The sequence below is a fragment of the Burkholderia sp. SCN-KJ genome (assembly GCF_024656005.1).
Lineage (GTDB): Bacteria > Pseudomonadota > Gammaproteobacteria > Burkholderiales > Burkholderiaceae > Burkholderia.
Genome location: NZ_JANKOG010000025.1, coordinates 1 through 57,671 on the forward strand (window position 1 = coordinate 1; position 57,671 = coordinate 57,671).

General features: G+C 68.4%; 45 protein-coding genes, 2 tRNA genes and 4 pseudogenes (1 of these 51 running past the window's edge). 15 read left to right on the forward strand and 36 right to left on the reverse strand.

Translation table 11 applies throughout. The annotated features are described in order from the left end of the window. The 5 genes and pseudogenes from NQV17_RS30570 to NQV17_RS30590 all read left to right on the forward strand — a co-directional run. Positions 1-192: pseudogene (locus tag NQV17_RS30570) on the forward strand (hypothetical protein); the annotation flags it as partial. Positions 193-657: 465 nt separating this feature from the next. Continuing rightward, positions 658-1,620, forward strand: a complete 963-nt coding sequence (locus NQV17_RS30575; RefSeq protein ID WP_257775132.1) for a LysR family transcriptional regulator — start codon at positions 658-660, stop codon at positions 1,618-1,620. A 278-nt stretch (positions 1,621-1,898) separates the two neighbouring features. Beyond that, positions 1,899-2,186 (forward strand): annotated as a pseudogene (locus tag NQV17_RS30580) (efflux transporter periplasmic adaptor subunit); the annotation flags it as partial. A gap of 350 nt (positions 2,187-2,536) precedes the next feature. Next, positions 2,537-2,839 (forward strand): DUF3331 domain-containing protein, encoded by a 303-nt coding sequence (locus NQV17_RS30585; protein ID WP_257775133.1) that lies wholly within the window; start codon positions 2,537-2,539, stop codon positions 2,837-2,839. Between the two features lie 391 nt (positions 2,840-3,230). Further along, positions 3,231-3,431 (forward strand): hypothetical protein, encoded by a 201-nt coding sequence (locus NQV17_RS30590; RefSeq protein WP_257775134.1) that lies wholly within the window; start codon positions 3,231-3,233, stop codon positions 3,429-3,431. A gap of 83 nt (positions 3,432-3,514) precedes the next feature. Here the strand turns inward: NQV17_RS30590 and NQV17_RS30595 are convergent, their stop codons facing one another. The 22 genes and pseudogenes from NQV17_RS30595 to NQV17_RS30700 form a co-directional block, all read right to left on the reverse strand. Next, on the reverse strand, positions 3,515-3,952 hold the full coding sequence (locus NQV17_RS30595) for a nuclear transport factor 2 family protein (RefSeq protein WP_374692778.1): 438 nt from the start codon (positions 3,950-3,952) through the stop codon (positions 3,515-3,517). A gap of 91 nt (positions 3,953-4,043) precedes the next feature. Further along, positions 4,044-5,024, reverse strand: coding sequence for an NADPH:quinone oxidoreductase family protein (locus tag NQV17_RS30600; RefSeq protein ID WP_257775136.1), 981 nt, complete (start codon positions 5,022-5,024; stop codon positions 4,044-4,046). Positions 5,025-5,164: 140 nt separating this feature from the next. Then, positions 5,165-5,362, reverse strand: a pseudogene (locus NQV17_RS30605) (acyl-CoA dehydrogenase C-terminal domain-containing protein); the annotation flags it as partial. Between the two features lie 187 nt (positions 5,363-5,549). Beyond that, positions 5,550-6,296, reverse strand: coding sequence for a winged helix-turn-helix domain-containing protein (locus tag NQV17_RS30610; RefSeq protein WP_257775137.1), 747 nt, complete (start codon positions 6,294-6,296; stop codon positions 5,550-5,552). Positions 6,297-6,413: 117 nt separating this feature from the next. Next, positions 6,414-7,151, reverse strand: coding sequence for a TenA family transcriptional regulator (locus NQV17_RS30615; protein WP_257775138.1), 738 nt, complete (start codon positions 7,149-7,151; stop codon positions 6,414-6,416). A 20-nt stretch (positions 7,152-7,171) separates the two neighbouring features. Next, on the reverse strand, positions 7,172-9,571 hold the full coding sequence (locus NQV17_RS30620) for a bifunctional diguanylate cyclase/phosphodiesterase (protein WP_257775139.1): 2,400 nt from the start codon (positions 9,569-9,571) through the stop codon (positions 7,172-7,174). A gap of 140 nt (positions 9,572-9,711) precedes the next feature. Beyond that, positions 9,712-10,488, reverse strand: a complete 777-nt coding sequence (locus NQV17_RS30625; RefSeq protein WP_257775140.1) for a Crp/Fnr family transcriptional regulator — start codon at positions 10,486-10,488, stop codon at positions 9,712-9,714. Between the two features lie 422 nt (positions 10,489-10,910). Continuing rightward, entirely contained in the window at positions 10,911-11,921 is a 1,011-nt protein-coding gene (locus NQV17_RS30630; RefSeq protein ID WP_257775141.1) for a lipase secretion chaperone, read from the reverse strand. 18 nt (positions 11,922-11,939) lie between these two features. Further along, positions 11,940-13,103, reverse strand: a complete 1,164-nt coding sequence (locus NQV17_RS30635) for a triacylglycerol lipase (protein WP_257775142.1) — start codon at positions 13,101-13,103, stop codon at positions 11,940-11,942. After that, positions 13,096-13,512, reverse strand: coding sequence for a DUF4345 domain-containing protein (locus NQV17_RS30640; RefSeq protein ID WP_257775143.1), 417 nt, complete (start codon positions 13,510-13,512; stop codon positions 13,096-13,098). The genes NQV17_RS30635 and NQV17_RS30640 overlap by 8 nt, the downstream gene beginning before the upstream one ends. 16 nt (positions 13,513-13,528) lie before the next feature. Further along, a complete protein-coding gene (locus NQV17_RS30645; RefSeq protein ID WP_374692779.1) occupies positions 13,529-14,833 on the reverse strand; it encodes a hypothetical protein in 1,305 nt (434 codons plus the stop codon). A gap of 20 nt (positions 14,834-14,853) precedes the next feature. Then, positions 14,854-15,633, reverse strand: coding sequence for an outer membrane lipoprotein-sorting protein (locus tag NQV17_RS30650; protein WP_257775145.1), 780 nt, complete (start codon positions 15,631-15,633; stop codon positions 14,854-14,856). A gap of 50 nt (positions 15,634-15,683) precedes the next feature. Beyond that, positions 15,684-17,093, reverse strand: coding sequence for an ABC transporter permease (locus NQV17_RS30655; RefSeq protein ID WP_257775146.1), 1,410 nt, complete (start codon positions 17,091-17,093; stop codon positions 15,684-15,686). Continuing rightward, a complete protein-coding gene (locus NQV17_RS30660) occupies positions 17,090-17,806 on the reverse strand; it encodes an ABC transporter ATP-binding protein (protein WP_257775147.1) in 717 nt (238 codons plus the stop codon). The genes NQV17_RS30655 and NQV17_RS30660 overlap by 4 nt, the downstream gene beginning before the upstream one ends. Further along, positions 17,803-19,188 (reverse strand): NAD(P)/FAD-dependent oxidoreductase, encoded by a 1,386-nt coding sequence (locus NQV17_RS30665; protein ID WP_257775148.1) that lies wholly within the window; start codon positions 19,186-19,188, stop codon positions 17,803-17,805. Before NQV17_RS30665 ends, NQV17_RS30660 begins: the two co-directional genes overlap by 4 nt. 20 nt (positions 19,189-19,208) lie before the next feature. Next, positions 19,209-23,270, reverse strand: coding sequence for a cytochrome P450 (locus tag NQV17_RS30670; RefSeq protein ID WP_257775149.1), 4,062 nt, complete (start codon positions 23,268-23,270; stop codon positions 19,209-19,211). After that, positions 23,267-29,311 (reverse strand): SDR family oxidoreductase, encoded by a 6,045-nt coding sequence (locus NQV17_RS30675; protein ID WP_257775150.1) that lies wholly within the window; start codon positions 29,309-29,311, stop codon positions 23,267-23,269. Before NQV17_RS30675 ends, NQV17_RS30670 begins: the two co-directional genes overlap by 4 nt. Positions 29,312-29,385: 74 nt before the next feature. After that, a complete protein-coding gene (locus NQV17_RS30680) occupies positions 29,386-30,990 on the reverse strand; it encodes an acyltransferase domain-containing protein (protein ID WP_257775151.1) in 1,605 nt (534 codons plus the stop codon). Then, positions 30,972-32,399, reverse strand: a complete 1,428-nt coding sequence (locus NQV17_RS30685) for a TolC family protein (RefSeq protein ID WP_257775152.1) — start codon at positions 32,397-32,399, stop codon at positions 30,972-30,974. The genes NQV17_RS30680 and NQV17_RS30685 overlap by 19 nt, the downstream gene beginning before the upstream one ends. A 3-nt stretch (positions 32,400-32,402) precedes the next feature. Then, positions 32,403-34,625: a peptidase domain-containing ABC transporter gene (locus NQV17_RS30690; protein WP_257775153.1), complete on the reverse strand. Its 2,223-nt coding sequence runs from the start codon at positions 34,623-34,625 to the stop codon at positions 32,403-32,405. A gap of 11 nt (positions 34,626-34,636) precedes the next feature. Next, positions 34,637-35,914, reverse strand: a complete 1,278-nt coding sequence (locus tag NQV17_RS30695) for an HlyD family secretion protein (RefSeq protein ID WP_257775154.1) — start codon at positions 35,912-35,914, stop codon at positions 34,637-34,639. A gap of 153 nt (positions 35,915-36,067) precedes the next feature. Then, the gene (locus NQV17_RS30700) at positions 36,068-36,262 is read right to left on the reverse strand and encodes a hypothetical protein (protein ID WP_257775155.1); all 195 of its coding nucleotides are present in this window, start codon (positions 36,260-36,262) and stop codon (positions 36,068-36,070) included. A gap of 100 nt (positions 36,263-36,362) precedes the next feature. Between NQV17_RS30700 and NQV17_RS30705 the strand changes: the two genes are divergently transcribed. Next, positions 36,363-36,776: a hypothetical protein gene (locus NQV17_RS30705; RefSeq protein ID WP_257775156.1), complete on the forward strand. Its 414-nt coding sequence runs from the start codon at positions 36,363-36,365 to the stop codon at positions 36,774-36,776. A 283-nt stretch (positions 36,777-37,059) separates the two neighbouring features. On the opposite strand, the gene NQV17_RS30710 is transcribed toward NQV17_RS30705, so the two are convergent. From NQV17_RS30710 to NQV17_RS30755, 10 genes and pseudogenes are all read right to left on the reverse strand, one after another. Continuing rightward, positions 37,060-39,384: a xanthine dehydrogenase family protein molybdopterin-binding subunit gene (locus tag NQV17_RS30710; RefSeq protein WP_257775157.1), complete on the reverse strand. Its 2,325-nt coding sequence runs from the start codon at positions 39,382-39,384 to the stop codon at positions 37,060-37,062. Next, positions 39,381-39,842 (reverse strand): (2Fe-2S)-binding protein, encoded by a 462-nt coding sequence (locus tag NQV17_RS30715; RefSeq protein WP_257775158.1) that lies wholly within the window; start codon positions 39,840-39,842, stop codon positions 39,381-39,383. Before NQV17_RS30715 ends, NQV17_RS30710 begins: the two co-directional genes overlap by 4 nt. A 369-nt stretch (positions 39,843-40,211) precedes the next feature. Beyond that, positions 40,212-41,222 (reverse strand): zinc-binding dehydrogenase, encoded by a 1,011-nt coding sequence (locus NQV17_RS30720; RefSeq protein WP_257775159.1) that lies wholly within the window; start codon positions 41,220-41,222, stop codon positions 40,212-40,214. Between the two features lie 299 nt (positions 41,223-41,521). Continuing rightward, positions 41,522-41,707, reverse strand: a pseudogene (locus NQV17_RS30725) (hypothetical protein); the annotation flags it as partial. A 15-nt stretch (positions 41,708-41,722) separates the two neighbouring features. Further along, positions 41,723-42,388: an ABC transporter ATP-binding protein gene (locus NQV17_RS30730; RefSeq protein WP_257775160.1), complete on the reverse strand. Its 666-nt coding sequence runs from the start codon at positions 42,386-42,388 to the stop codon at positions 41,723-41,725. Positions 42,389-42,400: 12 nt separating this feature from the next. Next, positions 42,401-43,630, reverse strand: a complete 1,230-nt coding sequence (locus NQV17_RS30735) for a hypothetical protein (RefSeq protein WP_257775161.1) — start codon at positions 43,628-43,630, stop codon at positions 42,401-42,403. After that, positions 43,627-43,839 carry an MbtH family NRPS accessory protein gene (locus NQV17_RS30740; RefSeq protein WP_257775162.1) on the reverse strand — a complete coding sequence of 71 codons (213 nt, stop codon included), beginning with the start codon at positions 43,837-43,839 and terminating at the stop codon, positions 43,627-43,629. Before NQV17_RS30740 ends, NQV17_RS30735 begins: the two co-directional genes overlap by 4 nt. Before the next feature lie 116 nt (positions 43,840-43,955). Next, positions 43,956-44,747, reverse strand: a complete 792-nt coding sequence (locus tag NQV17_RS30745) for a serine protease (RefSeq protein WP_257775163.1) — start codon at positions 44,745-44,747, stop codon at positions 43,956-43,958. Positions 44,748-45,011: 264 nt separating this feature from the next. Next, positions 45,012-45,088 (reverse strand) — tRNA-Arg (locus NQV17_RS30750). A gap of 190 nt (positions 45,089-45,278) precedes the next feature. Continuing rightward, complete coding sequence (locus NQV17_RS30755) at positions 45,279-46,109, reverse strand: undecaprenyl-diphosphate phosphatase (RefSeq protein WP_257775164.1); 831 nt, start codon at positions 46,107-46,109, stop codon at positions 45,279-45,281. A gap of 486 nt (positions 46,110-46,595) precedes the next feature. On the opposite strand from NQV17_RS30755, the gene NQV17_RS30760 reads away from it, so the two are divergent. The 5 genes from NQV17_RS30760 (at position 46,596) to NQV17_RS30780 (ending at position 52,130) form a co-directional block, all read left to right on the forward strand. After that, positions 46,596-47,507, forward strand: a complete 912-nt coding sequence (locus NQV17_RS30760) for an aldose epimerase (protein ID WP_257775165.1) — start codon at positions 46,596-46,598, stop codon at positions 47,505-47,507. Between the two features lie 135 nt (positions 47,508-47,642). After that, a complete protein-coding gene (locus tag NQV17_RS30765; protein WP_257775166.1) occupies positions 47,643-48,335 on the forward strand; it encodes a peptidoglycan DD-metalloendopeptidase family protein in 693 nt (230 codons plus the stop codon). A gap of 384 nt (positions 48,336-48,719) precedes the next feature. Then, positions 48,720-50,339 (forward strand): acyl-CoA synthetase, encoded by a 1,620-nt coding sequence (locus tag NQV17_RS30770; protein ID WP_257775167.1) that lies wholly within the window; start codon positions 48,720-48,722, stop codon positions 50,337-50,339. An 83-nt stretch (positions 50,340-50,422) separates the two neighbouring features. Beyond that, the gene (locus NQV17_RS30775) at positions 50,423-50,749 is read left to right on the forward strand and encodes a DUF2288 domain-containing protein (protein ID WP_012363583.1); all 327 of its coding nucleotides are present in this window, start codon (positions 50,423-50,425) and stop codon (positions 50,747-50,749) included. Between the two features lie 10 nt (positions 50,750-50,759). Next, positions 50,760-52,130, forward strand: a complete 1,371-nt coding sequence (locus tag NQV17_RS30780) for an MATE family efflux transporter (protein ID WP_257775168.1) — start codon at positions 50,760-50,762, stop codon at positions 52,128-52,130. A gap of 25 nt (positions 52,131-52,155) precedes the next feature. Here the strand turns inward: NQV17_RS30780 and NQV17_RS30785 are convergent, their stop codons facing one another. Further along, a complete protein-coding gene (locus tag NQV17_RS30785) occupies positions 52,156-52,341 on the reverse strand; it encodes a hypothetical protein (RefSeq protein ID WP_124487592.1) in 186 nt (61 codons plus the stop codon). Between the two features lie 135 nt (positions 52,342-52,476). On the opposite strand from NQV17_RS30785, the gene NQV17_RS30790 reads away from it, so the two are divergent. Next, positions 52,477-52,647, forward strand: a complete 171-nt coding sequence (locus tag NQV17_RS30790; RefSeq protein WP_014897413.1) for a hypothetical protein — start codon at positions 52,477-52,479, stop codon at positions 52,645-52,647. Between the two features lie 208 nt (positions 52,648-52,855). Here the strand turns inward: NQV17_RS30790 and NQV17_RS30795 are convergent, their stop codons facing one another. Continuing rightward, on the reverse strand, positions 52,856-53,662 hold the full coding sequence (locus NQV17_RS30795; protein ID WP_257775169.1) for a GNAT family N-acetyltransferase: 807 nt from the start codon (positions 53,660-53,662) through the stop codon (positions 52,856-52,858). Between the two features lie 160 nt (positions 53,663-53,822). Continuing rightward, entirely contained in the window at positions 53,823-54,284 is a 462-nt protein-coding gene (gene sixA / locus NQV17_RS30800; protein WP_257775170.1) for a phosphohistidine phosphatase SixA, read from the reverse strand. A 163-nt stretch (positions 54,285-54,447) separates the two neighbouring features. On the opposite strand from sixA, the gene NQV17_RS30805 reads away from it, so the two are divergent. Together NQV17_RS30805 and NQV17_RS30810 are read left to right on the forward strand one after the other, a co-directional pair. After that, a tRNA-Pro gene (locus NQV17_RS30805) sits at positions 54,448-54,524 on the forward strand. A 154-nt stretch (positions 54,525-54,678) separates the two neighbouring features. Further along, complete coding sequence (locus NQV17_RS30810) at positions 54,679-55,128, forward strand: hypothetical protein (RefSeq protein WP_257775171.1); 450 nt, start codon at positions 54,679-54,681, stop codon at positions 55,126-55,128. A 52-nt stretch (positions 55,129-55,180) separates the two neighbouring features. On the opposite strand, the gene ppx is transcribed toward NQV17_RS30810, so the two are convergent. After that, on the reverse strand, positions 55,181-56,698 hold the full coding sequence (gene ppx, locus NQV17_RS30815) for an exopolyphosphatase (protein WP_044844885.1): 1,518 nt from the start codon (positions 56,696-56,698) through the stop codon (positions 55,181-55,183). A gap of 279 nt (positions 56,699-56,977) precedes the next feature. Here ppx and ppk1 point away from each other — a divergent pair, with 279 nt between their 5' ends. Further along, on the forward strand, positions 56,978-57,671 hold the start of the coding sequence (gene ppk1, locus NQV17_RS30820) for a polyphosphate kinase 1 (RefSeq protein ID WP_124892416.1). Its footprint extends 1,370 nt past the window's final position; the window shows 694 of its 2,064 coding nt (coding positions 1-694); the start codon lies at positions 56,978-56,980; the stop codon falls past the right edge of the window.

The following is a 57,671-nucleotide window of genomic DNA, read 5'->3' on the forward strand; positions in this document are numbered from 1 at the left end:
GCCGCGACGGCGCATGCCGTTTCGCGCGGTTGCGACCGGCCGGATACCGGCGGTCGCAACCGCGACACCACCCTGCGTCGACACATTCCCTCCGATCCGTTACGAATACGCGCGCACATCGCGGCGTTCCAGGCCCGCGACCGGGATGCCGTCGACACGGTGGAGGTCTATCGCCTCGATCAGATCGCCTGACGCCCGCCGCCGCGCCGGCAAGCACCGGCAGCGATTCGCAGATCGCGCCGCCCCTGGCGGCGGCGCGATCGATCGTTCCATGCACGGAACACTGAGGACCATCCGGCCCGGCTATCGACACGCGACACGTTCCACTACGCTTGGACTCATACGGATTGCCAACGGCATCGGACTCGCATCAAGCTCGCGTAACCCGCCGCGCCCCCGAACTGCCCGTTCGCGCCGCGTTGCAGCGCAGCCGCGCGAAGTCGTTCGCGCGGCCGCGACATGCCGGCGGCGCGTCGCGTTTCCCACGCGTCGCAGCCGCTTCGGCGAATGCCGCCGCGCGCCGCGCTTTCGTCACACGATTCGCGCCGCCGGCCGCCGGCCGCCGGCCGTCGCGTCGCCCGTCGATCGCCTCGGCATGCGTGGCAGCGCAGCAAACGGCCGCCCTTTACTCATGCCCGACGCCCCTCGGACAGCATCATGAAATCCCTGAACATAGACGATATCCAGGCCTTCCTGTTCGCCGTCGAGCGGCAAAGCATCACCGAATCCGCACGCCGGCTCGGCCTGTCGAAGTCCGTCGTCAGCAAGCGCATCAGCGACCTCGAGCGCACGCTCGGCGTGCAGCTGCTGATGCGCTCGACCCGCAACGTAACGCCGACCGAAGACGGCATGATCTTCTATCGTGCCGCGTCGGAATCGATGCGCCGGCTCGTCGACGTCGCCGAGGAAATCGCGGAACGCTCGCACGGACTGTGCGGCGAGCTGCGCATCACGTCGCCGGTGAGTCTCACTCGCCTCCTGCTCGGGCCGGCGGTCGCGGCCTTCGCCGCCGCGCATCCGCAGCTGCGCGTCACGCTCGACACCGACGATCGCACGATGAACCTCGAAGTCGAGCGCTTCGACGTCGCGATCCGCTCCGCGCGACTGCCCGACAGCGCGCTGATCGCACGCCGCGTTGCCGCATGCGAGCGCGTCGTCGTCTGCAGTCCCGACTACCTTGCCGCTCACGGCGAACCGGACTCGATCGACGCGCTGCTCGAGCACCGCTGCCTGAACTACAGCCATACGGCGCCGTCGGCCACCTGGACGTTCACGACGCCCGGCAGCCTCGGCAAGCCGCGCGCGATCAGCCCGGGCAGCGTGTTCCTGTCCAACAACGGCGAAACGCTGTGCGACGCCGCGGTGCAAGGCATCGGCATCGCGATGCTGCCGCGCTACATCGCGGACGACTGCCTGCGCGACGGCCGGCTGGTGCGCGTGCTCGCCGATGAAGCACCGCAGGACGAAGTGATCTACGCGGTCTATCCGCGCAATCCGTACGCGAGCAACAAGCTGAAGCTGTTCATCGAACACGTGCGGATCGCGCTGCTCGATCCGCCGTCGTCCGCCGGCACGGACAAGGAGCTGCATGCCGAAATGCTGTCGACGGATTCCGTCTGACGCGATGCGCGCCACCGTGTCGCCGCCGTCCCGCCGGATCCGTCCTGCCGTCACGCCATGCCGCGGACCAAGCCCGCGCTAGCCAGGCCTGTCAACGCAGCGGCGTTCGCTCGCATGCTGCTCGGCATGAGCCGCGAATACGGCCGAACCGACGGCGCGCGCCTGATCCATGTCGCGAAGACCGTGATCGCCGTCTTGCTGGCAATGGGCGTGTCGATGCGGCTGGAGCTGGCAGCGCCGCGCACGGCGGTGGTGACGGTCGTGATCCTGATGATGCCGGCGATCAGGCCGAGATCCGGCTGCTGTCCGGCGGGCCGTCGACCGGACACGTCGAAGGCGTCGCGCGCGGCATCAGCGATCGCGACAATCCGGCCGGCGCGACGCTGCTCGCCGACGTCAACCCAATCTTCACGTGGGTGCGGCTCGCGCAGCGCGTGCCGGTCCGGATCCGGCTGGACAGTATGCCGCGCGACGGCTTCCTCGCGGCGGGCACGACCTGCACGGTCACGCTTCGCCCGATGCCGCAGGCGACGGCGCGCGGCGCGGCGCCGGATACGCGCCCTTGATGCCGTGGTGCGACCGTAGGCACACACGCCCGTGTTCGATATCGGGCAACACCGTGTTCTTGTTCGCGCGCCTTCCGGTGGCCCGGCATGCGCTTTTACACTGGGCGTTCGTCGGCGATGCGAGCGGTATGTCACCTGCGCACCCGCTGCGTCGACGCATCCCGAACCGGCCGCGTCGAGCGCGCGGCCTCGATCGACCCCGCGCCGGCCTCGCCGGCCGGCAGGAGACTGGCAATGGCATTCAGCATGACTCACGAACTCCGGCGCCGCACCGGGCGGCCGATGCAGTGCCGTTCGTTGCCGCGCGATGCGGATCGGCGCCGCGGCGGTCGCGCCGAAAGCAATCGATCATGCTGACCGTCTCTTCCGTCGGCATCGCGCCGCGCGCATCGTCACCCGGTCGCAACCAGGTTCACGTCACGCTGCTGGAGTGGTCGCACGAATCGCTGCTGGTCCGCTGGGTCGAAAGCGGCCGCCTGCACTACGGCGAACAGAAATGGCGCCGCGCGGTCGCCCGGCGCGACGGACGGTGCGCGTATTCGGGCCGCGCCATCGTGCAGGGCGAGGCCGTGTTTCGTCCGACCGGCCGGCCGCGGCCCGCGAACCACCTCGCGATGATCGCGGCCGATGCGGTAGCGTTGCTCGATGCGTGATACGCGTTGCGCGTTGCGCGTTGCGCGTTTGCGTGGTGCGTGGTGCGTGGTGCGTGGTGTGATGCGGTGCCGTGTCGTGCAACATCGATCGCGCGGAACGGTACTTGCTTCATCGGGAATTCGCTGGCGCAAGGCGAGCCGCGCATCGCCGTGACAAAGTCGATCTTGGCTGCAACGCATCTTTCGCACTCGGGAAGCCCGTTCGCACGCGCTTGACCGGATTCGTTGATCAACGGGCGACAGTGCGTCACGCGCATGCCGGCTTATCGTTCGACGCGATCGCGCGTATCGTCGACCCATGTTGTCCGATCCCGTCGACGTCATCGGCTTCGTTCGCCAACCGCGCCGTTCTCGCTCATATGAATGCGGCCGTCAAAACAGGAAATTGATCATGGAATTCGTACTGGACCACTCGCTCGACGACGATACCGCCCGCGCGGTCGAACATGAAATCTGGCGCGTCGATCCCGACGCCAAGGTCGAGATCGATTGCGCGACCTCGCACGTGAAGGTCGAGTCGTGGCTGTTCCCCGAGGAATTCGTCGTCGCGTTCGAGGATGCGGGCTACAGCGTCAGGATCAAGACTCATTGACGCGCGCCCGGCCGGCGCCGCACGCGAGCGCGACCGTCGCGTTGCGCCGGCGACATTTTCCGCACCGGCCGGCGGCCCCCCGCTCACTCGCCCGTCTTGAACGCCGGAAGCTGCTGCCCGAGCCGCGCGCCCATTGCCGCGCCGAGCGCCTGCAGCGCATTGAACGGCCGGATCATCACCTCGAATTCGACGATCCGCCCGTCGACGTCGAAGCGGATCATGTCGATCCCCTTCAGCCGCTTGTCGCCGAGCATCGCACTGAATTCCAGCACGACGCTCGTGCCGTCGTCGTCGGCGAACGCGCGGTGGTATTCGAAGTTCTCGAGGATCGTGAGCACCGTGCGCAGCGCCAGCAGCAGCGCGGGCGCCGGTCCGTACGGCTTGAACGCCATCGGCGAGCGGAACACGGCGTCCGGATGGACGATCGTGTCGAGTTCGCTGAAATCCTTGCGCGCGAGCATCGCGTGCCACGTCGCGAGCGATGCCGCGACGGCGGGTTGCAGATTCGACAGGGGTTGCATGCTCAACGACTCCGGTAACGTCACACGAAAGAAATCCGCTCGAAAGCGGCGCCCGCTCGGGCCGCCGCCGCATGATGCCGCGCCGGCGTTGTCACGCGTCCGGCAGGATCACGACCTTGCCCTTCACCTGCCGGCTCGCCATGCGCGCGATCGCGTCGGCCGCGCCCGAGAGCGGCACGCGCTCGGTGATCGCGGGCCGCACCTTGCCGGCCGCGAACCATTGCGCGAGCTGGCGCATGTTCGCCGCATGCTGCGCGGGGTCGCGCCGCACCGCGTCGCCCCAGAACACGCCCAGGATGTCGCGCTCCTTGAGCAGCGCGAGGTTCAGCGCGATCTTCGGAATCTCGCCGGCCGCGAAGCCGACCACGAGAAACCGGCCGCGCCACGCGGTCGCGCGCAGCGCCGCCTCGCTGTACGCGCCGCCGACCGGATCGTAGACGACGTCCGCGCCGCGTCCGCCGGTCAGTTCGTCGACACGGCGCCGCAGGTCCTCGGTCGCATAGTCGAGCGTGTCGTCGGCACCGGCTGCGCGGCACAGCGCGAGCTTGTCCGCGCTCGACGCGGCCGCGATCACGCGTGCGCCCAGCGCCTTCGCGATCTCGATCGCGGCCAGCCCCACGCCGCCGGCCGCGCCCAGCACCAGCAGCGTCTCGCCCTGCTGCAGGCGCGCGCGCTGCTGCAACGCATGCAGCGACGTGCCGTAGGCCAGCACAAGCGCCGCGCCCTGCTCGAACGTCATTCCCGGCGGCAGCGCCGCGATCTGGTGCACGTCAGCCACGCAATGCTCCGCGAAACCGCCATGACCGGTAAACGCGACCACCTCGTCGCCGGGCCGCCAGGCGCTCACGCCGTCGCCGACCGCGTCGATCACGCCGGCGAATTCCGCGCCGGGCGAAAACGGCAGCGCCGGCTTCACCTGATAGAGCCCCTGGACGATCAGCGCATCGGGGAAGTTGAGCGACGCCGCCTTCACGCGAATCCGCACCTGGCCGGCGGCCGGTTCGGGAATCGCGACGTCCTCGATGCGCAGGCGGTCGATCGGGCCGAATGCGGTACACAACAAGGCTTTCATGCTCTCCTCTCTCCTTGCGCGACGTCGTCGCGCATCGATACGGCAGCGATACGGCAGCGGGACGCGCCCGCGCGATCGGCGCGCAGCGCACGCGCATCGGCCCGCACCGCGTCACCATCATTCGTGCTGCGCGGCGCTCTGAACCACGCGTCGCGCATCTCGAGCGTCGTCGTATCGGCGCTCGCCAGCAGGTCGAGCTGCGCACCCACCTTCGGCAGCTCCCGGCGAAAGAAGTAACGCGCGGCGGCACGCTTGCCGGCGTGGAAATCGCCATCGCGCCCGTGCGCGGCGAGCGTCACGTCGAGCCACGGCCACACGACCACCCGACGGCCGAACGCCCCGCAGCCGGATGATCGGGTCGGTGACTGCCAAATGCTGGCGGGAAATTTAGCACGGTCGTTCTAAACCGACAATGGCGGGTCGCCCCGATGGCGAACCGGGGCGATGGCGGCATGCGCAGGTGAAGGTTGGTCGATGCCGGCGCGCGACACGCCGGCCGCGATGCCCGACGTGCCCGCGCCCCGCTCACGCGTGCGGCAGCGGGTCCGCGTCGTCCGCCAGCGTGCCGAGCGGCACGAAGATATAGCCCTTGCCGCGCACGGTGCGGATGTAGCGATAGTCGCCGACCGCCTGCTCGATCAGGTTGCGCAGCCGGAAGATCAGCACGTCGAGCCCGCGCTCGGAGCGCCCGGCCACGGTCAGCCCCAGCAGCGCGAGGATTTCCGCGCGCGACAGCACGCGCAGCGGCTGCGAGATGAACAGTTCGAGCAGCGCAAATTCGCTCGCGCGCAGCCCGAGGTCGTCTCCCGCGCGGGTCGCGCGTCGCGTGACGAAATTCACCTCGATGTCGCCGAACGCATAGGTTTCGGCATTCCCCGGCCCGCGCGGCAACTCCGGCCGGTTCGGCGCGTAGCGGCGCATCGCGCTGCGCACGCGTGCGACCAGCTCCATCGGCTCGAACGGCTCCACGACATAGTCGTCCGCGCCGATCTCGAGCGCGACGACCTTGTCGACCACCTGCGCGTCGCGGCTGATCACGATCACCGGCATGTCGTGACCGGCGCGCCGCAGTGCGCCGAGCGCCATGTAGAACGTCGTGGCCGGCCGTTCGACCCGCAACACGATCAGGGTGGGCGGTGCCGCGCTCACGTGCGCGAGCAGCATCGACACATCGTCGAGCGCCGACGTATCGATCTGGCAGCCGCGCAGGAGCGCGCGGATCCTGTCGCGCATGCGCGGATCGGGCTCTACGACGAGAACTTGGGTGGCCATGGAAAATCGTCCAGCACGACGGCCCGCACGGTGCATCGCGACGTCACGCCGGCCCGCCTTCCAGCCGGAACGGCCGGGTGCGGCCCGCACGAACCCGCGCGCGCACGATGCCGGCGACTACACATGCATGCAGCAATCGAGACTCGTCAGGAAATAGCTCAGGCTCTTGCGGATCGACGTCTCGACGTCCCGCACGTCGCGCGCCGCGGGCGACTGGCCGAGCAGCGTCGCGACGATGTCGAGCGCCTCCCACGGATGCCGGTCGTCGTAGTCGGCGTGCAGCTTGAGCCAGCGCATCGCGCGATGCCGCACGGCCGGATCGAACTGCCGTTCGTACGGCGATGCGCACAGCAGCGCGCTCCACTCGCCCGTCACGCCCTCGATCGCATAGTTGGTCGCGGCGATGCTCGGCGCGAGCGCATCGGTACTGCCGCTTTTCCAGCACCAGTGGCTCAGCGAGAATCCGGCCAGCGGCGCGTCGCCGCGCAGCAGCATGTCGACCGTCACGCCCGATTCCGCCGCCCAGTTGGCCCAGTGATCGACGTGGTTCTGCTCGACGCGGATATTGCGGATCAGATAGCGCCGCGCCTTCTCGTCGCCGCGCGACCTGTAGGCCGCGGTCTTCACCAGGTTCATCGCCATGTATTCCGGAAACTGGCTGACCACCGCCCAGCCGGTCACGAAGAATGCGCGCAGTTGCGACGCGCGCAGCGTCCCGCCGCTCATCGCCGCGAACACCGGATGCGCACGCACGCGCGCCTTCAGCTCGTCGGTCGCGCCGACCACGTCGCGCAGCCAAACCGGATAGCTCGCCAGGTCCATCAGGTCGCCGGTCAGTTCAAATGGAGCACTCATGCGTTCGTTCCTCGCTTGGTTCAATGGAATCCCCCTTCCTGCCAGGGCGCGGGGCGGCTGAAGTAATAGCCCTGGCAATAGTCGACGCCCAGCGCGCGAAGCATCTCGGCCGTCGCCGTATCCTCGACGTGCTCGGCGACGGTGCGGTACTGCATCACGTGCGCGATGTCGTTGATCGCGGACGCGATGCCGCGCTTGATGCTGTCGGACGTCATGGTCGACACGAGGCCGCCGTCGATCTTCAGGTAGTCGATCGGCAACTGGCGCAGATACGAAAACGACGACATGCCGGCGCCGAAGTCGTCGAGCGCGAAGCGACAGCCGAGGTCGCGCAGCTCGTACATGAAACGCGACGCAACCTCCAGGTTGCGGACCGCGCTCGTCTCCGTGATCTCGAAACACAGCAGCGACGGGTCGAGCCCCGACGCCGACAGCTCGGCGATCACGAACTCCACGAAGCGCTCGTCGGTGATCGACATCGCCGACAGGTTCACGTTGTATTCGACGTACTGGCGCCGTTCGAGCCGCGCGAGGCGCCGGATCACGGTGCGCACGACCCAGCGGTCGATCATCGTCATGTGGCCGTAGCGCTCGGCGGCCGGCAGGAACACCGGCGAGATCAGCTTGCCGTCGGCGTCCGGGATGCGCAGCAGGATCTCCGCGCGCTCCTGCGCGCCGAGCGCGGGCTGGATCGGCACGATCGGTTGCGCATACAACTGGAAGGAATTCGTCTCGAGCGCCGTCTTCACGCGCCGGCTCCACTGCGTGTGATACGCCTGGCGGCTCGAATGCATGTCGCGCGAATCCGCGACATGCACGCGGTTGCGGCCGCGATCCTTCGCGACGTAGCACGCGACGTCGGCCATCTGCATCGCCTTCTCGACGCTCTCGGGCCGGCACGCGAGATCCAGCACGCCGATGCTCACGCTGAGCTTGAACGGCTCGCCTTCCCACAGGAACGTGAAGTCCTCGAGACTCGCGCGCAGCCGCTCCGCCTTGCCGCCGTCCGGCGCGCCGTTGCGGCCGGCCGGCAGCAGGATGCCGAATTCGTCGCCGCCCAGCCGGCCGAACACGTCGTCGTGGCCGAGACAGCGCGCGAACACCGCGGTCGCGTCGCGCAGCAGCGCGTCGCCCGCCGCGTGGCCGCACACGTCGTTGACTTCCTTGAAGCCGTCGAGGTCGAGCACCAGCAACATCCCGCCGCCGCGCTGCGCCAGCGCGTCGCCCAGGCGCCGCTCGAACGCCGTGCGATTGATGAGGCCGGTCAGCGCATCGTGCGACGCCTGCCAGGTCAGCTTCTCGATCAACTGGTGTTCGCGCGTCATGTCGCGCAGGATCAGCACGTAGCCGACGCAGCGGCCCGCGGCGTTGTCCATCTTCGACAGCGACGCGCGCACCGACACCGCCGAGCCGCACACGCGGATCAGGTCGAGATCGCGGGTGAACGTGGGGTCGCTGCGATTGCCGAGCGACGCGAGCAGCTTGATCGACATGCCCGTCGACGTGTCGATCAGGTCCAGCACGTCGTTGATCGGCTTGCCGACACACTGCCGCGACGACGCGCCGAGCAGCTGCTCGGCCGCCGGATTGACGGTCTCGATGCCGCGCGTGAGGCCGATCGTGACGATCGCGTCGGCGACCGAGCGCAGCGCGGCTGCCGCGAACGCCTGGCTCCGGTCCAGCTCGGTCTGCATCGACGCCTGCTGGCGTTGCGCGCGGCTCGCCCACCGCACCGACAGCAGGATGATCAGCAGCGAGGCCGCGATGTACGACAGGAACAGCTGGATGACGGCCGAGCGGAATTCGGCGCTCAGCTCGTCGGAAAAGCGCTTCGGCAGCGGTTCGATGTGCGCGTTGAGGTCCCAGATCGCGCGGTTCAGGCTGCTCGTGCGCCGGACGTCGTCCGCATGCACCGACGCGTGCAGCGCGTTGGCGATCCTGCGCAGGTCGACCAGTTGCCGGTCCGCGTCCTCCCAGTATTGCAACGCGGCGTTCAGGCGTGCGAAGCTGCTCAGGATCGGGTAGAACCACACCACCGCCGCCGCATCGACCGGATTGATGCCCGCCTCGATCAGCGCCTGGCGCGCCACGCCGTGGTCCGGCGGCGTGCCGGTCATCGCGCGGCGCGCGGCGCCGAGGAACGTAAGGGTCCGGTCGACCGCCAGGTAATCGTTAAACAGCTGTTCGTCGCCGGTCTGCCCGTAGCGGCTCAGCAGCAGGATCTCGTCCTTCTGCGCCTTCGACCAGCTGCTTTCGCCGCCGACGTACACGCGCAACGACATGATCACGATCAGGCTGACGGCGACGAACCCGGCCAGCGCGACGACCACGACGACGATCGGCAGGATGCCGAGCGCCGGACTCCATGGCCACACGTGGAACGAGCTGCGCTGACTCTGGAGCTTCGAAATGTTTTCCATACCTGAATGACTGTTTTTCTGATTCTTCTCGATGCCGCCTGCCCGACGCGTCGCCGCACCGCCTGCGCCAGGCACCTCCCCGTTCCTTTTGCGCGCCGCGCCGCCGTGCATGCCATCGCGCCACGACGCGGTGCCGGCGACTAAGTCGTCCGGACGCGGCGCGACAACGCGGCACCGGCATCCGTACCGGCATCGGTCGCGAGGATGCGGCGTGTTTCGTCGCGCACGACCCGATGGCAATCGCAGCCCTGCCGTTCGAGACCGGCGAGATCCGTCAGTACGATGGCACCGCGATGCTGATGGATCAGGCCGAGCTCGTGAAGCTGCCGCGTGGCATCGGTGACGGTCTCGCGGCGCACGCCCAGCATCTGCCCCAGCATGCCGTGCGTGACCGGGATTTCGATGCTGCGTGCGCGCTCGTAGGCGATCAGCAGCCAGCGGCCCAGTTGCTGCCGCATCACGTGATGGCGGCTGCAGAACATGACCTGCGACGCCTGGGACAACGCCAGCTGCATCCGCACGAAGACCTGCCGCCGGATCGCCGCCGACCCGTCGCACGCGTCCGCGAAGCGGCGCGCATACAGCCGGTACGCGAACCCGCCGCGGTAGACGACGACGCGGCGCTGCATCGCGCTGCCGATGACGTCGTCGCATACGATGCCTTCGCGGCCGATTTCCGTCACGCCGAGTGTCGTCTTGCCGCCCGCCGTGTATTGCAGGGAAATGCCCGCCGTCACCGGAAAATAGACGGCCTCCAGATTCTCGCCGGCATCGCATAGCACCTGGCCGGTCTCGAGATTCGAAAGCATCAGATGAGGCGCCAATTCGGAACGGCTAATTCCGTCGAGCGCAGACAGGAAATGATTGGCACCAAGTGCATGCGGCAACTCGATGACGTTGTTGGCCTGATGTATCACGGCGCACCTCGTACGTTGTATCCCTGCCCCTCGGCCACCGGACCTTCCTGCTGTTTTCACCGCACCGGTTTAACGGTTTCTCCGCCGTTTCATCGCGGTGACATTGAGCAAAAAGGTATCACGCAGCCCAACCGTACGCGACACTCCGCTTTTGTTACATGAAGTAATTTGACAGTTCGGCTCGCCAGCCGAAGATACTTGCATTGTCAATCAAAAATCGGCGATTTAAATCCTCCCATATAAAACGGGTTGCGCAATGTGTCATTGAAAACGGCGGATGAATGTCAATGCGCGGTAATGCGATTTAAACTGGAAATTAAAATCATTCCCGAATCGAAAAGAATGCGGAAAGTGTGGGCTATCTCACACTTCTCCGCCGCCAGGTGTGAGCGCCGTGACGGCGCGCACGTCCGGGACGAGTGCTAGCGCGCCGATGCCGTGGCCCGGCCCGCGTCGAGCGATGCGGCCCGCAATGCGTCCGCCGGATCCGGGAAGTCGCGTTGCCGCAATTGCGCGAGCTGCGCATCGCGCGCGTCGGGCGCAAGCGGCTGCGCGTCGAGCCGGTCGCGTTCGGCCGCGTAGTCGCGATAGCGTGCCCGCCACGCATCGTCGCCCTGCCGCATCCGCTCGACGCGCGCGGCGACCTCGGCGCCGAGCTGCGCACGCAGCGCATCGGGCGTCGCGCGCTGGCCGTCGAGCTGCGCGAGCGTTGCGAGCGCATCGCGTTGGCGCGCCGCGCGCTCGCGTGCGTCGCGCTCGTCCGGCGGCAACGCCTGGTCGAGTGCGGCGAGGCGTGCGCGCTTCTGCGCGGCATCGAGCGTCGGATCGCGCGCGATCCTGATCCGGTCGAGATCGCCGCGCTGCCGCCGGAATTCCGCGTCGAAGAACGGCGCGCTCCAGTCGCCGAGCCAGCGGCGCGCGAGCGCCGCGCGCCGCTCGAGCTCGCCCGCGATGCCGTCCGGATCGAGAACGGCGCCTGCCGGCGGCGCGCCCGGCAGCGTGTCGAACGCGGCGATGCACGCGCGATAGCGCGGCCACAGGTCGAGCGCATCGCGGCGGGCCGGCTCGCCGATCGGCTGCGAAGCGATTTCATGCGCGACCAGCGCATCGAGCGCCGCGGGCGTCAGGTCATGCTGCGCAAGCAAAAAGTAATCGAAGAATTCCCGCACCGCGTGCACGTGCGCGAGGCGCCCGTCGGGCCCGACCGGCAGGCGCGGCGCACGCGCGCCCGCGAGCGGCGCCGGCAGCGCGACATCGGACAAGGCAAGCACCGGCCGCGGCACCGCCGCACCGCTCGGCGCGACGTGGCCGGGCGGCGCGGCATCCGTGGCGGCCACGGCGGCCGTCGACGCAGCCTGACGACCGAACGCGTGCCACACGGCCGCCGCGGCGATCGCCCCGGTCGCGCCGTACAACACCGCGCGGGACAGCATGGTCCGGACCTCCATCGCTCAGACGCCCTGCTGCTTCAGCCGGTTTGCCTGCACGCGCAGCGCGGCGACCGGGTCTTCCGCATAGGCGCCGCGAATGCCGAGCAGCTGGTTGATCGCGTCGAAGTGATTCCAGCGATAGCGCGTCGAGATCACCGTGCCGAACCGCGCACTGCAGGTCGACGTGAAACCGTCGTTCGGGCCGGCGCCGGCCAGCGCCATGACGTTGCCGGCCGTCAGGAACACGAGCGTCGACGGATCCAGCACGTTCGCCGGATCGATGACCGGAATCACGCTGGTGTCGACCGCGCCGGTCACGATGCCGAGCAGCGACACCGGCTGATACGCGGCCCCGCTCCACGAATACAGCAGATGCACGTTGCCGCCGATCGTCTCGACCGGTGCGCCGGTGCCGCACGCGCCGGCGCCGAGCCCCGGGCTCGGGAACAGCTGGTTGAACTGTGCGGCACGGGACGTGCTCAGCGCGTTGAGCGCGGCGATCGCATCCTGGTTCGTGTTGTGCGTGTCGCTGGTGAGGATTCCGAACAGGTTCAGCAGCGCACCGAAGATTGGCGTCGACAGGCCGGTCGGGTCGAGCTTCAGCGCGCCCAGCACGAAATCGGCGAACTGCGAGCCGCGGTGCGGCGTCGCGATCGTCGTGACCGACGCGACGAGCGCGGGCGCGACCGACGCCACGTAGCGCGACGTCAGCCCGCCCTGGCTGTGGCCGATCAGGTTCACCTTGGTGGCGCCCGTGACCGCGAGTACCTGCTTGACGTAGGCCAGCAACTGCTCGCCCCGCCCGTTTGGGCCGAGGTCGCCCTGGAAACCGGACAGGTCGGCGACGTAGACGGTCGCGCCATGCCGCTGAAGATCTGCCTGGATGCCGTACCAGTACGGCAGGACGCCGAAATAGTCGTCGGTCCCGGTCAACCCGTGCACGAGGACGATCGGATAGCGGGTCGCCGCGTAGTCGTCGACGGCCGCCTGCGCGCCGGCCTGCGCCGGGCCCAGCAGGACCCACGCGAGCAGCGCGATACGGGCGATACGGGCGATGAACCGCGCGTACCCGAGCGATACGCGTCGTGCCGCCACGGCGTGCAGGAACGCCGCCGCGATGCCCCGCACGGCCGCATCGGCACGACGACGCGCCGCGATACGCCGGTCGATGTCGATGTCATGCATTCGCGTGCTCCCATGCGGCATGCGCGGCCACGCGCCGCTGCCATGCGATGAACAGCGGCGCGCCGACGACTTCGAGCGCCGTGAAGCCGACGAACGGCGGCCACGGCAGCCCGAGCGCCGCGAGCGAAATCAGCCGCCCGATACCGCCGAGAAAGATCATCGTCCACAGCGTCGCGAACAGCCGCCCCTGCCGCTCGATGCGCGGAATCACCGAAAACGCCGCGAGCCCGAGCCCGAGCCAGACGCCCGCATGGAAACGCAGGTTGCCGTCCAGCGTCGCGTCGGCCGGCAGCGCGATGCCGAGCGATGCGTACAGCGGATCGTGGATGCCCATCATGCCGAGCACTCCGGTGATCGTCGGGACCAGCGCAAGCACGGCGGTCGCCGCCTGAAGCGCGCGTTTGCTCATTCGAACTCTCCTTGCGTCATCGATAAAAAATGCCCAGCACCTGAACGCTCGTCGACTCCGGCATCGCGCCGAAGCGGCTCCACGACGGCCCGCCCTGATGCAACCATTGCAGCGCGACGTCGAAGCGGTCGAAACGCCGCCGCAACTCGAGCCAGTATTGCCGGCCGCCGCCGAGATCGGCCTGCACGAAGCCCGACAGGTCGAGGCGACGCACGCCGACATTGCGCCACGCCGCCATCACGAATACGCCGTGACGGGTTTGCAGTTCCTGCGCGGCGATCGAGGTCTGCACCGCACGGCCCCAAGCGAGCGGGTTCGCGCGCTGCAACGACCGCCATTGCGCCGCGTTTGCGCCGCCGCCGTTGCTCTGGAATTCGGCGGTCAGCGACAGGTCGACCGGCAGCGTCCACGTCGCGCCCACCGATGAACTGGTGCGAAACGCGCGATCGTCGGCCGCGCCGGTGGCACGCGCGATCAGCGAGCGCCGGTAGCCGCCCGTCCACTCGAGGTACGCGACCACCGAGTTGCCGAGCAGCACGCTCAGATTCTGGCCGAACTGCGGCGCCTGCCCGCTTTCGCCGTAGACGATCCATTGCGGCTGGATCGCCGCGGTGAGCCGCTGGCTCGCGACGAGCATCCAGCGGTCGACGCCGTTGGTGCGCCGCAGGTCGGACGACGCGGCCGGATCGCCCGGCAGGCTGCGGCGCTCGAGCCGCGGCGACAGCAGCGCCGCGAGCGAGCCCGAGTCCCACACCTGTTGTGCGCGCAGCCCGACCGTGCCGAGCCGGTTCGTATGCCGGCTGTCCGGATCGGGCGGCACGTCGAGACTCACCGCCCCGGCCCGGAAGAAGTCGGTCGGGTTGTAGCCGATCGCCGCGCCGAGCCGCTCGTTCACGCGCCCCGCGTCGACGACGAACGCGGGCGACGCGCGCCAGCTCGCATACGCTTCCTTTACGAGCGTCACGTCGCGCGACGACGTGCGCGACGTGCCGAGCGGATCGAAACGGTCGAAGCGCATCGAGAAATGCGCGGCGAACGACGGCGTCAGCCACTGGCCGTATTCGAACTCGATCGACAGCTGGTTGCGGCCGGCCTCGCCGCCGTCGCGATAGCGGCTCGTGCGCAGCGCGTCCTGCACGTTCAGCTTCCACGGCTTCGCGGTGTCGGCGGGCGTCGCGGCCGGCTGGTCGGCCAGCGCCAGCGCCGCGGCATCGGCCGCGGCGACGCCGGCCGTGCCGTCCGCCGCACCCGTTCCACCCGCCGCACCCGCATCCGCTGCACGCACGAGCGCAGGCAGCAGCACGAACGCGAGCGCCGCGATCCGGCCTCGGCGCCGCGCCGTCATTGCGCCTGGAAGCGGGACAGGTAGTCGCGCTGCAGCCATGCATCGGGAATGTCGCGCCATGCGTAGTCGGAGAAACGCATGACCGTGACCCAGTTGCTGTCGAGCCCGTCGACGATGACGGTCTCGGTCGGCCGCTCGACGCCCAGTTGCATCGTGTAGCGGCGATAGAACGCGGTCTTCAGCAGCCGGTCGCTTTCCGAATAGAAGCGTGCCTTCAGCGGCCGGTTGTTCGCCGCGTCGATCCAGATCTCGATGCGGCGATACGTGAGCCCGTCGCCGTGGCCGGCGAGCGCAAGGTGGTACGCGCGACGGGTCTGCCGGTCGCCGTCGACGATGTCCTCGACGCCCTTCAGCGCGGCCGTATAGTCGTGCGCGAGATTGACCGTCACGACGTCGCCGTTCGCGGCCTGGCCGAGCAGCCGCTGGTCCGGCGAGATCCGCACGCTGGCCTGGTTCGCCGGATCGTAGAACCACAGGTCGTTGCCGTTCTTCAGCATCAGCTTGCCCGTGTCGCGCGCCGGCGCGACGAAGCGCACCAGCGTGCGGAACGCACCGCCGGGCGCGTCGGGCTTCGAATGGATCGACAGCGTATTGCCGTCGACCTGCTTGCCGGCGCGGTACTCGACGAGCGTCGCGGTCAGCACGAACGATTTCTCCGGTGTGCGGATCGCGTCGCTCGCCGCGAGCACCTTCTGCGGATCGGGCGCCGGCTGCGCACGCGCGACGCCGGCCAGGAACGAAAGACTCAGACAGCATGAAACGAACAGGCGACGCACGGGCGCTCTCCCGAAAGTGAAGTGAACGAAAACGCGGCAATCGGGCGACCTCACACGTGCCGCAGCGCATCGACGATCGACAGCCGCGCCGCATGCCGCGACGGCAGCCACGCGGACAGCCCGGCCACGCACGCGAGCCCGGCGAACGTGACGGCGATGGTTCGCCACTCGCCCCACACGCGCACCGTCAGCGCGACCGCGTCGATCCGGGCGGGCGGCGTCCAGGCCAGCCCGCTGCGATTGACGATCGCGGCAATGGCGAGCGCGACCAGCACGCCGAGCGACGCGCCGGCCACGCCGAGCAGCGCGCCCTCGCAGACGAACAGCGCCTGGATGCCGCCGCGCCGCATGCCCATCGCGCGCAGCGTGCCGATCTCGACGGTGCGCTCGATGATCGCGGTGCTCATCGTGTTGCTGATCACGAACAGCACGATCGTGCTGATCAGCACGAACACGAAGCCGAAGATCACCGAGAACATCCGGTTGGTCTGGTCGTAGAACGGGTTCAGCGTCGCGAAATCGACGACCTCGAGCGCCTGGCCGTCGAAGCCGCCGTGCAGCAGCTGTTCGATGCGCGCGCGCGCCGCCGGCAGGTCGGCCGTGCGCGCGAGCTGGATCTCGATCGCGGTCGCGCGCGGCGCGGCGCCGCCGTAGACGAGCCGCTGCGCCTGCGGCAGGTGCACCGCGAGATACACGTCGTCGAGTTCCTTCACGCCCTGCTGGTCCGCCTTCACGACCGAGAAGCGGCCGACGTTCGGCGCGCCGCCCGCGCTCGCGGTCAGCACTTCGACATGCGGCGCGCCGTCGGCGGCCGGCCGCGTGCCGGCCTCGGCCTGCGCGAGCGCCAGCACGTCGGGCGGCGCGGTCGCGGCCGGGCCGTCGGCGGCCGGCTCGGCCGGGCCCGGCGGCGCATCGCGGCAATCCGGCACGCGCAGCGGGCCGCACAGGTGCAGCACGCGCGCGACGCCGAGGCCGACGATCGCCGCGTCGCCGGCGCTGCCGCGCAACGCGAACGCGGGCGGCTGCAACGGAAACCCGTAGGCGTTCCATTGCTGCATCCGGTACTGGTCGTCCGCAATCGCGCCGAAGCCCATCACGGTGCGCGACACGCCCGCCGCGAAATTGCCGGCGATCCCGCCGAACTGCAGCGTCGGCGTGACGACCTGCAGCAGCGGCGCGAGCTGCGGGTCGTGCCGCAATCGTTCGATCAGCGCCGGGTAGCCGCGAATCCCGTACGCGGCCGGGTCGCCCGTGCCGTACAGGAAATAGCCCTGGCGCTGGATCTGCAGGTGGCCGCTGCGCTGCACGAAGTCGGTCTGCAGGCCGAGCGTGATGTCGCGGCTGAAGCCGCCGAACAACAGGATCGCGCTGACGCCGACGATCATCGCGAGCAGCGTGGTGAGCGAGCGCCGGCGGTTGCGCTGCAGGTTGCGCAGCGCGAGCATCAGCGTATGGGTCATCGGCACACCTCCTGCGTCGCCGTGTCGTCGCCGGCCGGTTCGTGGCCGACGATGCGGCCGTCGAGAATCCGGATCACGGCGTCGGCCACCTTCACCACCTGCGGATCGTGCGACGACACGATGAACGACACGTCGCGCTCGCGCTGGATCGCGCGCATCAACGCGATGATCGCGTGCCCGGTCGCGCTGTCGAGGTTCGCGGTGGGTTCGTCCGCGAGGACCATCGCGGGCTCGGCCGCGAGCGCACGCGCGATCGCGACGCGCTGGCGCTGGCCGCCCGACAGCTGGCTCGGCCGGTGCCGCGCCTTGTCGGCCAGGCCCACTGCGTCGAGCAGGTCGCGCACCCGCGCCGTGCGCCGCGCCGGCGCCCAGCCCGCCATCAGCAGCGGATACTCGACGTTCTCGTACGCGGACAGCACCGGCAGCAGGTTGAAGGTCTGGAACACGTGGCCGACATGGCGCGCGCGAAAATCGGACAGCGCATCGTCCGACAACGACGCCGTGTCGTGACCGGCGATCGTCACGCGCCCGCTGTCGGGGCGATCGATGCAGCCGATCAGGTTCAGCAGCGTCGTCTTGCCGCTGCCCGACGGGCCGCTCAGCACGGTGAAGCGGCCCGCGTCGAGCGTCGCCGACACGTCGGCGAGCCCGGTCACGCGCACGCTGTCGAGCAGGTAGGTCTTCGACAGGTGTTCGACATGCACGAGGCTCACGACGCACCTCCCGCGCGCACCGCGTGCGCCGGCGCCACCTTCGATGCCGCCGCGCTCTCACCGCCGGGCAAGGCCGGCAACCCGCGTATCAGCCGTCGCAGCTGCAGCCGGTACGCGAAATGCTCGACCTCGATCACGTGCCGCGGCGTGCGATGGAACGCGATGCCGCCGCTCCAGTCCGAGCGGCCGCGCCGGATCAGCCGGTCGATGCGCGCGGCCTTGCGCGGCGCCGCGTCGCGCGCATGCAGGTAGCGGGCGAGCAGCTGCGCCTGGTAGTCCATCAACGGCCAGTTGCCGGTCGAGGTCTGGAACAGCCCGATGAAGAACAGGTCGCGATGCTGCGCGTCGAACAGGTTCAGGTACAGCGACGGCTGCTGCTTGCGCCATTGCAGGTGCGCCTGGTCGATGAACGGAAAGCTCGGCTGGTAGCCGGTCGCGTACACGATCACGTCGATCGCCTCCTCGCTGCCGTCGACGAACACGACGCGATCGCCCTTCAGTTCGCGCACGTCCGGCCGCGCGGCGAGGTCGCCGTGGCCGAGGTGATAGAACAGCGTCGAATTGATGATGAAATGCGATTCGAACAGCTTGTGGTCCGGCTTGCGCAGCCCGTAGTGTTCGGGTTGCCCGGCCGTCGTCAGGCGCAGCAGCCGTTCGCCGAAAAAGCGCCGCGCCCACAGCGGCATACGCAGCCGCAACGGCCATTCCGCCCACTCGTCCGCCGGCATCCCGAACAGGAATTTCGGCCAGTAGTAGTAACCGCGGCGCGTGCTGTGGAAGACCGCGCGCGCACGATGCGACGCCTCGACCGCGATGTCGCAGCCGGAATTGCCGGCGCCGACCACGAGCACGCGCTTGCCGTCGAAGATCTCCGGCGTGCGGTACTGCGACGAATGCAGCTGCAGCCCGTCGAACCGCCCCGGATAGTCGGGCAGTTGCGGATGCGACAGATGGCCGTTGCAGACGATCACGCCGCGATAGGTCCGCACCTCGCCGCGATCCAGTTCCACGCGCCACTGCGTGCCGCCCGGCACCGGTGCGATCTCGAGCACCGAGCGGCCGAACTCGATCCGGTCGCATACGCCGTAGCGCCGCGCGTACGCGCGCAGATACGCGAGTGCCTGGTCGCCGCGCGCATAGGTCGGATAGTCGTCGGGAATCGGAAAGTCGGTGTACTCGGAAAACCGCTTCGAGCTGATCATGTGAATCGAGCGATACACCGCGCCGCTCGGGCGGCCGTAGTACCAGTTGCCGCCGACGTCGTCCTCGCGCTCGATCACGTCGAAGCCGATGCCGGCCGCGAGCAGGTTCTTCGCGGCGGTGATGCCCGCCGCGCCCGCGCCGATGATGCAGTACCGCGCGCCGTCGTTGCGCTCCGTCATGGTGAACCTCCTCTTCCCGTTCAAGTAGCCGACGCCGTCACGGCTTGCGTGTCGGTCGCGCCGGCGAGCCGCGCGTCGTACAGGTCGGCGATCGATGCGCCCGCGCGATCGGCGATCGCGAAGCGATCGTCCGGATAGCGCAGCAGCATGTCGGCGTCGCCCGCCTGCGCGGCGCCGAACACGATGCGGCCGATGCGCCATGCGTGCGGCGGCTCGCCGTCGGCGGGCCAGGCACCGAGCAGCACGCGCAGCACGTTTTCCAGGTGATTGACCGGCAGCCACAGCTGCGGACACGGCACGCGCCCTGCATCACCCTGCACACCCTGTACACCCCACAGCGCGGCGGGGTCTGCGGCCTTCGCCTGCGCGATGCCGCCGCTCCATCGGGCCTCGGGCAACAGGTCGTCGCGCCAGCTCGCGCGTGCGGACCGCCGGACCGGGCCGTCCTCCGTCTCGCGCGGCAGCGCGACGGTCGTGCCGCCGGGTGGATGACTGCGGTACACGAACGTCGCATCGAGCAGCACGCGGCCGGCAAGCGACGCGCAGCGCACCGTCACGTGCCAGCCGTCGTCCACCGTGCGGCCGCTCACGTCGGTGTCGAGCGCGAGATCGCCGTGGCCGTCGAGCGCCTCGGCGAGCGCGTCGAGCGCGATCGTGATGTCGACGGCTTCCTGCAGGCAGGCCCGCTCGCCGCCGGGCGGCGCGCCCCAGTCGGCCACGACGCGCGCGTGCTCGAGCAGCAGCGACGCCGGCACGGCCGCGCGGCCGCCGAACCGGAAGGCATGCGCATAGGGTGCGCCGGCCGTGCGATAGCGCGTCGAGAAGCAAGCGAACGGCCGGAAGCGCCGCGGCGTGCCCGCGTGATGCCGGCGCGTCGCGAGTTCGCCGAGGTTCGGCAAGCCTTCCACCGCGTCGAACCCGCGCAGCTGGATCGGCGTCAGTGCGCGGCCGACCGCGCCCATGTACATCGGCTCGCCGCTGCCGGATGACGACGGATTCGCCGGCGCCGCTAGTTCCGCGAGCCAGTGACGCACGCCGTCGTCGATCCGCATCGGTGTTACGTAGCGCCGCGTGACGGCGAGGTTCGTGATCATCCCGACACCGTCCCAGGTCGGCCACGCGATCGTCTTCACGACGCGCTCGCCGGCGTCGCGCCGCGCCCACCAGCCGAGCCGCGCCAGCGCCTCGTTTGCGGCCGCATAGTCGGTCTCGCCCGTCATTCCGCCCCAGCGGCCGGTCAGCGAGCCGACGTTGACGAAACAGTCGACGCGCGGCCGGTTGCGCACCGCCGCGTAGAGATTGAGAAAGCCGAGCACCTTCACGCGCGCGGTGCCGATGAACGCGTCGGCGCTCTTGCGCGGCAAGCGCACCGGCTGATCGATGCCCGCGTTGTGGATCACGGCGCGCAGCCGGTCGCCGAATGCGTCGCACAGCGTGCGCACGGCCTCCGCGTCGGTCACGTCGCATACGCGGTAGTGCACCGGCAGGCCGAGCGCGGCCACCGCGTCGAGCGACGCCTTCAGGTCGCGGCGGCGTTCGAGCTGCCGCAGCGCATCCCGGATCGCCTTCGGCGATCGCCCGGGCGTCGCCTGGCGCAGTTGCTCGAGCCCGTAGCGCTTGAAGCCAGCATCGTCGAGCGCGAGCCACGGCTCGTCGCCGGCGGGCAACGCATCGCGCCCGGTGACGATCACCGTGCAGCGATGGCGTTTTGCGAGCGCGCACGCGGCCAGGAAACCGATGCCGCGCGCGCCGCCCGAGAACAGCACGACGTCGTCGGGCGCCCAGTCGGGCGCCGCGTCGGCCGGCAGGTCGTCGCGGGTCGCGACGAGCGTATGGCGGCGTCCGCCGCGGTGGCCGACCTCGAAGCGTCCCCAGCGGTACAGTTCGCGCGCGATCAGCTGGTCGACGCGCCCCGTTTCGTCGGGCGCGATGTCGAGCACGCGCACGTTGCAGTTCGGCAGTTCCTGCGGCAGCGTCTTCGCGAGGCCGGCCCACAGTCCGCCGAGCGGCTGCACGAGCGGGCCGTCGCCATGGCCCATCAGGCCGTCCTGCCAGGTGAGCGCCAGATAGAACAGCCGCGACGTCGATTCTTCCTGCCACCAGTCGCCGTAGCACGCCTGCAGCAGCGCGACCGTGCGGCGCAGCGGCGCTTCCCATTGATCGCGCGCGTCGAGCGAGAACGGCGCTTCGATGCCGAGATCGACGATCCCGTCGAACGGCCCCGACTGCGCGACGAACGCGCTCGCGGCGGCCGCCGGGTCGGCACCGTTGGCCGGCGCGAACACGGCCGGTTTCGCGCAGGCGCGCGTGAGCGTCGCCACCACGCGCTCGACCGTGCGACCGCGGCCGTTGACGATCGCGATCCGCTTGCCGCTCAGCTCCGCCGCCGGCAAGTCGGGCAGCGGCTCGATCTCGACCGGCCGCCAGGTGAAGCGGTGCGTCGGCGTGGCGTCGGTGCGCTGAGGCGCGTCGTCCGCGATCGCGTCGCGCTGCAGAAAGGCCAGCACGTCCAGGGACAGCGTGGGGCCGGCGGAACGATCGGGCGTAGGTGATGCCGCGTTCGCCGGTTGCTCGGCGCCGGGTGTCGGTGTCGGTGTCGGTGTCGGTGTCGGTGTCGGTGTCGGTGTCGGCAACGAAGTAGCCCCCACCGCTTGCGTGCCCGTAAACGGACACACCGATGTCCTGACAGCCGGCGCGCTTGCATCCCCCCCGGCCTGCCCCGCGGACACCCGCTCGCGCAAGCGCGGCTTCGCGATCAACCGGATCCCGTCGCGCGGACGCAGCGAGATCGTCGCGCCGGTGTCGAGCGAATGACCGGGCACCGCGCTCAGGTCGACGTGCTGCGCCACCACCGCGATCAGCACGCGCATCTGCAGCAACGCGGTCTGGTAGCCGATGCATTTGCGCATCCCGCCGCCGAACGGAAAGTACGCGTACTTGTGGCGCTCCGGCGCATGCGATCCGAAGTTCTCCGGATCGAACGCGTCGGGGTTCGCCCACAGCGCCGGATGACGATGCGTGACGTACGGCGACATGAACACCGACGAGCCGGCCGGCACGTGATAACCGCCGATCTCGTCATCGTCGACCAGATCGCGCGTGAAGCCCCAGATCGGCGGGTACAGGCGCAGGATCTCGTCGACTGTCTGCGCGAGGTACGGCAGGCGTTCGAGATCGGCCGCATCGGGCGCGCGGCCGCCGAGCACGGCATCGAGCTGCTCGCGCAAGCGGCGCAACACCTGCGGATGCTGCGCGAGCGCATAGAGCCCCCACGCCATCCCGCTGCCGGTGGTTTCGTGGCCGGCGAGAAACACCGTCATCACCTCGTCGTGCACCTCGCGCTCGGTCAGCGGCGCCCCCGTGTCCGGGTCGCGCGCGGCGAGCAGCAGCGAGATCACGTCGCTCGTGTCGCAGCGCCCCGCGCGATGCTCGGCGACGATCGCGTCCACGATCGTGTCGATCCCGCGGCGCGCGTGCGCGATCCGGCGATTGAACGGCGTCGGCATCCAGCGCGGCACGAAATCGTTCAGGTTGCCCTGCGGCATCATCGCCGCGATGCCGAAGCGCACGGCCGGCCCGACGTCGTCCGCATGCCGCGAGATGTCCGCGTTGAACAGCATCAGCCCGAGCATGCGCAGGCTCACGCGCATCATTTCCTCGACGGCGTCGAACGGCGCATGCGCCGGCCGCTTCAGCCACGCCTCGACGAGCGCGAGCGCCGCAGCGCCGACCGCAGCCGTGTGCGACTCGACCTGCTTGCGGTGAAACAGCGGCTGCACCACGCGGCGGTGGCGCCGCCAGAACTCGCCGTCGGTCGTCAGCAGGCCATCGCCGAAGAACATCTTGAAGTTGTCGTAGAAGCGGCCGCGCACGTAGTTGCGGTGGTTGTCCTGCAGCACGTGCTGCACGCCGTCCGGATGCGCGAGCGCGTGCGTGAGGAACGGGCCGAGACGGTTGCGCGCGACGTCGCCGTACTGCTGCTGCAGCTTCAGCAGCATCGTGACGGGGTTGCGCTTGTACGCCGCGAGGTTGCCCATCACGACGCTGCCGCGCGGGCCGGGCGCGAGTCGCTTCATGCTCATGCGGACACCTGTTCGGAAGGCGCGCGCCCGGCCAGTTGCGCGTCGATCTCGCCGCGCGCGGCGAACGCGCCGGTCACGCGATGCACGTAGCCGATCACGATGCCCGTCACGTCGCGCATCTGCATCAGGATCCTGCCGTCCGGGCGCACCGCGACGAACCGGTTGCCGCTGCTCGCCGGCCCTTCCAGCGCGAACGCGCGCGGGCTCACGCGCAGCGCGATCGACGCGTGGCGGCTCGCCAGCTCGCAGTCGTTGCCGGCTTCGTAGATATCGATGCGGCCGATCGACATCGGCGCCGCGAGCGGAATGTAGTCGCCGGCGACGTGATCGAGCGCGGCCACGCGCGCGAGCCCGTCGAGCAGGATGCTCGGCACCACGAAGCGCGAGAACACCGGGTCGCCGTCCGGCACGTTCAGCCGGAAGCGCGCCTGCTTGCCCGCGTCGCTCATGCCGGTGTCGGTCGTCGACACGAACATGCCGGTCAGCCGCACCGGCGCCGCGTCGAAGTGATACGGATCGGCGACGGGCGTGAACGTCGCCATGGCCGGTTCGTGCCACACCGGCGCCGGCGCGTAGGCGTCGGCCAGGCGCACGGTGATCTCGAAGTGCGGCTTGTCGCGCACGAGCACCTGCCCGCCCGGCGCCAGCACGTCGCCGGAAATCCGCACGCGCACGTGCACCGCGTCGCCGTCACGCGACGCGATCCGCGCGTGGATGCGCTTCACGCTCGGCCGCTTCGCGTCGTACACACGCAGGAAGTGCAGGAATGCCGCGTCCGCGAAGCCGACGACCTTGAGCCCCGGCACGAGCCGCAGCGCGGCTTCGGCGGCCACTTCGGGCACGAAGGTTCCCGGCAGCGTCGGAAAGCCGTTGACGACGTGATGCTGCAGGTATGCGTCGCGCTCGAGGTCGAACACGCGCTCGAACGTCACGCTGTCGTCGGTCCGCGCGCGTTCCGCGCCGAGATAGAAATCGGGATCGCGCGACGCGGCGATGGCGGCCGGCGCGCCTTCGTCGAGGTCGAAGTAACCCGGCAGGTGCGTTTCGATCGCACGCCGCTCGGCGTCGCCGAGATGCACGGACATCGCCGCGCGCTCGCCGAGCCCGAGTTCGCGCATGAAGTGATGTTGCCCCTCCGCGGTGCGCATGCTCGTGAACAGCCCGCTCTTCTCGAGAAACGCGCGCGTGACCGGGTTCGCGCCGAGCCCGACCGAGCGCCACAGCGTCCAGCCGATCGTGAATTCGTCGTGACCGAGCGCCGCGCGGTGATACGACGCCTGCGTGTTCAGGAAGTCGTTGCCCGACGCGTAGTCGGTTTCGCCCGCCTGCCCGGTCAGCCCGATGAACGAGCCGAAGTTGCACCACAGGCGCGGCTGCCGCGTGCCGAACGCGCGGCGCAGGTTCCAGTAGCCGCGCACCTTGATGTCGCGCACCGCGACGAAATCGTCCAGCGACTTCACGCGCACCGAGGCCGAACGGTTCAGTCCGGCCGCGTTGACCAGCAGGTCGACGCGCGGCTCGCGCGCGAGTATCGTGTCGATGGCCGCCTTCACGCTGTCGGGGTCGAGCACGTCGGCGCGCAGGTAGGTCACGCGGTGCGCGCCGCAGAACGCGCGCATCGCCTCGATGTTCATGCAGGCCGTGCGCGCGTCGGCGCGCCGCTCGAAGGCGCGGATGATCTCGGGCAACGGCCGTTGCGGATCCAGCGCCTTCTGCTGGCGGATGTAGTCCGGGCGGCTCTTCGCGAACGTTTCGTCATCCATCGCGAGCAGTTCCGCGTCGATCGTGTCCAGCGCGCTGCTGCCGATCAGGTACAGCGTCGGGCGCACCTGCGCGGCGAGCGTCTTCATCAGCTCGCCGGTGATCCCGCGCGCACCGCCGACCGCGACCACGACCGAATCCTGGCCGAGCGACAGCCGCTCGTCCGCGCGCAGTTCACCCGTGTCCGCGACCACGCGCGGCGTGCGGCGCCGTCCGGCGCCCAGCGCGACGACCGGCAACCAGTGACGGGCGCCGCCTTCCCGCTCGGCGTCGCGCAGCGCGTCCGGCAGCGCGCGCGCATCGGTCAGCACGGCAACCGGGCGCGCTTCCGGCATCTCGATCGCCAGCGCCTTCACGAGGCCCGTGAACAGGCCGGCATCCGGATGCGGCACGTCGCCCGCGAGCGCGTCGAGCAGCAAAACGATCAAGCTGCCGTCACGCTCGAGTGCCGCATGGCAGCGCTTGATCGCGAGGAACACCAGGTCGTGCAGCGCGAGCCGCGCGGACGCAGCCGGCGCTGCGGAGCCCGGCGCGAGCGTACCGGCGTCGAGCGATGTGAGCACGCGTACGTGGCCGATGTCGTCGGGCAGGAAGTCGAGCGCCGCCGCATCGATCCGCTCGATCCAGTGCCAGCCCGGCCGGTGCGTGGCGAACGGCCGCGTCGACAGCACCACGCAGCCGGAGCCCGCATCGGCGTGTGCGGCCTGTGCGGCCAGCGCGTCCGGCATGTCGGTCACGATCACGCAGCGCGGCGCGATGAACGGCGTCGACCGGCCCGCGGGCCGCCACGGCGCATCGCGCCATTCGATCCGGTAACGCGCGACGCCGAGCGGCTCGCCGTCGGCCGCGACGCCGGTCCGGCGCAGCGGGCCGGGTATCAGGGTGCCGGGTTCAACGGGTGCGGTCGCCGCAGCAGTCGATGCGGCCGGTTCCGCGGTCGCGGCGGCCGGCGCCGTCGCATCGGCGGGCGGCACACGCAGCGCGTCGCGATGCGGCTCGTGCGGCGTGGTCCCGTGCGGGCCGGCCGGCTCGCATGCAACGTGCAGCGCGTAGCGCGCGCGGTCGCCGCCGCCGTCACGCGTGAGCGTCGTGCCGGCATCGCGCGCGACGATTGCGCGCAGCACGTCGATCGCCGAGTCGGCCCCCGCATACGTGACCGCGCGGCCCGTCGCATCGCACGGCGCAGCCGGTTCGACAGCAGCCCTCGCGTCGCCACCGCCCACTACCGCGAGCACCGGCAGCCCTTCGGCCTGCGCACGCCGCACCGTCGTGACGGCGAACAACACGATGCCCTCCGCGAGCGGCAGCCCGAACGCGGGCCGCACCTCTTCCGCCGAGTTGCCGTTGATGCCGCCGACGATCGCCATGTCGAGTTCGCCGCTGCACAGGAAACGCTCGGCCGCCTCGAATGCCGCGAGCGTCGACGCGTGGCCCGCATCGACTGTCATGTTCAATCCGTGCAGGTCGTGATAGTTCGCGACGCGCGCCGGGATCACGTTCGGCATCATTCCCGGAAACGAATTCTCGGTCGTCGGCGCGACGAGTTGCTTCGTCGCCTCGCGCAAGCCGTCCAGCACGCGTTCGGTCGCCGCGCGTTCGTCCGGCCGCGTCGCGTCGAGCACCGCGGCCGCGATGTCGTCGAGATAGCAGCGGCTCGCGTAGAGCGCCGCATTGCGCGTGGGCCCCATGTGCCCCATCACGAGTCCGATCGTGTCCGCATGCGCGTGCCAGAACGTGCCGAGGCGTTCGCGCAGGTCGTGCGCGGCGTCGAGCGCCATCAGCTGGCAGCGATCGAGCGCGCGCAGCACCGCCGGAGGCATCTTCACGCGCGCGAAGCTCGGCAGCGGGTAGTCGGTTCCGAAGCTCGCGTCGGGCGCACGGCCTTCGCCGCGCAGCCACGCGGCGACCTGGGCGTCGCCGTCGAGGCCCGGAAACTTTGCGGACCAGCCGACGATCGCGAGCGGTTCACGCGCGAACCGTCCGCTCGCCTGGCCCGCAGGCAGATCCGCACGGTACTCCGACACGATCAGGTGCCCGTTCGTGCCGCCGAAGCCGAACCCGGACACCGCCGCGACGCGTGCCGATTCACGCCGGACCGGCCACGATACCGGCGCCACCGGAATCCGCAGGTTCGTGCCGGCGATGTCGAACTCAGGCGGCGGCTCGCTGAAGCGGTGCTGCGGCGGGATCATCTGATGCCGCAACCCGAGCAGCACCTGGATCACCGACACGACGCCGGCAGCCCACCCCGTATGCCCGACCAGCGACTTGTTCGACGTCACCTGCACCGGACGGTCGCGCCGGATCGCGTCGCGCAGGCTCTGGAACTCCGCGAGATCGCCGGCCGGCGTACCCGTTGCATGCGCAACCACCCAGTCGACGTCGGCCGGTACCGTCGCGGTGCGCGCGTACGCGCGGTCGATCGCGATGCGCTGGCCGGCCGAATTCGGCGCGTAGATCGCCTTGCCCTTGCCGTCGGACGACGAGCCGAACGATTTCAGCACGCCGAGGATGCGGTCGCCGTCCGCACGCGCCCGCGCGACGCGCTTCAGGATCACGACGCCCGCACCGTCCGCGAACAGCACGCCGTCGCAGTCGCGATCGAGCGGCCGCACCTCGCCGCTGCGCGACAGCCCGTGCAGCTTCGAGAACAGGACCGAGCCGCGCGGCGCGAGCGCGAAGGCGCCGCCGCACGCAACCACGTCCTGCTTGCCGAGCAGCAGCGCCTTGATCCCGAGATCGATCGAATACAGCGACGACGAACACGCGGTGTCGACCATCATGCATTGCGCGTCGTCCGGCAGCACGCCCTGCATCGCGTTCAGGCCGACCCGGTGCGGGAAGAACGACGCGAGATCGCCGGCGCCGCGCGCATAGCGCGCGCTCAGCACCGCATCGATCGCGGCCACGCGCCGCTCGCGCTCGGCCGCGTCCACGCCCGCCTCGCTCAGCACCGCGTTCAGGCGTTCGCGCACGGCGGCCAGCACCATCCCCTCTTCGAGATGCTGGCTGCCGTCCGCCGTGTAGCCGACGAGGAACGCCACGCGATCGGCGTCGCGCAGCGTCACGCCGTCGAGCGACTGGCACAGCGCGTGACGCAGCCACAGCGTCGTCAGCTCGTGCGGCGCGGTGCCCGCGTCGAGTTCGGCGCGCACCGTCGGGCACGGCTCGAACTGCTCGATGAAGACCGAGCGCGACTGATAGCTCTTGTCCTCGGCCGACGTGTCGGGCGAATAGAACGAGCGGTAATCCCAGCGATCCGGCGGCACGTTGCCGAACAGTTCGGGGCCGTCGAGCAGCGCGCGCCAGAACGCGTCGGGGTCGCTCGCGCCGGGCAACGCGAGACCCATGCCGACCACGGCGATGTCGTCGCTGTCGGGCGCGTCGTCGGGCGGCGCGGCAGGACCGTCGGCCCGCGGTGCGTTCACGGCGACAGGCGGCACCGCGGCCGGCGCCGCCTCGCCCGCGCCCTCGGCACGCGCCGCGCCCGCCCATTCCGCGCGCGGCGACAACCCTTCGCTGCACAGCGACAACCCGCCGTCCGCGACGACCACCTGCCCCGTGATCCAGCGCGCCGCGTCCGACGCGAGAAACACGACGAGATCGGCGAGGTCCTCCGCGCGTGCGAGCCGCTTCAGCGGCGTCGCCGCGATGCTCGAGCGCTTCGTGTTCTCCGGGTCCGGAAACTGCGCGGCGACGTCGCCGTCGATCAGCGTCGACGACGCGCCGTTCACGCGAATGTCGCGCCCCGCGTACTCGACCGCGAGATAGCGCGTCAGCGATTCGAGCGCCGCCTTCGCGGTGCCGACGACCAGATAGTTCGCCGGCACGAGCGTCGCGCCCACCGACGACACGTTGACGATCGCACCGCCGCCCGAGCGCGCCATCAGCGCCGCGGCACGGCGCGCGCACCAGAACGCGCCCTTCAGGTTGGTGTCGAGCGCGCGATCGAAATGCTCGGCGCCGATCTCGTCGACGCCGAGCAGCGCACCGGACGCCGCGTTGTTGACGAGCACGTCGAGCCGGCCGTAGCGCCGTTCGATCTCGTCGAACATCCGGTCGACCTGCGCCTGCTGCGCGACCGACGCACGGATCACGTCGACCGTCGCGCCGAGCGCGCGCAGTTCGTCGGCCGTCTGCTTCGACGCGTCGAGCGAGTGGAAGAAATTCAGGATCACGTGCGCGCCCTGCTCGGCGAAACGCCTGCAGATGGCCTTGCCCACGTTTTTCGCACCGCCCGTCACGAGAACGAGCTTGCCGCGCATGCTGGTATTCGACATGGATCGCCTGCCTATCGAGAACTTGTCATTACGGGCAGGGCCCCCCTGCCGACCAACGTTTCAGCCCACGGCCGTCAGGCGAGCGCCTTCCCCTGGTTCTCGTAGACGAAATCGACGATCTGCCCGATCGCCTTGAAATCGCCGCTGCGGAAATTGGCCGGCAGCGGCGGCAGCGCGTAGCGCGCGGTGATGCGCTGGATGATCTCGGTCTGCTTGACCGAATCGATGCCGAGTTCGGCTTCGAGCTCGATCGTTTCGGAGAACACCTCGGCCGGATACTCCATCGCTTGCGCGTAGATATCGACGAGCTCCGTGAACAGCCGCTCGCGCGGCACGTGGGCGGGCTTCGCCGCCGCGAGCGGCTCGTGAGGCGCCGACGGCGCCGGCACCGCCGTCAGGGTCGGCGCGGCCACGGCCACCGCTGCCAGGCGCGGCGCGGACGCGACGAGCGGCTCGGCCTGCGATGCCAATGCGGCGAGCGTCGGTGCCGCGACCGGCGCGGCGCCGGCCGGCGCCGCGCTCGCCGCATCGAACGCGTGACGCAGCTCGCCCTTGAGCCAGTCGACGATGTGCGGTCCGCGCGCATGCCAGAACGCGTCGAACCCGGAGCCGGCGTTGCCGATGCGAATATCGTCCTTCATGATGCTGTCCTCCTGGAAATAACGGGTGATGGTCGTGACGACGCTCGATTCCTCGGTCGCGTTCGACGGGCCGCCGAACGTCCTGACCGTGCCGGGCCCCGCGATGCGCACGACGATGCGCGCCAGCGCGTTGAGCGCGCCGCATTCGACGTAGCGTCCGATGCCGTCCGCGCACGCGGCGCGAATCGCATCGGCGAACCGCACCGGCAGCACGAAATGCGACGCGAGCCGCGCGCCCGGATCGTCGGCGCCGCTGTAGCGGCGGCCGAGGATCGGCGAATACACCGGAATCGCGAGCGGGCCGTGCCGATACGCGGCGAGCCGCGCGGCGAACTGTTCGCGCGCGCCGGCCAGATCGGGGTGATGAAATCCATACGGAGACCTGAGCGTCTGTGCGGTCACGCCGCGTGCCGCGCATGCCACGACGAAGCGCTCCAGCGCGTCGCGCGGGCCGGACACGACGGTCTGCGACGGATGGTTCTCGACCGCGACGCACACGTTGCGCACCGCGTGCGTGATGGCGCTCGCGTCGATCAGCTCGCGCGTCGCGTCGGCACCCGCGGAGATCGCGGCCATCATCCCGTCGGCCGGCGCCGCCGCCTGCAACGACGCAATCCGGTCGCAGACGATCCGCGCGCCCTGCTCGATCGAATACATGCCGCCGCACGCCAGCGCCGCGATCTCGCCGAAGCTGTGTCCGATCAGCACGTCGGGCGTCACGCCGCGCTCGCGCAGCACGCCGAACATCCCGACCGACGCGCCGTAAATCCCGAGCTGCAGCAGATCGGGCGCTTCGTGCAGCCAGACGTCGAGCCCGGCATCGTCACGCCACAGCGCGCCAGTCAGCGGGCGGCCGAGGCGCTCGCTCGCGACCGCGTCGAGCATGTCGAGCGTCAGCCGCACGCTCGAGTGTTCGCGGCCCAGCTGCCGCAGCGCGCCCGCATAGAACGCGCCCTGTCCCGGGAACAGGAACGCGCAGCCGCGCGCTTGCGCGCCGCTCGCGTCCGGCCCGGCGCCGTTCAGCCCGCGTCGTTCCATAATCCCAACCTCCCGAGGCTCTCGGCCAGTTTCAGTCTCGCGATCCGCCACTTCGACACCGCGAGCACACGCTGCCGGCGCGCATCCGCGAGCGCCGACTGCGCGTTCAGCAATTCCGTGAACGTGCCGACGCCGGCCTTGTAGCGGCCACGTGCGATGTCGAGCGAATGCAGCGCGGTATCGAGCAGATGCCGCGAGTTGTCCAGGTTCGTCGTATCGGTCTGCAGGCTCTGGTAGCTCTTCCATACGTCGAGCGACACCTTCAGTTCGGTATTGCGCACGTCGGCTTCCTGTGCGTCCGCTTGCGCCTTCGCTTGCGCGACCCGGTAGCCCGACGCGAACCCTTCGAACAGCGGAATCGAGACCTGGATGCCGATCGAGTTGCTGTGACTGCTCTGCAGCTGGAGAAACGACGCCTGCTGCTGGTAAGACGGGTTGTTGCGCGCGACGCTGCCCGTCAGCGAGATCGTCGGCAACGACTGCGCGCGCACTGCCCGCACCTCGTCGCGCGCCGCTTCGAGCTTTTCGCGCGCGGCGATCAGCTTCGGGTGATGGCGCTTCGCTTCGGCGATCAGGTCGGCGACACCGCGCGTGAAGTCGTCGCGATCGGGCGACGGTTCCGCGTCGGCGATGCGCAGCGGCGTATCGGCGTCGGCGCCCAGCGTCGTCGCGAGCGTGCCGATCGCGCTCTGCAGGTCGCCCTCCGCGCTCACGCGATCGAGCAGCGCCTTGCGGTAGGTGGTCTGCGCCTGCAATGCGTCGCCGAGCGTGCCGGCGCCGCCGTCGTGCCGCGCGCTCGCCTCGGCGAGGCTCTCCTGCGCCGCGTGCTCGACCGCCTGCGCGGCAGCGAGCGCCGCCTGCGCGTCGCGCAGCGCATAGAACGCCTGCGCTGCGTCGTAGAAGACACTCTGCAGCGCATCGTCGTGCGCCGCGTTGGCCGCGCGCAGCAGCGCGCGCGCACGGTCGAGCGTCGCGCCGCGCTTGCCGAAATCGAACAGCACCCAGCTCAGGTTGAGCATGCCGTAGCGGCTGGTGCTGCGCTGGTCCTGCGAGTAGCCGCCGCTGTAGTTCGTCGTCAGGTTGTCGCGCTCGATACCCGCCGTCGCATTGAGCGTCGGCCAGTACGCGGCCTTCGACACGCCGACCTCGGCCGCCGCCGCGCGCGCATCCGACCATGTCCGGCTCAGTTGCGGATGCGAGCAGATCGCCAGCAGGATCGCGTCCTCGAGCGCGAGCGGCCGCGCGTCGACAGTCTGTGCGCCGCACGCGGTGGCCGACGCCATCGACCCGGCCGGCGTGGCCGCGACGTCATTGCGCGTGCCGTACACGTCGAGCAGCTGCGCGCGTGCCGGCAGCGCGGACACCGCGAGCGCGACGACAGCCAGCACCGTAGCGAGGGGACGCTTCATCTCTCAGCGCCCCGCGACCGGTTCGGCCGCACCGGCGTCGTGCGTAGCCGGCTGCGGCGCGACGGGTGCAGCGGCGGACGTCCTTGCCGCCATCGCCGCGCGCATCGCGGCGGTCGACTGGTCGAGCACGACCTTGCCGCCCTGCAGCATGATGACGCGCTGCGCGGACGCGATCGTCTCCGGCCGGTGCGCGACGATCAGCCGCGTCATCGCGAGCTGCGTGACGGCCGCGTTGACCTGCATCTCGCGCTGGATGTCGAGATGGCTCGTCGCTTCGTCGAGCACCAGAATGCCCGGCCGCTTGTACAGCGCCCGCGCGAGCAGCACGCGCTGCTTCTGCCCGCCGGACAGCACCGTGCCCATGTCGCCGACCAGCGTGTTGTACCCCATCGGCATCGCGGCGATGTCGTCGTGCACGGCTGCGATGCGCGCGCATTCGGCGACCCAGCGCGGGTCCGCGTCCGGGTCGAAGAAACTGATGTTGTCCGCGATCGAGCCCGCGAACAGCACGTCGTCCTGCAGCACCGTGCCGACCAGCGCGCGCAGCCGCTCGATGCCGAGCCGGCCGACGTCGAGCCCGCCGATCCGCACCGTGCCGCCCGTCGGTTCGTGGATGCCGAGCAGCACGCCGATCAGCGTCGTCTTGCCGCAACCCGACGGCCCGACGATCGCGACCGACTCGCCCGCCGCGATCGTCGCGCTCACGCCGTCCAGCACGAGCGGCTCGCCTTCCGCGTAGCGGAACGACAGCGCGTCGATCTCGATGCTCGCGTCGAGCGCGTCGGCCTCGCCCGGCACGTTGCGCAGGCTCGCGTCCGGCTCGCTTGCGGCGAACACGATGTCGGCCAGCCGCTCGCCCTGGAGTTGCAGCATCCTGACTTCGAAGTACTTGTCGATCAGGCTGCCGACCCGGCTGTCGAACTGGTTCTTGTACGCGTTGAACGCCATCAGCACGCCGACGGTGAACTGGCTGTCCATCACCATGCGCGCGCCGAGCCAGATGATCAGCACGTTCTCGATGCCGAACAGCAGGCCGTTGAGCTGCTGGTAGAAGATCTGCAGCTTCTGCACGTGCAGGCTCGCATTGACCTGCTCGACCAGCAGCGTGATCCAGCTCGCGCGGCGCTCCGTCTGGCGGTTGAACAGCTTGATCGTCTTCACGCCACGCACCGTTTCGAGGAAATGGCTCTGCTGCTTGGCCGCGTGCACGATCTGGTCCTCGGTCGCACGCCGCAGCGGGCCGTACCACAGCCACCGGACAAGCGCGTACAGCGCCATCGTCGCCAGCGCGACCAGGCCGAGCACGCGGCTGTACACGAACATCATCGCGAGCGTCACGATCGTCATCAGCCCGTCGATCACCGCGCCGAGAAACGACGTGGTCAGCGTCTGCTGGATCGTGTCGATCGAACCGAAGCGCGACACGACGTCGCCGAGATGGCGCCGCTCGTAGTAGCGCACCGGCAGGCTCAGCAGGTGCGTGAACACGTTCGCGCGCCACTGGATGTTCAGCGTGACGCCGACGTACATCAGCGCCCACGCGCGAATCGTGCCGGTCGCCTGCTGCATCAGCAGCAACAGGCCGAAACCGAGTGCCAGCACCGTCAGCAGGTCGCGATCGGCGCTGACGATCACCTCGTCGATCACCCACTGCAGGAAGAACGGCTGCACCAGCATGAAGACTTCGAGCGCGATCGCGAGCGCAAGGATCTGCGCGAGCGAGCGCGACAGCCCCGACACCGGGCCGAGCAGCTCGCGCAGCTTCACCGCCGGCCGTGCCGCGCGCGGCGCGAACCCGGCGGCCGGCCACAGTTCGAGCGCGACGCCGGTGAAGGCGCGCGACACTTCGGCGAGCGACACCTTGCGGATGCCGTGCGACGGATCATGAATCGTCGCGGTCTTGCCGCTCACTTCCTTCAGCACGACGAAGTGGTTGAAATTCCAGTGCAGCAGGCACGGCAGGCGAAGCTGGCCGAGCTGCGCCAGGTCGAGCTTCACCGCGCGCGTGCCGAGCGCGAGGCGCTGCGCGACCTCGATCACGCGCCCGAGCCCCGCGCCCTTCAGCGAGACGGGGAATTGCCCGCGCAGCGTCGCGAGATCCACGTGATGACCGTGATAGCCGGCCACCATCGCGAGACACGCGAGCCCGCATTCCGCGGCCTCCGTCTGCAGGATCATCGGCAGCTGGCGGCCGAGGCCGAACGAGAGTCGATCGAGTAGTGCCATGCGCGACCTCGTCAGAGTTTGCCGGTCAGGCTGTAAAGCGGCTCCAGCACCCATTCGTACAGGCGCCTGCGCTCCTGCAGGATGTCTGCCTGCAGCGTCATGCCCGCCTGCAACGGTTGCTGCGCGCCATACGCGGTGACGTGCTGCGCATCGAGCGCGACGACCACGCGATAGAAGGTCGCATCGCGCCCCTCGCCCGGCGTCGCCGCCGGGCCGCCGTCGTTCGCGAGTTCGGCCGCCGACAGCGCCGTGCGCGCGATCGACACGACCTCGGCGCGATACTGGCCGAATTTCTGGTAAGGAAATGCCTGGTAGCGGACCAGCACCGGCTCGCCGACCCGCACGAAGCCGATCGCCGTGCTCGGCACGAACAGGTGCGCCTGCCAGCGCGCGCCGCCCGGCACCACGCTCGCGAGCGGCCGCGAAGTATCGACCGACTGGCCGACGTCGGCGATCGCCGCCGTCACGACGCCCGCTTCCGGCGCGGTGACGACGATCCGGCGCTTCGCCTCGCTTTCGATCAGGTTCTGGTCGACGTCGATCACGTTGCGGTCGATCTGCGCGAGCTGGTTCTGCTGCTTGAGGTCGAGGCCGGCCAGCTGGTTGTTCGCTTCCGTCAGCAACTGCGCCGTCGACGCACGCTCGCGCAGCAGCCCGTTCAGCTTCGACTGCTGGTCGAGCAGGTCGGCTTCGCGCTGCTGCGCCTGATCCTTCGAGATGTAGTCCTGGGCCAGCAGGCCGCGATAGCGTTTCGCGCCGTCGGCCGCGATCGACGTGCGCAAGCGCTGCGCCGCGAGCTGATCGTCGATCTGCGCAAGCTCGCCGCCCAGGCTCGCGATCTTCGCGCGCACCGTTGCGCGTTCGTCCTGCTGCAGGCTGCGCGTCTTGTCCATTTCCGCGAGCAGCGACGCCTTGCGCTGCCGCGCCTGCGCGATCAGCGCGGCCTGCGTCGCGCCTTGCGCCGCGCTCTGCAGGTCGGTGGACACCGTATAGAGCGTCTGCCCGCGTGCGACGTGCTGCCCTTCCTTCACGTCGCGCGCGACGACGATCCCCGGCTGCAGCGCATAGACCTTCACCAGCCCCGCATCCGGCATCACGACGCCGCTGACCGTCGTGCGACGCGTGTAGGTGCCGAACGCGAAGAACAGCAGCACGCACGCGGCCATCGCGACCGCGGCGGCCGCCAGCAGCGTCAGCGACACCGGGCGCACCAGCACGATCTCGCCCAGCGCGCCGGCGCGCTGCGCCTGTTGTGCTTCGTGCCGGAAGAGAGAAGTCGGGTTCGTCAAGATACGGGATGACAGACAGTCAGTTGGGTTCGACGGGATGCCTTCCGGTTGCCCGGGAAGATCGCCGCGGCACCCCGCTCCGGTGCCGCGGCGGCCCGCGATTCACGCGATGGCCGCGCAGCGCGCTGCCATCGCACGGAAATCGCGTCCGGCTTACGCGTGGTAACCGCCCAGCAGGCCGAGCAGTGCGTTGCCCGTGCCCACGACAGCCGTCGTCAGCGCTTCGCCGACGTTGTAGAGCGTCTGGCCGTACAGCTCGACCACGTTGCCCAGCGTGTCGAAAATCGAGCCGCCGCCGTAGTAGCCGCCGGAAACTTGTGCGATTTCCTGCTGATTCAGTTCTTGCATTGCGTTTCTCCAGATTGAGAATGCTAGATAACCCATCTAGCGGGGCATCGAACCACGCCACAATCGCGACGCAGATCAATACGTTAAATATGTTAAATTTATGAACGAAACGACTCCATCGCTCGTTTATATTTCATCAACCATTTCAGCGAGATGGCGTGCAGCGCCCCATCGGATCAAATATCGAGATGAATTCTTTCGCAACACCCTCACGATCGATCAGCATTCGACAAACCGGCTGTTTGTCGATATGCAATTAATCCTCGCGCCGCCCGGCATCCGGTTCGACGGCTTCAATCTGCAGACGAGCAAACACCCCGTGCGCGGACCTCACGGCACCGTGCACGTCATGGAACAAACGAATGAAAACGAGAATGAATACCCGCCCGATAATCGACCCAAAACAGGTACAAATCGAATACCAGCCACCCAATCAACCATCAATAAAATGGCTGAACCGCGCCAGGCTCCGCTCAATGAATTTCTTACAAAAATGAATTCGACGGGCCAATGATCCGACACTTTCCGCCCCCTCTTTGTACGATACCGCACCATCGGGCAAACCCGATATCAGAGGGCTATTGATTCTATTTTCAGGTGGAATTCGGTGCGTAAATATGGAAATTGAATTCCAGCAGTTGATGCTGGAAAGCGATTGTCGTGGCGGCCGAACGGCCCGGTGAAATCCGTCGAATTGATATGCAGATGGAGTGCATGAACAGGCCGCACGCAACGTCGGGGCGCGAGAGCGGATATGCGCACCGGGCCTTGCAGACGGCCCGGCGCGCAGCACCGCATCACGCCGCTTTCGGCTTCGCGAGCTGGTCCGCGACGGGCAGGCTGCGGATGCGCATGCCCGTCGCCGCGAAGATCGCGTTGGTCAGCGCCGGTGCGACCGGCGGCAGCCCCGGCTCGCCCACGCCGCCGAGCGGCGTCGCATAGTCGTCCGGCGCGACCAGGTGCACGCGGATTTCACGCGGCGCCTCGTTCATCCGGAGCACCTGGAAGCCGTTGAAATTGCTCTGCTCCGGGCGCCCGTCCTTGAACGTGATCTCGCCGTGCAGCGCGATGCCGAGCCCCATCACCACCGCGCCTTCGAGCTGCGAGCGCACGCGCTCCGGGTTCACTTGCGGCCCGCAGTCGATCGCGATGTCGACACGCGGCACCGTAATCGCGCCATCCGCGCCGACCTGCACTTCGCACACGGCCGCCGTGTACGACACGAAGCTGCGATGCGCGGCGATGCCGAGCCCCCGCCCTTTCGGCAGCTTGCGCCCCCAGCCGGCTTCGCGCGCGACCGTCTCGATCACGCGCTGCAGCCGTCCCGTATCGACCGGATACAACGCCGGATCCTCGCCGTAGTTCACGTTCTTCACCGCAATGTGCGGCTCGAAACGTCGCGCCGGCCCGATCAGGTCGAGCAGGAAGTCCTTCGGGTCGCGGCCCGCCGCGTGTGCGAGTTCCGCCACGAAGCTCTGGATCCCGAACGCGTGCGGAATGTTGTACACCGAACGAAACCAGCCGATCCGCGTATGCGCGTCCGCGGCCGGGTTCTCGATCCGTATGTTTTGGACTGCGAATGGAAGATCCGCGATGCCTTGCGCGAGCTCGCCCGGCTGCTCGTGCACGACGCCGGCCCTGAAGGTCGACTGGATCGACGGCGCGACCGTGCGATGCTGCCATGCGACCACCTTCCCCGCCGCGTCGAGGCCGCCTTCGAACGCTTCCAGCGACACCGCGTGGAAATAGTCGTGCGCGATGTCGTCCTCGCGCGTGAAGGTCAGCTTGACCGGCGCGCCGACCGCCTTCGACAGCAGCGCGGCCTCCACTACGTAGTCGGGCTTCGACTTGCGGCCGAAGCCGCCGCCGAGCAGCGTCACGTTGACCGTCACCCGCTCGGCCGGCAGGGCCAGCGCCTTCGCGATTTCGTCGCGCGTGGTTTGCGGCGCCTGCGTGCAGGTCCATACTTCGCAGCGGCCGTCGGCCACGCGCGCGACCGCCGCCGGCGGCTCCATCGTCGCGTGCGCGAGATGCGGGACGTAGTACGTCGCGCGCACCCGCTTCGCGGCGCTCGCGAGCGCCGCGGCCGTATCGCCGTCGTTGCGGATCACGTCGCCCGGCTGCGCGGCCGCCGCTTCGAGCGTCTTGCGGTACGCGGCCGAGTCGTAGCCTGCGTGCGGTCCATGCTTCCAGTCGATCTTCAGCTGCGCGCGCGCCTGGATGGCCGTCCACGTGTCGCGCGCGATCACGGCCACGCCGCCGAGCGGCTGGAACCCGGACGGCAGCGGCGCCGACGCGAGCTGCACGACCTTGACGACACCCGGCAGCTTCTCCGCTGCCGACGCGTCGAACGACGCGACCGTATCGCCATAAGCCGGCGGACGTGCGACGACCGCGTGGAGCATCCCGTCGAGCCGCGTGTCGATCCCGTAGTGTGCGCGGCCGCCGACGATGTCGCGACCGTCGATCAACGCCGTCTGGCCCTTGCCGATATAGCGGAACTCGGCCGGCGCCTTCAACGGCACGCTTTTCGTATCGGGCACCGGCAGCGCGGCCGCCTTCGCGGCCAGTTCGCCGAAGCCGAGCTTGCGCCCGGTTTTCGTATCGACGACCTCGTGCACCGTCGCCTTCACCTGGCGCACGTCGACGCCCCACGTCGCCGCCGCGGCCTGCTCGAGCATCGTGCGCGCGGCCGCGCCCGCGCGGCGCAGCGCCGCGAAGCTCTGCCGCAGGCTGCGCGAGCCGTCGGTGTTCTGGTTGCCGTAGCGCGGCTCGTCGCCGACCGCCTGCGCGACCTTCACGCGCGCCCAGTCCGCGCCCAGTTCGTCGGCAACCACGAGCGCGACGCTCGTGCGCACACCCTGCCCCATCTCGGAGCGGATGCAGGTCACCGTGACCGTGCCGTCCGGCGCGATCGCGACGAACAGGTTCGGATCGTCGCGCAATCCGTGCGGCATGCCCGCGCCGCCGTACTGCGGATTCGGGCTGACCGGCGGCTGCACCGCCACAGCCGCACGCGCGAGCGACGGCATGCCGAATGCGAGCAGTAGCCCGCCGGAGGCGAAGCCGAGCAGCAAAGCGCGGCGGCTTTCGTTATGGACGGAGAGTTCCGGCGCGTTCATGCGGCACCTCCGCGGCGCACCGCCAGCCGGATCGCCGCGCGAATGCGCGTATAGGTGCCGCAGCGGCAGATGTTGCCGGACATCGCGTCGTCGATGTCGGTGTCGCTCGGATGGGGGTTCGTCTTCAGCAGCGACGCGGCCTGCATGATCTGGCCGGACTGGCAGTAGCCGCATTGCGCGACGTTCAGTTCCTGCCAGGCCTGCTGCAGCGGGTGGGTCAGGTCGGTCGACAACCCTTCGATCGTCGTCACGCGCTTGCCGGCAGCGACCGCGACCGGCGTGATGCACGCGCGAATCGCCGTGCCGTCGAGATGCACGGTGCACGCGCCGCACAACGCCATCCCGCAGCCGAACTTGGTGCCCGTGTGGCCGAGGACGTCGCGCAGATACCACAGCAACGGCATGTCGGGATTGCCGTCGAAATGCTGTTCGCTACCGTTGACGGTCAGCGTGATCATCGTTCACCTCCTGTGTCGGCGCCGCGTCGCGCGGGCGTCGGGTGGGGATTTGAACGGCGCTGGGCACATTCCGAACGACCAGGTGGGCCTGACGCCGTTTCGTTTCCGGATTGCGTCGGAGAACGACGCAATCGCGGCAATGCTGCCGTCTGGTTGCGTGTGCAACGGTTCGGCGGGATTCGGACGATTGCTCGTTCGCGGGGATCGCCGCTCGTATTATCAGACGAATTCCGGTTTGTCGTCGGATCGGGGGAATTCGGGTGGCCGGGGTTATCAACGCGCTTGAATCGCTTCGGCGCGGCGTGACGCGGTGATGCCGGTCTCGCCGACGGACGTGCAACCGGCATGCTTCCGTCCGTCGTGCGCTCTTTACCCGACGAGCACCACCGGTTTGCCGGAGAACCGGCGATGCCGCAGCCCTTCCAGTTGCTCGGGCAAATGCTCGAAATCGCCGGTGACACGCGCTTCGGGTTGAAGGGTGCCGTTCGCGATACCGGCCAGCAGCATGCTGCCCGCGGTGGTCGTCTCGAGCCACGCCGCCGCATCGCCGTACGTATGCAGTGCATTCAGCGCGACTTCATGAAGCGATACGCTCGTCGTGAACGGCGGCAGCGGCTGTGCGTCAAACCGGCCCTGGATGCACACGACATGCCCATTGGCGGACACCGCCGGGGCCCAGCGGGCCGCGCTTTGCGCATCGACGCTGTCGAACACTGCGTAGAAACGCCGGGCCAGTTCGTGCCCGGCGTCGATGGTCTCGCCGATCGGGCCGGCGACGAAACGGGTCGCCCCTCGCGCACGCAGACGCGCCCAATGACGCTCGTTGCACGATACCGTGACCTCGAACCCGCGGTCGGCGGCGATCTGCACCAGATAGTTGCCCACCGCGCCCCCTGCTCCGCTGACGAGAATTTCGCGGGCGGTGCGGCACGGCACTTTCTCGAGCGCCTGCCACGCGGTCAGCGCGGGACACGGCACGCTCGCGGCCGTTTCGAAATCGAGCGCGTCGGGCACCGTCAGCAGCACGGACGCGGCGATCGGCGTGTATTCCGCGAAACTGCCGTGTCCGTCGAGGCCCTGGTGGTACGCAACGCGGCGGCCGAGCAGATGGCGTGCGTGCTCGTCCGCGACGGCGACGATCGTGCCGGCGCCGTCGACGCCCGGCACATGCCCGTCGGACCAGTTCACCAGCGCGCCGCCGAGCACTTTCCAGTCGACCGGGTTCAGGCCGATCGCGTGGTTGCGTACCAGCACCTGGCCGGGCTTGAGCGCCGGCATCGCGATCTGTTCGAGACGCAGTTGTTCGGGATGCTCGCAGCCATGCCAGGTCCATGCGCGATAGCGGGTCGGCAATGAGTCGTGGTGGAGGGGTTGGGTCATGGGTGGGGGTTTGGGTTCGAGTGCGCGGCGATGCCTGCGGCATGGCGGTCATGCCGGATGCGCCGTGAGGACGACCGGCCAGGACGCGGTATGTCCGCGGCATCGATCATGCAGGGATCGGTGTGGCGTTCGCGGATGCGGAACGTGTATGGCCGTCAGTATCCGTGGCCGACGCCGTGTCGCGGAAGGGCTATTCCGCGAAAACACTTTTGAATCCGGGGGGACATTCGCATTTTCTGCAGAATGTGCGACGCACCGGGGGCGCACGTGTATCCCGTGACGCGACAGGAGAAACGGCAGATCTTCGCGACCACCGTGCTCGTGGTCTGCTTCAGCAGGTACTCGCGCTGCGGCGACAGCGGCGTCTCGCCGAACCAGCACGGGGCCGCCGATTCGATCCTGCCGATGTAGCCGCGAAAGTCGTCGGCCGAGCAGCCATCCTGGCGTGCGGCCCACTGCGCCGGGAAGCGCGGCGCGTCATGCGCGTCGCGCCGGGCCAGTCATCGCTGCTCCACATGCATTGCAACGTCCGACGGTCTCGACAGGACGATACCGTGTGCCGTCAGTTCGAGGATGCGCGCGCGGGTCGCGGCGACCAGTTCCGCGTCGTGGGTCGACATCAGCACGACCGACGTCGGCGCCGCGGACGCAATCATCCGGCACAGCTGCGCATGTGCGGCGGCATCGAGTGCATTGCTCGGTTCGTCGAGCAGGATCAAGGCCGGCGGCCCCATAAATGCACCGACCAGAAATACCTTGCGTCGCGTTCCCTGCGACAGTGCGCCAAGCGGTTCGTCGGCGTATCGCGTCAACCCCAGGCGGTCGGCCGCCACCAGGCCCTGCTCGAGATTCGTCCCCCGCGCATCGGCAATCAGCCGCCATACCGACGAAGGTGTCACGAAATCGTAGAACTCCTCGCTGTCCGGCATGTAGCCGATGCAGGCCTTGGCCTTGTCCGCTGCACGGTCGATCGCGTGACCGCTCACTTCGACGACGCCCTCGTCGGGCCGGACCACGCCTGCCAGCAATTTCAGCAACGTCGATTTGCCGCTGCCGTTTTTGCCCCTCAGCGTGTAAACGCCTGCCTGCAGTTCCAATTCGACGTCGCTGAAGATCGTCCGTCCGGCGTATCGCTTGCCCAGCCCCGCCACTCTCAAGATGCTCATGTCGTTTTCCATCTATTTCAGCATGCCGTAGCAAGCGATCGCACATCCCGCCGTCAGAAACATGTCGACGATGCGAGACGCCCGCGCGCCCCACCAGCGACACGCCGCCAATGCGACGGCGAGGCCGGCGTAGCACGCAAAGACGATGGCGTAGCGACGGCCTTCGTCGGTTGCAATTGCGAACGCCACGCAAATCGCCAGCACATAGGCACTCGACAGCCCCACGATGCTCATCGCTGCCGCCCGATTGAAGCGGGCAATCGCGCGTGGCAAGCTGCCCAGCCAGCTGGTCAGCCGGGCTGATTCGTCGCGCATCCACCCATGCAGGATCGCGATCTGGTACAGCGCAAACGGCAGCACCACGTTCACGATGCCCCAATGTCGCGACAGATAGTCGGGCATCGAGACGATCCATCCGCAGATCATCGCCAGCACGGCCAGCATCAAGCCGCCCAGCCGCAGCGAATGACCGTAGACGTTCACCATCACCGCACGAACGAGTTCGAACGGACTCCCGCCGCGGAGCAACGTCGCTCCGTGCTGTTCGCGCTCGACGAACGCGTCAAGCCGTGCGCGCCACAGTGCGACAACGCTGCACGCCAGGGCAAGTGCCGCGCAGGCGGTCCCTGCGACGCCGAAGCGAAGGACGATCCATAACAATGCGTTGGCCGCGAACACCGCCGCCAACGCCATTCGTGAACGCGCAAGCAGCGCGAGCGGCGCGCCCGTCGAGGCGAGCGCAAGCGTCGCGACGACCAGCGCGAAGGTTGCGCCGGCCACCGTGTCACGCGCACCCAGCACGTGTCGCGCAATCGCGGCGGCGAGCATGATCCAGAACGGCCACAGAGCAGCGCCCGTCACGATGAAATCGGCCGCGCGATGCGCGCGGATGCCGCCGGGCAAACTGGCGCTCCAGCGGCGCGCGGCGCCACCGAACACCGTATCGCCCTGCACCGCCACAGACGCGGCGGCCAGCATCGACAAGGTCGCCAGCACCGATGCCACGCCGAGTCCGGTTGCGTGTTCGGCCAGCAACACTTTCATCGGCATGCCGAGCAGGTCGAGTTGCGCATTCAACGGCAGTCCGAACACGAAGATGCCGACGATGATCGCCAGCGTCTTCGCATGACGCGCGACAGCCTGTGCCACCGCACGCGAATAGGCCTTCATGCGCCAAACTATCAGCGTCCTCGATTCCCGTTTGTTCGCGGCCTGCAGGCCGGCCTGCCCGGCGGCGCTCACGCCGCTCCCTCGCCTGCCATCGCCTGGTGCACGCTCAGTGGACGCATGTCGGTCCAGGCGCTTCGAATGTGGTCGAGACATGGTTCCCGCGTGCCGCCGAATTCGGCCTTTTTCCAGCCGGACGGAATTTCCCTGGAAGTTGGCCAGATCAAATACTGTCCCTCGCGATTCGTCACGGCCTGATGGCGCTCGCTTTCGATTTCATTCATGCTGCGTTTCTCTTTGTTCTCTCAGAAAACTGTTCTCGTTTTTGAACAAAGATTATTTCACGCCTGAATGGCAACTGTACGGCCCGGGTGTGCGAGCCAACAATCCCAAGTGGGAATCAGAACGACGCAAGCAGATCGTTCACAGCTTGCGCCTTCCAGATCATGCCGATGTCAGAGTCGTCGCGAATGCGACCGCTATAGATGCCAATGAAGTTCGAGACCGGTCCAGAAAAAGCCGCGGTATTGCCGTTCCGGAGAGACACCATGCCCGCATTACGATATGCAACAACGGGAGACCCCGACTGACCAGGACGTCCTCGGCAATCCACCAAGATCAAAGGCAAATCGTTGTAGTCGACATCCGGTTCCGACGCGATTGTCCCGCTTACCCAAATCGCCATGTTCCGACCGGCAGACTCGCCGAACGGGAATCCAATGATCGAGACTGAGTCAGTCGGCCCCAACCGGATCTGTCTGTCAATCGGATCGTGGGTCTGACAGACCAAATTCCTGTCCGGCTCATACCCTAGCTCTAGGGGCAATGCCACGAGGTCCGCACGGGCACCCAGTACGGGATGTTCGATCCAGCGCGGATTTTCTTCCGCAATGAGAGCGACGGTAATGGCATCCCAATCCAACCGGAACCCAGCCGGCGTACCCTCGCCGTAATGGACCGGAACCTGGACAATTCGCGGCATCCGGACCACGATCTCGTTTGGTACGCCGCCTGTCCTCGATAGAGGTGCGTTGTTATCTTGTCGTCGCCCCGTGACGTTATGTCGATTCGTTATCAAACAGAGAACGCCGCGAGCGCTCTCGCACAAGAAACCTGTGCCTGTCGACAGCACTTGCCCATCAAAGCTCATCGTTAGATGAAGCGATTGCAGTGAATGACTCGAAATATTCACGCCTTCTCCGAATAACGTTGGTCGATGCAAACAGCGGTCTGAACCGGCGAGGCCAAGAGCATGCGCGATTGATTGGCTCCAGACAACTAGGAACGCATCGGTGTCGAGGAAGGGAGGGAGTCTCTCTGCCGATTCGTGGAAAGCGCACCACTGCCAACAACGAGGTCCACCAGCGTCATCCGGAAAACACACCTTCCGGACGGTGGATTGACGAAATTCGGTTACAGCCCGGGAACAAAAATCGGTCTAACCTATTGATTTGACTGGCCCGCCCTACACGATTCGAACGTGTGACCTACGGCTTAGAAGGCCGTTGCTCTATCCAACTGAGCTAAGGGCGGTCGAGGGGAAAAGACACGGCGACAAAACAAAACCCGGACCGCATTTCACGCGAAGGCTTCGAGCACCACCACCACAACCCAAAACTCGAAACCCCGAAACGAAACGGGCCCGGCATGAAGCCGAGCCCGAAATTATACCCGATCATCGCGTCACATCACGCGCGACGCGCGACCGGCGGCACCGCAACCCTCAAACCGGCTGCGGATGCAGCATGAACCAGCCGAGACAGAACACCCCGGCAATCACACAATACACGCCGAACGAAGCCAGCCGCCCGCGCCCTTCGAAATAACGCATCAGGAAGCGTACGCTCAGATAAGCCGCGATCGCCGTCAGCACGCCGCCGAGCAGCGCATCCGCGAGCTGGTCGCGCGCATGGAACAGCTTCGGCAGTTCGAGCACGCCCGCGGCAAAAATGATCGGCGTGCCGAGCAGGAACGAAAACTCCGCGGCCTTTTCCGCCGTCAGCCCGGCCACGTTACCGGCGATCATCGTCAGCCCACTACGCGAGAAACCCGGAATCAGCGCGCCGATCTGCGCCAGGCTTACGAAGAACGCCTGCTTGAACGTCATCTTCTCGGGCGGTTGATGCGCACGGCTGCGCTGGATCCGGTCGCCGATCCACAGCAGCACGCCGTTGATGATCAGCGCGATCGCGACGATCCGCAGGTCGTGGAACACGCGCTCGATGCGCTTCTCGAGCAGCAGGCCGACGATCCCGGTCGGGATCGTGCCGATGATCAGCGCCCACATCAGGTGCCCGTCGTCGTTCTTGCGGCCGCCGAGCTGCGCGAAGAAGCCGCTGATCAGCGCGATCCAGCGCGCGCGGAAATACCAGAGCAGCGCGAGCGCGGTGCCGAGGTGCAGCGCGACGAGGAACGGCAGCAACTGCGGCGCATGCTTGTCGATGTGCATGCCGAACAGCGCGGGCACGAGCAGCGTGTGGCCGAGACTGCTGACGGGGAAGAGTTCGGTAACGCCCTGCAGGACGCTCAGGAATACCAGAAACCAGAGACTCACGCGTCGGTCCTTTTGGTGGTGATCAGTCGGGAAGAAGAGCGGACGACGCATCGCGCGTCCGAAAAAACGCGCCCCGATTATGCCCAGCCAAGATTACCGCGCCAAGGCATTTGGCAGCTTATTGCGGCAATGCACACAAACGCTTGCAATTTGTAAGCGCGCAGAAAGCAAAAAGCCCGCCATTTGCATGGCGGGCCTTGCGATTCCGGCAGAAATTGCCGTCAGCGGCCGAGCTGATAGAAAAACAATACCGTGCTGCCGGTGAACATGCCGAACAGTGCGATTCCCATTGCCATTGCCAGATCCATGGCCCCCTCCACGAAGTGTCATGACCCGGCAACATCACCGGTTTAGATGCATTATCCAGACCGTCGGCAGGTTGAAAAACTCGCGATTTCCCCGAGAAGGGTTTTCCCCGACCGCGTCGCAGCCCGATAATGGAGCGCGCCATCGCGCACCCGCCCACCCGTCCATACCCGATTCGCCATGCCGATCTTCCAGCAGCACGACATTCATGAACTCCACGCCGGCCCGTCGCTCGTTCGGGTCGCCCCGCAATTCGGCGGCCGCCTGCTGTCGTGGCACGTCGACGGCGAGCCGGTCATCTTCTGGCCGGACGCGGCCGACTGGAGCAACCTCGCGCGCGTGCGCGGCGGCAATCCGCTGCTGTTTCCGTTCCTCGGCCGCCATCGCGTCGACGGCGAACTGGGCCGCTGGCGTGACGCCGCCGGCGTGGTCCGCGAGCTGCCGATGCACGGCTTCGCGCGCGACCTGCCGTTCGCGGCACGCCCGTCGGCCGACGGCGCCGCGCTGTCGATGACGCTCGATTCGAACGACGCGCTGCGCGACAGCTATCCGTTCGATTTCCGGTTCGAGACGACCTACCGGCTCGCCGATGCGCACACGCTCGACGTCGCGCTCACCACGACCAACCGCGGCGACACGCCGCTGCCCTACTACGCGGGCCATCATTTCTATTTCGCGCTGCCGCACGGCGAACGTGCAGAAACCACGCTCGAGCTGCCGCCGACGCGCCGCTGCATGCAGCGCGCCGACGGCTCGATCAGCCCGCTCGAGCCCGGCGCAGCGTCGTACAGCCTCGGCGACGCGGACATCCTCGACCGCTTCCACTGTCTCGACGGCGCGCCGTCCACGCCGGTACGCATCGTCATGCCGGGCCGCCGCCGCACGATCGAGATCGCGCTCGACGTACCGGGCTCGATCCCGTGGTACGCGGTCACGACCTGGACGGAAAAACCGGAATCGGACTTCTACTGCGTCGAGCCTTGGCTCGGCCTGCCGGACGCGATCCACAACGGCCTCGGGCTGCGCATGCTCGCGCCGGGCGCGACGGAAACGGCCACGCTGCGGATTCGCGTGCTGCCGCTCGCCGGCTGACATCGGCCGCACCGAACCGGTGCGCGCCGGTCGCGCGCCCGCGGCCCGAAACTGCGGTGCACGGGTCGAACCCGTTAAAATCGGACGTTTTGTATCGCCTGCCGCGTCGCGCGCGGCAGGGTTTTGCGAGGTTCAATGATCGGAACAACAACGAAGCGGCTCTTCGCGGCCGCCTGCGCCGCGCTGCTCGTCGCGTGCGGCTCCGCTCCCGTCGGCCCGGGTTACTACCGCGTCGAGCGCGGCGACACGCTCTACAAGATCGCGCGCGAGAATCGCACGTCGACGGCCAACATCGTGCGCTGGAACCAGATCACGAACCCCGACGCGATCGAAGTCGGCCAGGTGCTGCGGGTCGCGCCGCCGCCCGGCACGACGACCGCGTCGACCACCGGCACCGGCAGCGCGGGCCGCAGCCGCCCCGCGCCTTCCGCGCCGGTCGAATCGGCGGTCAAGCCGGCCAGCAGCATCGCGCTGATCTGGCCGGCCGCCGGCAACGTGGTGCGCAGCTTCGACGGCTCGAAATCCAAGGGCATCGATATCGCGAACGCTGCGGGCACGCCGGTGCTGGCCGCCGCGCCGGGCACCGTCGTCTATGCGGGCAACGGATTGCGCGGCTACGGCAACCTGATCATCCTCAAGCACAACGCCGATTACCTGACGGCCTACGCGCACAACCGTGCGCTGCTCGTGAAGGAAGGCCAGCCGGTCACGCAGGGGCAGACGATCGCGGAGATGGGCAACAGCGACAGCGACCGCACCGCGCTGCACTTCGAGCTGCGCTACGGTGGCCGCTCGATCGATCCGGCACGCTACCTGCCGGCGCGCTGAGCGCGCCAGCGTCGACGGCAGGCGGCAGACGACACGCGAGGCCGGCAGGCATCGCATGTCGTCGCGTGGGAGATCGGTAAGATTGTGTCAGCGCTTGCGCAGACGGCCGGTGAACCGGCCGGACAGCGGATCGACACGGCTGGCGAACGCCACCAGCGCCCCGATTCCGAAGAGGCTGAACCCCGCAGCTATCAGAAGCAAATCCATGGTCATATCACTGTTTTATCGTGATCTTATGCGTCATGACGGAATCGTGCACTGAGCCGCACCGGTTGCACGAGTCCGCACATTCCCTATCTATCAGACGCCATTGTGGTTTCGGTCGCGTGAAATGCCGATGTAATCCATCGACCGATGCCGACGATCGACGCCAAGGAGACTCGCATGCTGCCCGCCGCCGACCGCTACGACGACCTGCTCTCCCGCTTCCGGTGGGACGTTCCGGCCCGTTACAACATCGGCGTGGACGTCTGCGACAAGTGGGCCGACGGCAGCGGACGGGTCGCGCTGACCCACGAAACGGCGCAAGGCGACGTGTTGCGCCTCACGTTCGACGACCTGAAGAATGCTTCTAACCGTTTCGCGAACAGCCTCGCGCGGGCAGGTTTGCAACGCGGCGACCGGATCGCGATCTTCCTCGCACAGGGTCCGGAAACAGCGATCGCGCATCTCGCCGCGTACAAGCTCGGCGCGATCGCGGTGCCGCTGTTCACGCTGTTCGGCGCCGACGCACTCGAATACCGGCTCGCGAACAGCGAAGCCGCCGCGCTCGTCACCGATGCAGCCGGTTACGCGAAGATCGCGCCGCTGCGCGCGCAACTGCCGATGCTGCGCACGTGCTACTGCATCGGCGACGATGCACCCGACGCGCCTGGCGTGCTGCGCTTCGACGCCGCGCTCGCCGCCGAATCGCCGGATTTCGTGCCGGCGGACACCGCCGCCGACGATCCGGCGGTGATCATCTACACGTCCGGCACGACCGGCAAGCCGAAAGGCGCGCTCCATGCGCACCGCGTGCTGCTGGGCCATCTGCCGGGCGTCGAGATGTCGCAGCAATGCTTCCCGCGCGACGCACGCCTGTTCTGGACGCCTGCCGACTGGGCCTGGATCGGCGGGCTGCTCGACGTGCTGCTGCCGTCATGGCATCACGGCGTGCCCGTGCTCGCGCGCCGCTTCGAGAAGTTCGACGGCGAAGCCGCGTTCGCGCTGATGGCGCGGCACGGCGTGACCCACGCGTTCCTGCCGCCCACCGCGCTGAAGCTGATGCGTGCGGTGCCGGCGCCGCGCGAGCGCCACGCGCTGGCGCTGAAATCGGTCGCGAGCGGCGGCGAATCGCTCGGCACCGAGCTGACGGCCTGGGGGCACGATGCGCTCGGCGTGACGATCAACGAGTTCTACGGACAGACCGAATGCAACATGGTGCTGTCGTCGTGCGCGGCGCTGTTCGATGCGCAGCCCGGTGCGATCGGCAAGGCCGTGCCCGGCCACGCGGTCGCGATCGTCGACGAGCACGGCACGCCGCTGCCGCCCGGCGTCGAGGGGCGCATCGCGGTGCGCCGCCCCGACCCGGTGATGTTTATCGAATACTGGCGCAATCCTGCCGCCACGCGCGACAAGTTCGCGGGCGACTACCTGCTCACCGGCGACACCGGCACGATCGACGCCGACGGCTTCGTGCGCTTCGTCGGCCGCGACGACGACGTGATCACGAGCGCCGGCTACCGGATCGGCCCGGGGCCGATCGAGGACTGCCTGCTCACGCATCCGGCGGTACGGATGGCGGCCGTCGTCGGCGTGCCCGACCCGACGCGCACCGAGATCGTCAAGGCGTTCGTCGTGCTGAACCCTGGCCACGTCGGCGACGACGCGCTCGTGCAGGCGCTGCAGGCACACGTGCGCACGCGCCTGGCCGCGCACGAGTACCCGCGCGCGATCGCGTTCGTCGACGGCCTGCCGATGACGGCGACCGGCAAGATCGTGCGGCGCGCGTTGCGCGACGCTTGAAACGATCGTGGCCGTACCGGGCGGCCGGCCGCGCGCCCGGATGGTTTATAGTGGCGCCACGCAGTCTTTCCAGCACACAACCGATGTCCTCCCACCAACACGAATCCGCCGCGGGCGCGTCGCACAGCCCGCTTTACGCCAAACTCCTCGGCGAAACCGCCAAGATCGACTGGTGCGATCTCGAGCGCTTCTTCGCACAGGGCAAGCTGCTGTCGGTCGCGCGCGATCTCGATCTCGTGAGCGTCGCGGAAGCGATCGCCGGCGACGACGCGCAACAGGTCACGCGCTGGCTGTCGTCCGGCCTCGTCGCACGCATGCCGGCGGAAACCGCCGCCGACTTCGCGGCGCGCAATCCGGAGCTGTGGGCGGTCGTCGTGTCGCCGTGGGTCTGCGTGCAGGAACGCGCCTGACGCGTTCGCCATGTCCGAATCCGCATTACCGCACGGGGCCGGCGCCGGGTCGGCCACCGTCTCGCACCGGCGCGTCCTCGCGCTCGCCTTCCCGATCGTCCTCGCGAACCTGACCCAGCCGATCCTCGGCGCGGTCGACACGGCCGTCGCCGGCCACCTCGACGGCGCGCAGTATCTCGGCGGCGTCGCACTCGGCGGGCTGTTCTTCAATTTCGTGTTCTGGGGCTTCGGCTTCCTGCGCATGGGCACGACCGGCCTCGTCGCGCAGGCGCACGGCGCCGGCGACGCCGCCGGCATCCGGCTGAACGTGCTGCGCGCGCTGATCGTCGCGTTCGCGCTCGGCACCGCTGTGCTCGCGCTGCAGGTGCCGCTGCTGTCGTTCGCGCTGAGCGCGCTGGGCGGCAGCGAGGCCGTGCGCGCAACGGCGCTGGCCTATGGCCACGCACGGATCTGGAGCGCGCCGTTCGCGCTCGCCAACTACGTCGTGCTCGGCTACCTGCTCGGCGTGCAACGCGTGCGGCTTGCGCTCGTCGCGCAGGTCTTCATCAACGCGGTGAATATCGGGGCCGTGCTGCTCTACGTGTACGGCTTCGGCTGGGGCATCGCCGGAATCGGTGCGGCGACCGCGACCGCCGACGCATGCGGCTTCGCGCTCGGCGCCTGGATGCTGTGGCGGCTGCGGCCGCGCGGCCTCGCGCCACTGGCCGCGCGGGCGCTCGCGGACCGTACGGCACTCAAGCGGCTGATCGCGCTCAATCGCGACATCTTCCTGCGCACGCTGTGCCTGCTCGGCGCGTTCGGCTGGTTCGCGCATCTCGGCGCCAGACAGGGCGACGCGACGCTCGCGGCCAACGCACTGCTACTGAATTTCCAGACCTTCATGGCCTACGGACTCGACGGTTTCGCGCATGCGGCCGAGGCGCTCGTCGGCGCCGCCGCCGGCGCGCGCGACCGCGCCGCCTTCCGGCAGGCCGTGCGCGTCACGCTGCTGTGGTCCGCGCTCGGCGCGCTGCTGTTCGCGCTCGTCTACTGGGTCGCGGGCGGCTGGATCGTCGCGCGGCTGACCGACCAGGCCGAGATCCGCGCGGTCGCGCTGCGCTACCTGCCCTGGGCGGCGGTCTCGCCGATCGTGTCCGTGTGGGGATTCCTGCTCGACGGCGTGTTCATCGGCGCGACGCAGACGCAATCGCTGATGCGTGCGATGGTCGCGTCGTTCGCGATCTTCATCGCCGCGACGCTGGCGGCCGTCGGCCCGTTCGGCAATCACGGGCTGTGGTTCGCGCTGCTGCTGTTCATGGTCGCGCGCGGCGCGACGCTCGCGCGCTACCTGCCGGCGCTGACGCGGCGGATCGGCGCCGATGCAGCCGCGGCCGGCACCTGACGGCCGCGAAGGCCTGCCGCTATCGTCACTGCACGGCTGCGGGTGCCGACGGCGCCGGCTCGCCGAGCATCGACGGCGGCGTCATGTCGGTCGGCACACCGTGGTAATCGGCCGGATCTTGCGGCGGGTGGCCGCGACGGGCCTGGCGGGGATCGCTGGCACAGCCGGCAAGAATGGACGCGGCCAGCACGGCCAGCATGAAACGGGTCATCGGGAAGGCTCCGTAAGACGGCGCGCCCATCGCGCGCCAGGACCGCGCCGAGTCTAGCGGAATTCCGGGTTAGGGATCGTCCCGCGCGTGTCCTAATATGAATCCATGGCGCTGTGCCGTTGAAAGGAGGCAGCCATGTCGTCTGAAGAGATTGCCGGCCTGATCGGCCTGTTCATCGGCCTGATGGTGCTCGTCGCCCTGTCCTATTTCGAGTCGCGCGAATACAAGCGCAACCATGGCGGCGAAGGGATGATCCATCACTGGATGGCCGAACACCATCTGCTCGACTGGCGGCGCAAGCACTAGGCAAGCCCGCCGTGTCGTCCGGGCCGCCGTGCGCGGGGCCCGCTCCGAACGTGCGCCCACCCGCACGGTGGTCGGCGCATATCGCTCGAATTAACAGGGTCGGATAAGACAACATCCTCGGAATGGTCGAACGCCGTCGCGCGACAACCTGCCGCGCGACGGCGTGCGCTTGCGCGCGCCTGGAGCAGCGCGCCGCGATCGGGATGGCTCAGCCCAGGAAGTGCCGGGCGTAGCGGGCGTTGATGTCCGACAGCCGGAACAGCGTCAGGAAATCCGCGCAGTTGAAATCGGGATCCCACGCCGGCGCGCCGCAAATCTTCGCGCCGAGACGCAGATAGCCCTTGATCAGCGGCGGCGGCGCGACGACGGTGCCCGTCTGCAGTTCGTCGACCGGCAGCGCCGTGTGCGGGAACGCGCGGTATTCCGGCGCCGTCAGCGAATTCGCCGGCAGCGACTGATACAGGTTCGCCGCATAATGGCCGCCGTCGGCCATCGACACGCTCGCGCAGCCGAGCATCGTCTCGTAGCCGTTTTGCATCATGTATGCGCCGAGACCGCCCCACAGCGCCATGATGACGGCGCCGCTGCGGTAGTCGCTGTGCACGCACGAGCGGCCGACCTCGACCATCTTGCCGCGCAGGTGCGTGAGGCGCGACAGGTCGAATTCGCCCTCGGCATACAGGCGGCCGACCCGCGCGGCCTCGTGCGGCGGCAGCACGCGGTACGTACCGACCACCTTCAGCGTGTCGAGATCGCGCACCAGCAGGTGGTCGCAGTAGGCGTCGAACGGATCGACGTCGAGACCGGACGGACCGCTGACCTGCGCGCCCATCTCTTCGGCGAACACGGTGTAGCGCAGGCGTTGGGCCTCGCGCAGTTCGTCTTCCGTGCGCGCCCACGCGGCACGCAGACGGTACTCGGATGTGACGGTTTCAGCAGCGCGCGGCAGGTGACGCCGCGTCGTGTCGAGGGGAAGCGAGGCAAAAGGGAGCGTAGGCGTCGGCAGTTCTCGCATTAGGCTTTCCTGGTCGTAAGGAATAGGACGACATGCCAGCCAATGTAGTAACCGGTCGTTACCGTTCTGTGGCACGACCGTGTCCTTTCAATGACGTGTCGCCGAATTGACTTTAGCAGAAAGCTTCCGAAACCGTATGATCAAAGTCCGCAAACCCCCTTCAGGCCAGCTCCGGCGTCAATACCGCGCGCAGCACGGCCTGACGGTTGCCGTCGCGCGTGCGGCTCGCGAGCCACACGATGCCACCCTTCTTGATGCTCCAGCTGTCGTCGCTGCCGGCGATCAATTGCGCCGCAACGCTGCCGAGCGTCGGCTGGTGGCCGACGATCACGACCGTCGGCGCGATGCCGTCGGGCCAGCCGGCGGCGGCCAGCACGTCGTCGACGCTGCCATCCGGCGCGAGCGCATCAACGGTCCGGTACTGGTCGGTCAGCGCCTCGACCGTCTGCACGGTGCGCGCCGCCGGGCTCGCGAGGATCACGCTGTTCGACTCGAGCCGGCCGCGCAGCCATTTGGCCATGGCCTGCGCTTCCTTGCGCCCGCGGGCCGTCAACTGGCGTGCGAGGTCGTTTGCCGCGTAGTCTTCTGCTTCGGCGTGGCGCCACAGGATCAGGTTCATCATGATGTCTCTCTCCATGCTTCGACGAATGGTTCGGCCGACCACCCGCGGGCCGGACGATCACACTTCGAATTGTCGCCAATCGCGAGCGGTTCGTGATGATGTGCGCCGTATGCAAAACGTGATTGACCCGGCCACCCATTAGACGATAGAATCTTTGGCTCGTCGGAGCGTAGCGCAGCCTGGTAGCGCATCTGATTTGGGATCAGAGGGTCGAAGGTTCGAATCCTTTCGCTCCGACCACGATACACGATAAGGGTTGCAAGCCATCGCGCTTGCAGCCCTTTTTCGTTTGCTCCGCCGTGCGCCTTCTCAACCGCTGCCGCCCCATGCAGAGCCCGCGCACGAATCTTGCGGGAACACGCGATAATGTCCGCGACCCAACCCGCAACCGCGCATGAAAAACCACGTTTTCAAGACCGCCCTGCTCGGCGCGCTGCTCGCAATCGGCACGTTCGGCACCCTCGGCGCGTCCGGCGCCGCGTCGGCCAAGTCGCTCGACGACGCGCTCGACTGCCATTCGAACGGCCACAAGTTCGTCGCACCGCTGCTCGCGGCGGGCGACATCCAGTCGGAGCCGATGCACGTCGAAGCGAATTCGGTGAACGCGTTCCGCACGAACCATCCGCTGACCGCCTACGGCTTCGGCGTCTACGTCGTGCTCGGCTACCAGGCGAACGATCCGATCTTCCAGCCGGGCGACGGCACGCCGATCGGCAAATGGGCGTACGGCGTCGTGGTACGCGGCACGAAGAGTGCAGTCGAACAGGCCGTTCGCAATGCCGGCAGCGACGCAACCGTCAAGCAGGCGTTCCCGTTCCTGACCGCGATCGTGTGCTCCGACTGAGCACACCGCGAGGCAAGCGGCGCGAGCGCGCCGCGCCCTCGGTAGCGTCTCGTTACGCGCCCGTATAAACCACGCGATACGGAATCCCGACCTTCTCCCACTCGGCCGCTTCCTGGCTGAGGCTGTAGTCGGTCAACGGGTTCTGCTCGACCCAGGCGCTCGGCAGGCGCACTTCATACCCGCCCTTCTTCATCTGCGACACGGAAATGTCCGGCAGCCCGGCATCGGTCCGGCGCCGGCACAGCAGCGCGGCGAGCCGCAGGCAAAACAGCAGCGGCCATTCGACGTCGCGCGCCTGCGACAGTTTGCCGAGCTTGCCCGCATGCCCGAGCACGAGCGCGGCAAGGCGCGCCTGGTCAGTGCGCGAGAAGCCCGGCATGTCGGCGTTGCTGGCGATATACGCGGAATGCTTGTGATACGAGCTGTGCGAAATCGACAGGCCGATCTCGTGCAGCGCGGCGGCCCAGCCGAGGAACATCCGGCCTTCCTCGCGCGCTTCTTCGTCGTCGGACGCCTCGAGCTCGTCGTAGAACCGCACCGCCAGCGCGGCGATCCGCTCGGCCTGCGCGCGATCGACGCCGTAGCGGCGCGTGAAACCCTCGACGGTCACCGCACGCATGTCCTCGTGCTGGGCCCGGCCGAGCAGGTCGTACAGCACGCCGAGACGCAGCGCGCCGTCGGTGGTGTCGACGTAGTCGACACCCAGTTCCTCGAATACCGCGAGCATGATCGCGAGGCCGCCGGCAAGCACCGGCACGCGATCGGGCTTCAGCGCGATCAGCTTCAGCCGGTTCACGTTCTCGGCCTTGATCAGCGCGCGCTTCAGGCGTTCGAGCCCGCCGCGCGAAATGCCGTGCGTGATGCCGGCGTCGTTGAAGCCGTTCGCCTCGACGAGTTCCGCGAGCGCGCGCGCGGTGCCCGACGAACCGATCGCCTGGTCCCATCCGGCCTTCTTGTACTCGCTGGAAATGATCTGGATCTCGCGCTTGGCCGCGAGTTCGGCCTGCCGCATCGTGTATTCGTCGACGTTGCCGGCCGGGAAGAACGCCCGGCTATGGCTCACACAGCCGATGTAGAGGCTCTCCATCACGAGCGGCGTGTAGTGCGAGCCGATGATGAATTCGGTCGAGCCGCCGCCGATGTCGACGACGAGCCGCTTGCCCGCGCTCGCCGGCACCGAATGCGCGGCACCTGCATAGATCAGGCGCGCCTCTTCGCGGCCCGCGATCACTTCGATCGGAAAACCGAGCGCCGCTTCGGCTTCGCCGAGGAATTCGCCCGCGTTCTTCGCGACGCGTAGCGTGTTGGTCGCCACCGCGCGCACATGATCGGGATGGAAATCGCGCAGGCGCTCGCCGAACCGCTTGAGCGCCTCCCAGCCACGTTCCTGCGACGCACGATCGAGCATCTTGTCGCTCGACAGCCCCGCGGCCAGTCGAACCGGCTCGCGCAGCGCATCGACGGGATAGATCTGGCTGCCCGCCGGCGTTTCCTCGACGCGCCCGACGATCAGCCGGAAGCTGTTCGAGCCGAGATCCACGGCAGCCAGCAAGTGGGGGGATGTAACCATCAGAAGGGGGCTCCGTGCGCGTTCGCCCGCGGCAGCCGCTCCGGCCTCGCTGGACGATCAATCAAAGGCGATATTTTAAGCGTGGAACGCTTGCCATTGCCACGCTTCACGGGCATGTACTCGGGTAGAAAGTATATGGCCGAAACATTTATGAGACGAATCGGTTCAAGCGTAGAATTTCCCGATATAAATACATTATTGTCATCAGCACGTCATCGTACCGTGAGAGTTTCCGAGCGTCCTTTCGAATCATCGCCCGAATCACCCCCTACTCTGCCGATGTCCGTCCGCTATCCGCTTCTCAATCGTGAACTCGGCATCCTCGGCTTCAACGAGCGCGTGCTGGCCCAGGCAGCCGACCCGCACATTCCGTTGCTCGAGCGACTGCGCTTCATCTGCATCACCAGCAGCAACCTCGACGAGTTCTTCGAGGTCCGGATGGCCGGCCTCCAGGAACAGATCCGCGACAACCCGGGCGCCCTGACGCCCGACGGCATGTCGCTGCAGCACGCCTACGATCTCGTCGTCGAGCGCGCGCAGCGGCTCGTGCACCGCCAGTACACGATGCTGCACGAAACCGTGCTCCCCGCGCTCGAACAGGAAGGCATCTACTTCCACGCGAGCGACTCGTGGAACGACGAGCAGCTCGAATGGGCGCGCCGCTACTTCCTCGACGAACTGCTGCCGGTGCTGACGCCGATCGGCCTCGATCCCGCGCATCCGTTCCCGCGCGTGCTGAACAAGAGCCTGAACTTCGTCGTCGAGCTCGAAGGCCGCGACGCGTTCGGCCGCCAGGCGGTGATGGGCATCGTGCAGGCGCCGCGCGCGCTGCCGCGCGTCGTGCGCATGCCGCAGGCGCTGTCGGGCTTCGAGCACGGCTTCGTGCTGCTCAGCTCGTTCATGCAGCGCTTCGTCGGCGAACTGTTCCCGCAACTGGTCGTGAAGAGCTGCAACCAGTTCCGCATCACGCGCA

Bases quoted from the DNA above. Each gene is read 5' to 3' on its own strand.
- NQV17_RS30575 (WP_257775132.1), top strand. From the start codon at position 658: ATGAAATCCCTGAACATAGACGATATCCAGGCCTTCCTGTTCGCCGTC.
- NQV17_RS30585 (WP_257775133.1), top strand. From the start codon at position 2,537: ATGCTGACCGTCTCTTCCGTCGGCATCGCGCCGCGCGCATCGTCACCC.
- NQV17_RS30590 (WP_257775134.1), top strand. From the start codon at position 3,231: ATGGAATTCGTACTGGACCACTCGCTCGACGACGATACCGCCCGCGCG.
- NQV17_RS30595 (WP_374692778.1), bottom strand. From the start codon at position 3,952: ATGCAACCCCTGTCGAATCTGCAACCCGCCGTCGCGGCATCGCTCGCG.
- NQV17_RS30600 (WP_257775136.1), bottom strand. From the start codon at position 5,024: ATGAAAGCCTTGTTGTGTACCGCATTCGGCCCGATCGACCGCCTGCGC.
- NQV17_RS30610 (WP_257775137.1), bottom strand. From the start codon at position 6,296: ATGGCCACCCAAGTTCTCGTCGTAGAGCCCGATCCGCGCATGCGCGAC.
- NQV17_RS30615 (WP_257775138.1), bottom strand. From the start codon at position 7,151: ATGAGTGCTCCATTTGAACTGACCGGCGACCTGATGGACCTGGCGAGC.
- NQV17_RS30620 (WP_257775139.1), bottom strand. From the start codon at position 9,571: ATGGAAAACATTTCGAAGCTCCAGAGTCAGCGCAGCTCGTTCCACGTG.
- NQV17_RS30630 (WP_257775141.1), bottom strand. From the start codon at position 11,921: ATGCTGTCCCGCGCGGTGTTGTACGGCGCGACCGGGGCGATCGCCGCG.
- NQV17_RS30635 (WP_257775142.1), bottom strand. From the start codon at position 13,103: ATGCATGACATCGACATCGACCGGCGTATCGCGGCGCGTCGTCGTGCC.
- NQV17_RS30640 (WP_257775143.1), bottom strand. From the start codon at position 13,512: ATGAGCAAACGCGCGCTTCAGGCGGCGACCGCCGTGCTTGCGCTGGTC.
- NQV17_RS30655 (WP_257775146.1), bottom strand. From the start codon at position 17,093: ATGACCCATACGCTGATGCTCGCGCTGCGCAACCTGCAGCGCAACCGC.
- NQV17_RS30665 (WP_257775148.1), bottom strand. From the start codon at position 19,188: ATGACGGAGCGCAACGACGGCGCGCGGTACTGCATCATCGGCGCGGGC.
- NQV17_RS30670 (WP_257775149.1), bottom strand. From the start codon at position 23,270: ATGAGCATGAAGCGACTCGCGCCCGGCCCGCGCGGCAGCGTCGTGATG.
- NQV17_RS30675 (WP_257775150.1), bottom strand. From the start codon at position 29,311: ATGTCGAATACCAGCATGCGCGGCAAGCTCGTTCTCGTGACGGGCGGT.
- NQV17_RS30680 (WP_257775151.1), bottom strand. From the start codon at position 30,990: ATGGAACGACGCGGGCTGAACGGCGCCGGGCCGGACGCGAGCGGCGCG.
- NQV17_RS30685 (WP_257775152.1), bottom strand. From the start codon at position 32,399: ATGAAGCGTCCCCTCGCTACGGTGCTGGCTGTCGTCGCGCTCGCGGTG.
- NQV17_RS30690 (WP_257775153.1), bottom strand. From the start codon at position 34,625: ATGGCACTACTCGATCGACTCTCGTTCGGCCTCGGCCGCCAGCTGCCG.
- NQV17_RS30700 (WP_257775155.1), bottom strand. From the start codon at position 36,262: ATGCAAGAACTGAATCAGCAGGAAATCGCACAAGTTTCCGGCGGCTAC.
- NQV17_RS30705 (WP_257775156.1), top strand. From the start codon at position 36,363: ATGAACGAAACGACTCCATCGCTCGTTTATATTTCATCAACCATTTCA.
- NQV17_RS30710 (WP_257775157.1), bottom strand. From the start codon at position 39,384: ATGAACGCGCCGGAACTCTCCGTCCATAACGAAAGCCGCCGCGCTTTG.
- NQV17_RS30715 (WP_257775158.1), bottom strand. From the start codon at position 39,842: ATGATCACGCTGACCGTCAACGGTAGCGAACAGCATTTCGACGGCAAT.
- NQV17_RS30720 (WP_257775159.1), bottom strand. From the start codon at position 41,222: ATGACCCAACCCCTCCACCACGACTCATTGCCGACCCGCTATCGCGCA.
- NQV17_RS30730 (WP_257775160.1), bottom strand. From the start codon at position 42,388: ATGAGCATCTTGAGAGTGGCGGGGCTGGGCAAGCGATACGCCGGACGG.
- NQV17_RS30740 (WP_257775162.1), bottom strand. From the start codon at position 43,839: ATGAATGAAATCGAAAGCGAGCGCCATCAGGCCGTGACGAATCGCGAG.
- NQV17_RS30760 (WP_257775165.1), top strand. From the start codon at position 46,596: ATGCCGATCTTCCAGCAGCACGACATTCATGAACTCCACGCCGGCCCG.
- NQV17_RS30765 (WP_257775166.1), top strand. From the start codon at position 47,643: ATGATCGGAACAACAACGAAGCGGCTCTTCGCGGCCGCCTGCGCCGCG.
- NQV17_RS30770 (WP_257775167.1), top strand. From the start codon at position 48,720: ATGCTGCCCGCCGCCGACCGCTACGACGACCTGCTCTCCCGCTTCCGG.
- NQV17_RS30775 (WP_012363583.1), top strand. From the start codon at position 50,423: ATGTCCTCCCACCAACACGAATCCGCCGCGGGCGCGTCGCACAGCCCG.
- NQV17_RS30780 (WP_257775168.1), top strand. From the start codon at position 50,760: ATGTCCGAATCCGCATTACCGCACGGGGCCGGCGCCGGGTCGGCCACC.
- NQV17_RS30785 (WP_124487592.1), bottom strand. From the start codon at position 52,341: ATGACCCGTTTCATGCTGGCCGTGCTGGCCGCGTCCATTCTTGCCGGC.
- NQV17_RS30790 (WP_014897413.1), top strand. From the start codon at position 52,477: ATGTCGTCTGAAGAGATTGCCGGCCTGATCGGCCTGTTCATCGGCCTG.
- NQV17_RS30795 (WP_257775169.1), bottom strand. From the start codon at position 53,662: ATGCGAGAACTGCCGACGCCTACGCTCCCTTTTGCCTCGCTTCCCCTC.
- sixA (WP_257775170.1), bottom strand. From the start codon at position 54,284: ATGATGAACCTGATCCTGTGGCGCCACGCCGAAGCAGAAGACTACGCG.
- NQV17_RS30810 (WP_257775171.1), top strand. From the start codon at position 54,679: ATGAAAAACCACGTTTTCAAGACCGCCCTGCTCGGCGCGCTGCTCGCA.
- ppx (WP_044844885.1), bottom strand. From the start codon at position 56,698: ATGGTTACATCCCCCCACTTGCTGGCTGCCGTGGATCTCGGCTCGAAC.